Raw genomic sequence first — 56,531 nt, 5'->3', positions numbered from 1 at the left:
GCATGTCCGCGTGACCGGGGGCGCGGCCCGAGCCTTCCGGGGCGGCGCGGACGACGGCGGCCTGGCCGAGCTCCAGCGTATGTCCGGTCCGGTCCCGCTTGGCGGCGAGGTAGCGGGAGTTGGCCTCGGAGAGGTGGACACCGGTGGGGATCTTTTCGGCGGCGGCGATGCCGAGTGCGGCCAGCTGCGAAGCTTTGTCGGGATTGTTGCTCAACAGCCTCACCGACGTGGCGCCCAGGGCATTGAGCATCTGGGCTGCCGCCGTATAGTCGCGTTCATCCTCGCCGTGGCCGAGGGCAAGGTTGGCGTCATAGGTGTCAAGGCCCTGGTCCTGCAGGGCGTAGGCATCGAGTTTGGGGTAAAGGCCAATGCCGCGGCCTTCCTGGCGGAGGTAGAGCAGGAAGCCTCCGGAGGCAGCAATGCGTTCCACGGCTTCCCGGAGCTGCGGTCCGCAGTCGCAGCGCTCGCTGCCAAAGACGTCCCCTGTCATGCATTCGCTGTGCAGCCGGACCAGGGGCGCCGTTGCGCCGCCGAGGAGGGCCTGCTCCCAGTTACCCAGGGCCAGCAGCAGGTGTTCGCGGCCGTCCACCAAGCCATGGAACGTCATGACGACGGCGGTCGTGGCGTAGCCGTCGACGAACCGGAGCGGGACGCTGACCTGGCTGCGGACGGTGGCCGCGGGCAGGGCGGACGAATGCGGTGCGGAATGGGCAATTGCTGTCATTGCGGGCCTCGGCGATCATCATAAATGGTTGAAGATTAAAGTAAGGGTATCCCGCATTAGTTCAAGCTTCAAGCATTGTGTCCGGATAAGTCGGGGCTGCCTGAACGTTCGAATCCGACCGGTTTTGGCCACACCCTTGACCACCGCATCCGGGCGCGCCGATACTTCCATATGGTCCAACCACACAGCCCATGACGGCTCCGTGGCCGACGCCAGGCGGCGCACCCACGGGTGGAACCCACCCCACAACGAGAGCAGGATTCCGATGCCCGGCATGCAGACCACCATCAATGACAACGGCGCATGGTGCTGGTTCCAGGACGAGCGCGCCCTGGTGGACCCGGCCAACAACACGCTGCTGGTGGGCTCCGTGGCAGCCCCCGGGGGCGCCGGGGGCGACAGGCGGGGCGGAAACATCGAGGTTGCCGTACTTGACCTTGCTACCGGTGACAGCCAGGTCCACGTTGTCCACACAAGGCTGGAGCCGGACGACCACAACGCCCCGGCGCTCCTGATCAGGCCCGATGGCCGCTACCTGGCGATGTATGCCAAACACAAAACGGACAACTACTCCCGCTGGCGGATCTCCACCCGGCCACATGACGCCTCCGAATGGGGCCCGGAGGAACACTTCGACTGGACGGAGCTGGCCGGCGGCCGCGGCGCGACCTACTCGAACCTGCACCGGCTCGCTGCCGAGTCCCGGGTGTACAACTTTGTCCGTGCCATCAACGACGACCCCAGCCTTCTGGTGTCAGGAGATGACGGCACCACATGGCGATTCGGCGGAAAACTCTTCACCCGCCCCAAGATCGGCTACGTCAACGGCTACACCCGATACTGCGGAAACGGGACGGACCGCATTGACCTCATCACCACCGACCACCACCCGCGGGACTTCAACAACAGCATCTACCACGGCTACATCCGCGACGACGCCCTGCACGACGCCCGGGGCCAGGTGGTCAGCAAGCCGCTGATCGGCTCGCCGGGGATCAACCAGGCTGCACTGACCACAGTGTTCGCGGCGGGAACGGACATTGACGGCGACATCCTTACCCACGGCTGGACCGTGGACCTGCGCCGCCAGGGGCAGGACCTGGCCGCCATCATCAGCTGCCGCGCCAACGACGTCAACGGCCCGCTGCAGCAGGAGCAGCCGCTCGACGTCGATGATCACCGGCTGCTGTACGCCCGGTTCGACGGGAGGCAGTGGAACCTGCACCCGCTGGCGGCCGCCGGCCCGGCCCTGCTGCCGCACGAGCAGGACTATACGGGCCTGGGCGCGGTGGACCCGCATGACCTCAACCAGGTGTACATCTCCACTCCCATCGACCCGCGGACCGGGCAGGCCACCGGCCACTACGAGATCTACCGGGGCAGGACGCGGGACGGCGGTGCCACCTTTGGCTGGGAAGCGGTCACAGAAGGCTCCGCAGTGGATAATCTCCGGCCCATGGTGCCGCCCGGGGATCCCTCCACCCACGCTGTCTGCTGGTTCCGCGGCAGCATGACCTCGTCCCAGGACTATGCGACAGACGTGGTGGTCCTGCATTGATGCCGGGCGCCCGGACCACCCGGGACCCGGTGACCGAGTGTGATCGAACCGGCGCCGGCCGTTGACCCCGCCGCACACCGTGCGCCAGTGTTGAAACGTTATTAGCGACTGCGAACGGCCAGGACGACGAATGCACCACCCAGCGGAGCTCGAACCAACACTGACGGTGTCAACACTGGGGGCGCCCGGCGAAAGCCTGGACACGGTCCTGTCCTGGTTGGTGGCGCACGGTGCACGGGGAGTGGAGCTGCGGCTTGGCCCCGGCCAGATCGCCGCCCCGGCCATGACCCGGCGCGAACGCTCCGAACTCCGGTCCCGGATCGAAGATTCAGGCCTGGCCGTCACCGGGGTGGCCAGCTACATCAGGGTCGCGGAACCGGTTGCCGATGAACTGGTGGTGGGGGCGCTCGAAGCGGCGCTGATCCTGGCGCATGATCTCGGCGCGCCGGCCGTCAGGGTATTCCCGGGAGCCCCTGCCCGCCCCTGCGGATACGACAGTGTTCCCGAAACCATCCAAGCCAGGCAGGAAGCCAACGCCCTGGCAGCCGGCCGGCTGACCGCCGTCGCGCGCTTGGCCCGGGACCTGGGAACGTACCCGGCGCTTGAAACGCACGATTCGCACCCCCGCGGCAGCGACATCGCCGCCATCCTGGACATGGTGGATGGGCCCGCAGGCGCCGTCTGGGACCTCATGCATCCGTGGCGGGTGGGTGAGACCCTCGGCGAAACGTGGCGGGCCCTGCAGCCCTGGCTCACCGGCGGAGCGGGCAGCGTCCAGGTCAAGGACGCCCGGTTGCCCGCCAGCCGGACCCCGGCCCTCGTCGGCACAGGCACCCTCCCGGTCGATGCCTTTGCCGGGCTGCTCCGGGACGCCGGCTACGCCGGTCCCGTCTGCCTGGAGTGGGAGAAGGCGTGGCACCCCGACGCACCGCCACTGGACGAGGCACTCGGTTCCGCGGTGCGGTGGTTCCGGCGCCACTGGCCTGCGCGGCCAGGAGCCGACACCGCCGCACCTTTTTAGCCCCAGCCCTTCCCTGGAGACATCATGATGGAGCCGTGACCTGAACTCACCCTTGGAACTTCCGGGGACAACAGCACCGCCAACGCCTTCACCGCGCGGCGGCTGCCCACCTCTGGATTCAGCCTGTCGTGGGCTCTTCGCCGTTGGCGACAGCTTCGATCCAATCCACGGCCCCATCAGTAAGCTGGGGACCGTCAGCTGATTCTCCAGCCCACCATTCAGGATCGGTCGAGCCGCCGGTGACGGCCATGATGTCCGTGATGACAAGGGGCGCCAAGGGCTCGCCGTTGTGCTCAATGAGCCACGTGCGTGTTTCGTCGCCTACCAGCGGCCACCAGGCGGATATCTTCATGAACGCAGTATCGCACCGACGCTGGCCCGTGCCTACGCTCATCTGCGGGCGCGATTTCGCTTCCACAAGCCGGTGCAGAAATGCTAAGCCCCTGTTAGCATTTTCCCCACATGCATGTGACCCGTGCCACAGGCATGTCGATTCGACGACCAAAGGGGTGCCCCATGGTGAATCCGCTGCAATGGCCAGTGCTGCGCCAACTGCTCGAGAACGATCCCACGGGCAGGCATCATGCCGTGAAATCATCCGCCACCGAAAACCTCACGCCCCGGATCGCCACCGCAGACCACGTGGTCCCTTCGGTGTGCCCCTACTGCGCTGTGGGATGCGCCCAACGGGTCTACGTCAAAGACGGGACGGTCATCCAGATCGAGGGCGACCCGGACTCCCCGATCAGCCGGGGACGGTTGTGCCCCAAAGGCTCGGCCTCGCTGCAGCTGACCACCGGTGAGTCCCGCGAAAAGTACGTTCTCTACCGCCGGCCCCACGGTACTGACTGGGAGCGGCTCGACCTTGAAACAGCCATGGACATGGTGGCCCAACGCGTGGTGGACACCCGCCGGAAGACCTGGGAATGGGAATCCGGGGGCCTCCGCACCCGCCGCAGCATGGGAATCGCCAGCTTGGGCGGCGCCACCCTGGACAACGAAGAAAACTACCTGATCAAGAAGCTGTTCACCTCCCTGGGGATCGTCCAGGTGGAGAACCAGGCGCGGGTCTGCCACAGCTCCACGGTGGCCGGCCTTGGCACGAGCTTCGGCCGGGGCGGCTCCACCACCTATCTCCAGGACCTCCAACGCGCCGACTGCATCCTGATCCAGGGATCAAACTTCGCCGAAGCACACCCCGTCGGATTCCAATGGGTCATGGAAGCGAAGGAACGAGGGACAAAAATCATCCACGTGGATCCCCGGTTCTCCCGCACCAGCGCCATGGCCGATACGTTTGTTCCAATCCGTGCCGGGACGGACATCGCCTTCCTGGGCGGCCTGGTCAACTGGGTCATTGGCCACGATGCGTACTTCCACGACTACGTCGTCAACTACACCAACGCCGCTACCATCCTCGGCAAGGATTTTCGCGATACCGAAGACCTCGACGGCCTCTTCTCCGGATTCAACCCGGACGATTCCTCCTATGAAACCGAAAGCTGGCAGTACCAGGGAGGCTTCGCGGCTGCGTCCTCCGGTGAACGGGACGCGGACGAGCAGGAAGGCAGCAGGCTGGGTGAATCCTCGCATGCCCAGTCCCATGGTTCCGGCGGGCCCGGCGTGGCCGGGAAGTGGCACCGCGACGAGACCTTGCAGGATCCGCGCTGCGTGTTCCAGGTCCTGCGCCGGCACTACTCGAGGTACACCCCGGAGATGGTGGAAGAGGTGTGCGGGGTACCGCAGGCCTTGTTCGAGGAGGTGGCCGAGGCGCTCACCAGCAACTCGGGCCGGGACCGGACCACGGCCTTCGCCTACGCCGTGGGCTGGACGCAGCACACCACGGGGACGCAGTACATCCGGGCCGCATCGGTTTTGCAGCTCCTGCTGGGCAACATCGGCCGCCCCGGTGGCGGGATCATGGCCCTCCGCGGGCATGCCAGCATCCAGGGCTCCAGCGACATCCCCACCCTCTTCGACCTGCTGCCCGGCTACCTGCCCATGCCGCACGCCAAGCAGCACCTGGACTTGGCCGGCTACGTCGAGGCGGACTCCGCCAAGCAGGGCTTCTGGGCCAACATGTCCGCCTACACCGTGAGCCTGCTCAAGGCCTGGTGGGGGGACGCCGCCACGGCCAGCAACGACTACTGCTTCGACTACCTTCCCCGGATCACCGGCAGCCACAGCACCTACGACACCGTCATGGCGCAGCTGGAAGGAATCTGCAAGGGCTACTTCCTCATGGGCGAAAACCCCGCCGTCGGATCCGCCAACACCCACCTGCAACGTGCCGGGATGGCCAACCTCGACTGGCTCGTGGTCCGCGATTTCTCCCTGATCGAAAGCGCCACCTGGTGGAAGGACGGCCCGGAAATCGCCACCGGCCAGATGCGCACGGAGGACATCGGCACGGAAGTCTTCTTCTTTCCGGCCGCAGCCCACACGGAAAAGGCCGGCAGCTTCACCAACACCAACCGCCTTGTCCAGTGGCGCGAGCAGGCCGTGGAGCCTGGCGCCGAGCGCCGCAGCGACCTCTGGTTCATCTGGCACCTTGGCAACCGCATCCGGAAGCTGCTCGCGGACTCGCGCGACGACGTCGACCGTCCCATCCTGGACCTGACGTGGGACTACCCCACCGTCGGCACCCAGGATGAACCGGACGCGGACGCCGTTTTCGCCGAGATCAACGGCCGCGGCCCCGACGGCAACCCGCTCTCCGCCTACACCCAGCTCAAGGACGACGGCTCCACCTCATGCGGCTGCTGGATCTACTGCGGCTGCCGCGCCGACGGCGTCAACCAGGCGGCCCGGCGGAAACCCCACACCGAGCAGGATATTTCCAGCCGCGAGTGGGGCTGGGCATGGCCGGCCAACCGGAGGGAACTGTACAACCGGGCCTCCGCCGATCCGGAGGGACGGCCGTGGAGCGAGCGGAAAAAGCTCATCTGGTGGGACGCGGACGCCGGGACATGGACCGGCGACGACGTCCCCGACTGCGAGCCCGCCAAACCACCGTCCTACCGTCCCGCCGAGGACGCCACGGGCACCGACGCCCTCTCCGGCATCGACCCGTTCATCATGCAGTCCGACGGAAAAGGCTGGCTCTTCACCCCCGCCGGCCTGACCGACGGGCCGCTCCCCACACACTATGAGCCGCAGGAATCCCCCTTCGACAATGCCCTCTACGGGCAGAACCGGAACCCGGTCCGGAAGCTCCTCAAACATGACGGCAACCGGTACCAACCCAGTGGCCGGGAACCGGGGGCGGAGGTGTACCCGTTCGTGCTGACCACCTACCGGCTCACGGAACACTTCACCGCGGGGGCCATGACCCGTTGGCTGCCCTACCTTGCCGAGCTGCAGCCGGAGTCGTTCTGCGAAGTGTCACCGGAACTGGCGGCCGAGCGGGGACTCACCAACAACGGCTGGGCCACCCTGGTCTCGGCCCGCGGAGCCATCGAGGCCAGGGTCCTGGTGACCGGCCGGATGAAACCGCTCACCGTGCAGGGCCGCACCGTGCACCAGATCGGGATGCCCTACCACTGGGGCCCCAACGGGCTCAGCCGCGGCGATGCGATGAACGAGCTCTCCTCCATCGCCATGGACCCGAACGTCCACATCCAGGAGGTCAAGGCATTGACAGTGGACATCCGTCCCGGGCGGAGGCCGCAAGGGCCGGCCTTGCCATCCCTGGTGGCGGAATACCGTCAGCGGGCAGGCATCGATGAGCACACCGGCCAGGAAGGAATCAAGGCATGAGCGTCACCCAGTTGGGAATGCCCGCCATCGGAGCACCCGGTGAAGCACGCAAGGGCTTCTTCACGGACACCAGCCTCTGTATCGGCTGCAAGGCTTGTGAGGTGGCCTGCAAGGAGTGGAACTCGCTGCCGGCAGAGAGGCCGTTACAACTCACCGGTGAGTCCTTTGACAACACTTCCCGGCTCAGCGCGGACACCTGGCGGCACGTGGCCTTCATCGAGAAGAAGGTTCCGGCTCCGGCGGCTGGCGGAACCGAGGGCATCAAGTGGCTGATGTCCTCGGATGTCTGCAAGCATTGCACCAACGCCGCCTGCCTGGATGTGTGCCCCACCGGGGCGTTGTTCCGTACCGAGCATGGCACGGTGGTGGTCCAGCAGGACATTTGCAATGGCTGCGGGTACTGCGTTTCGGCGTGTCCGTACGGCGTGATCGACCAGCGGCCCGACGACGGCCGCGCCTTCAAGTGCACCATGTGCTACGACCGCCTGGGTGTCGGCGAAGAGCCGGCCTGCGCCAAGGCATGCCCCACCCAGTCCATCCAGTACGGTGAGCTTGATGAGCTCCGGGAACGGGCCGACGCCCGGGTCGCGGAGCTCCACGAGCGGGGTGTGGATGAGGCCAGGCTCTACGGCAGGGATCCCGACGGCGGGGTGGGCGGTGACGGGGCCTTCTTCCTGCTGCTGGATGAACCCGAAACCTACGGGCTGCCGCCGTATCCGGTAGTGACCACCCGGGACCTGCCTGCCATGTGGCGGCGGGCCGCGGGTGCTGCTGCCGGGCTCCTGGCGGGGGCCGCCGTCGTCTTCTGGGGAGCCAGGAAGTGAGCCGCCGCCGGGAGCGTGAGGAATTCACCTCATACTATGGCCGGCCCATCCTCAAGGAACCCACCTGGGAGGCGGCGGACATCGCGGGGTACATTTTTGCCGGCGGCGTGGCTGCAGCCTCCTCCATGCTGGCGGCCGGAGCGCAGTACACGAGGCGGCCCGCACTGGAACGCCGGGCCAAGCTCACGGCGCTGACCGCGATCTCGGTGTCCGCAGCGGCGCTGGTGCATGACCTGGGCCGGCCGGAACGGTTCCTCAACATGCTGCGGGTGGCCAAACCCACCTCGCCCATGAGCATGGGTTCGTGGATCCTTTCCGTGTACGGCCCGCTCGCCGGCGCGAGTGCGGCCGCCAACATCACGGGAATGTTCCCGGCGGCCGGGCGGGCCTGCGGCCTCGGCGCAGCTGTCAGCGGTTCCGCGGTGGCCACGTACACGGCGGTGCTGCTGGCCGACACCGCGGTTCCCACCTGGCATGACGCCCACGAAATCCTGCCGTTCGTGTTTGCCGGTTCGGCCGCCGCTGCCGGCGGCGGCATCGCAGCCGCCCTGGCGCCCGTCCCGGAGGCCGGTCCTGCGCGGCGCATGGCAGTGGCGGGTGCGCTGCTGGAAACGGTGGCGAGCCTGCGGATGGAACGCAGCGGCCACCTGAGCACGGAGACACTGCGGGAGGGCCGGGGCGGTACGTTGATGCGCCTGTCCAAGGCCTTCAGCATCGGCGGCGCCGTGGGGCTGGCCCTCGGCGGTCACCGGTCGCGCACCGTCAGCGTCGTGGGTGGCCTCGCCGTGGCTGCGGGGTCGGCCCTGCTGCGGTTCGGTGTCTTCGAGGCCGGAAAAGCGTCGACGCGCGACCCCAAGTATGTGGTGGTCCCCCAGCGGGAGCGCCTCAACGCTGCCGAAGCCGTCAGGAGGGAAGCCGCCGGCATCGACGCGGCAGCCTGAGCGGGCCGCCTGAACGGAAGCCGCAGCCCGGGCCGGGACGCTGCGGAGCGCCCGGCCCGGTCAGAACCAGTCGCCGTCGGCGTAGGCGCTGCGGACGTGCGCCCGGAGGTATTCCCCCACCACGGCTGCGCCCAGGTCGCCGACGTCAGGAGCCACCACGCGGCCGTCCACCCGGCGTGCCAGGCGCTGGATGAAGCGCTCCAGCCCGGGATCGTTCCCAAGCCGGAAAAACGTGGTCTGCGTCCCAGCCCTTCCCAACCGGTCCAGCTCGGCAACGGTGGCCCGGATGGTTTCCGCGTCCGGCGGCCAGTTGAACCAGGAGTCTCCGTCCGGCAACAGGTGGGCGGTCGGTTCCCCGTCCGTCACCACCAGGAGAACAGGCTGCATGGAGGGGTGCCGGCGGAAGAAGCGGCCGGCCAGCAGCAGCCCGTGGTGGAGGTTGGTGCCCTGTTCCCGCAGGGCCGGCAGGGCCGTCAGTTCCGCAATGTCCATGGACTGGGCGTAACGGCCGAAGGTCACCAGCTGCAGCCGGTCACCGCGGAACCGGGTGGACACCAAGTGGTGCAGGGCCAGCGCCGTGCGCTTCATCGGGACCCACCGCCCCTCCGCGGCCATGGAAAAGGAGACGTCCACCAGCAACGCGACGGCGGCCTGGGTCCGGGCCTCGGTTTCGGTTACCTCGATGTCCCCGACGGCGAGGCGGAGTCCGCGCGCCGGATCGCCGCCGTCGGCCATGGTGCGGCGGATGGCGTTGGTCAAGGTGCGCGTCACGTCCCACGGCTCGGCGTCGCCGAACTCCCACTGGCGGCTGGAGCCGGACTGTTCACCGGCGGCCCCTGCCGTCCGGGTATCCCTGTTCCCCTGCCGCCCGGACAGCTGTTTGGCGGTGTCGCGCAGCAGCGACTTGCCGAGCCGGCGCATGGCCTGCGGCGAGAGCCGGAGGTCGCCGTCGGCGCCGCGGCGCAGGTAGCCGCCCTCCTGCATGGCCCGCTCGATTTCGGCAAGAGTGCGGGCGCTGACGGCCGCACCCTCACCAAGTTGACGGGCCAGCGCGTCGAGGTCAAGGTCATCGAGCCGGGATCCGTTGTAGGACTGGGACAGCTGTTCGGAGAGCTCATCAAGTTCCGCGATGTCCTGCAGGACGCCGGTTCCGTCGCCCAGGCCGAGTCCTTCCTGCCCCTCGAACCGTTCCGAGCCGCTCCAGTCCTCCCCTGGGCGCAGTGCCTGCAAGGAGGCGTCGAGCTCGCTGAGCTGGGCCATCAGTTCCGGCGAGCCGAATGCCTGGGCGGACAACTGCATCAATTCCGCGCGCTGTTCGGCGGACATGGACTGCAGGAGCCGCTGGGCGGCGGCGGCACGTTGCGCCAGGGCATCCACGAGCTCTTCCACTGATTGCGGGTCTTCCGGGAAGAACTGGCCGTGCTTGGCCATGAACTCCTGGAAATCGGCCTCGGTGTCTTCGCCGCGGCGGTGCTTCGCCAGCAGCCCGTTGAGGTCCCGGAGCATGGCATTGACGGCCTCGCGGTCCTCATCGGTGGCGCTCTCCAGCGCCTGTTTCATTCCGGCAAACCGCTGTTCCAGGACCTCCCGACCCAGCAGGTCCTTGATCCGGTCGTACGCTTCCTTGGCGGTTCCGGACTGCCAGTCGTAGGAGGCGAGCTCGTTGACTGCTGCGGCGGTGGAGGCCGGCAGGTTCTGGAGCTGCATCTCGCGGAAGTCGCGTTCGGTGTTGTCCATCATGGCGTCCCGGGCCAACTGCTTGCGTTCCTCCAGCACGGCGGTATCCAGGAGCTTCCTGACTTCCTCCAGCGTGCCGTCCAGCCGGTGCCTGCTGAGCAGGTCCCGCCGCCGCTCCTGCACGCGGCGGGCAAGGTCGTCCAGGCCTTCGCGGTTCCGTCCACCACGCCGCAGGAACTCTTGCAGGGCATGCCGCGGCGAATAGCCTGCCATCACGTCGTCGGCGACGGCGTCGAGCACTTCCGCCAGGTCCACCGGCGGAGCCAGGGGGTCCGGGCCGCCGGTGTACCGGCCGTACCTGGCGGACCTTTTGTGGATGGCCATGCTGCCTCCTGCGCCTAGCCGTAGATGGTTTCCTCGTCGTCGGACTCCTTGGAGATCCGCCGGCCCAGGTAGAGCCCTTCCAAGGCCAGTTCGACGGCGGCAGCCCGCTGTCCGTCGTTCGTCGCACCCAGGCGGCGACCGATTTCGTCGTAGAGGCCGGAGCCGTTGAGGGACGGGAGGTTAGCGAGGAACTCCTGTGCCGTGACTTGCTCCCCGGTGGTGACGGTTCGGTGGCCGTCCAAGGCCGATACGAGCGGTCCCATATCGAGGCCTTGGAAGTGGGCCCTGACGGCCTCTGCGGTGGCGGTGCGGAGGAGGTGGTCGAGGATGCCTTGTTCGCGGCCTTCCTCACCCGATTCGAACTCGATCTTGCCGGTCAGGACTTCCACGGCAGGTTCGAGGTCGATGATCCGGGCCACGGCGTGGTCCTCCCCGCGGAGCCGGGCCCGGCGGAGCGCCGCCGCGGCCACGGTTTCGGCACCGGCGATCGCGAACCTGGCCGAAACTCCGGAGGTCTGGTTGATGGCCGGGGACTCGCGCAGCGCCCGGGTGTAGCGGGCAAGGATCTCCAGGATGAAGGGCGGGACGTCAGCCACCAGCCGGCCCTCCTGCCGGATGACGGAGACCTCGTCCTCGAGTTCGATCGGGTAGTGGGTCCTGATCTCGGCACCGAAGCGGTCCTTCAGCGGGGTGATGATCCGGCCGCGGTTGGTGTAGTCCTCCGGGTTGGCGGAGGCCACAACAAGCACGTCGAGGGGTAGCCGCAGTACGTATCCGCGGATCTGGATGTCACGTTCCTCCATCACGTTCAGCATGGACACCTGGATGCGTTCGGCCAGGTCCGGGAGCTCGTTGATGGCGATGATGCCGCGGTTGGAGCGCGGAATAAGCCCGTAGTGGATGGTCTCCGGATCCCCGAGCCTTCGGCCCTCGGCCACGCGCATGGGGTCGACGTCGCCGACGAGATCCGCCACGGACGTGTCCGGCGTTGCGAGCTTCTCGACGTACCGTTCGGAACGGTGCCGCCAGCCGATCCTCAACCGGTCCCCCTCGGCCCGGACGCGGGCCAGGGACTGTTCGGTGATCGGCTGATAGGGGTGTTCGTTCAGTTCCGAGTCCTCAATCACCGGAGACCATTCGTCCAGCAACCCGGCCAAGGTGCGGAGCAGGCGGGTTTTGCCCTGTCCGCGTTCTCCCAGCAGCACGAGGTCATGGCCGGCGATCAGGGCTCGCTCAAGCTGGGGCAGGACGGTCCGGCTGAACCCATAGAGGCCAGGCCACGGGTCACGACCTGCTGCCAGGGCGGCGAGGAGATTGTCGCGGATTTCGTGCCTCAGGTCCTTGAGGACATGGCCCGCTGCTCGGAGTTCACCAACGGTGTAGATTTCGGGGCGGTCAGTCACTCCTCTACCGTAATCCCCGCCCTGAAGGTAATCGATAGATTCCTCCAGATTCCTGGACCGACATGCCGGCCGCCCGCAGGAGCCGGCGTATCACTGGGGTTCGGGGCGTCCTTGCACGGCCGCCGCGGCAGCCGGCGCCGCCTGCTCAAGGTAGGCGCCGATGTGTTCCAGGAGGTAGTGCTGTCCGGCCACGGTGGGGTGGTCGCCGTCGGGGCCGATCAAGTCATCGAAGTCGCCGCTGATCCAGCCCTCGGCGATGGGGTCCACGAATTCGCCTCCGGCCCGGGCCGTGGCGGCCTTGAGCTGGCTGCTGATCTCCAGGAGCCCGGGGTCCGGGTCCGGGGAGTACGACGGCGGTCCCACCACAATGATTTTCGCTTCCGGGGCGAGCGTCTCGGCCCGGTCCATCGCCGCCAGCGCGGCGTCGCCAATTTCATCCGACGCGTAGCCGAGGTCGTTTTCCGAGCCGAAGAACACCACAATCCCCGTTTTGGCGTTGACGAGCTCCTCAACCTGGGTGCCAAACGTTCCGTCAAAATCGCCGGGGCTGACGTATCCACTGCCGTCTTCTGCTGCGTTGACCACTTCCAGGCCGGCGCCTACGGGGTCGTTGCGCATCAGGGCCGGCCAGGCTTCCTGTGGCGAGGTGCCGTGGCCGGTGCTGAGCGAGTCCCCCACCACTACCACCCGGACCGGGGCCTCCCCCGTGGCCGGCGGCTGGGTTTGCGCCGCGCTGCCTGACGTAACGGCCAGCAGGACGCCGAACGTGCCGGCAGCAACGAGCCTGGCCGGGTGCCCGCGCAGCGGCACGGTGTGTTGCATGGGTGCCGCCTCCTGCCTGGAATCCGGCGGCGGCTAAGTCGCCGGCCGCCACGTTATTGTCGTTTGTCCGTGTCCCATCGTAGGCATTCAGTGAGGATACTGTAGTGCCGGCGGGGCCAATGCGACAGATCGCACAGCAACTCCACAGCCAATTCACACCTTCTGCATCGGTTGCCTGCCGGGCGGCCGGACCCGTCCGGCAGGCCTGGAGTGGCCGCCCGGGACCGGCCCCGGGTGGTCAGCCCTGGTGCGGGACAACCACCGCGCGGGCGCTCAGCTTCCCCTCCGCCAGCCGGCGGTAGGCGTCCAGGCCGTCGTCAAGGGAGAAGGTCTCGATCTCCGGTACGATCTGGCCCGCCCGGTACATGTCCACCACCTCGTGGAGCTCCTCGATGGTGCCCCAGTACGTGTTGGTGATGGTGGATTCGTAGGGCGTGTTGAAGAACGTCCATTCGTGGACTCCGCCGGCGATGCCCACCACGGTCAGCCGTCCGCCCTGGGCCATGGACCCGGTGGCGGTGGCGATGGTGGGGGTGACGCCCACGAAGTCGAAGGCCGCGTCCACGCCCCGGCCGCCGGTAAGCTCACGGATTTTGGCCACCTGGTCCGGGCCGCCGGGCACGGTGACGGCCCCTGCCGCTTCAGCCTTGGCCATGGCCTCCGGCTTCATGTCGGTGGCAATGATGGTGGCGCCCGTGAGTGCCGTGAGGATCTGGACTGCGATCTGTCCCAGCCCGCCGAGTCCCACCACCAGCGCGAAGCGGCCTCCGCCGTTCAGGTGCGGAAGGGCAGTCTTGATGGCGTGGTAGGGCGTCAGGGCGGCGTCGGCCAGCGGTGCCGCGGCAATCGGATCCGCCGCACCGAGCGGAATGAGGTTGCGCACCGGGACGGTGACGTATTCGGCCATGCCGCCGTCCCGTCCAAGTCCGATACCCAGGTAGGGGTTGGTCGCCGCATTCTCGCAGTAGGTGTCCTGGCCGCGGGAGCATGCCTTGCAGTGCCCGCAGCCGATGGGCCCGTACACCAGGTAGGCGTCGCCGACGTTGATGCGGTCGACGCCGGGGCCGACCTCTTCAACCCACCCGGAGTTTTCGTGGCCCAGGATGAAGCCTTTTGACATGTTTCCGGGCACCTCAGCCGTGAAATCCTCGAAGATGCTCACATCCGAGTGGCAGGCACCCGCGCCGGCCACCTTGAGCAGGACTTCGCCGGGCCCGGGAACGGGCCGGGCCACTTCCTGAAGCTCGGGAAACTGCTTCCATTCGTTGAACACTATGGCGCGCATGCTGCTGCCTCTTCTTTCTGTTGCACTGATGTGGGTTTCTGGTTCAGCGGGCGGTGTAGCCGCCGTCGAACACGAGTTCGGACCCGGTCATGAACGCGGCGTCGTCGCTGGCGGCGGGCAGGATGCCGCCGCCACATCCTCAGGGCGGCCCAGCCGAGACATGGGAATGGCGGTGCTTCCTTTCAACCGTGAGCCGAAGGTACAGTGGCCCGATCGAACTATCCAACAACTGTTGGATAGTTAGAACGCTACGCCCGCGGGGGCGGTATATCCACCGCCGGCGGCCAAGATCACCAGGGAGTGTGACCGGCATGACAAAAGGACCGGATCAGGGCACGGAGGTACCGGCTGCCCGCGATCCCCGCGCGGCCAGGAGCCATGCCAGGCTCGCCGCCGCCATCGTGGAACTGGCAGCGGACCACGACGCCGGGACACTGGGGGCCGCGCAGGTCGCCGCTGCCGCGGGGGTCAACAGGTCGACGTTCTACCAGCACGCGGCATCCCCCGCCGCCTTGCTGCGGCAGGTCCTCTCCGCCGAACTGGATGCCCTGCGGGACGAGCACCTCTCCGTGTCCGGCGGCGACATTGGCCACGCCGTCGCAGCCGTAACCGCCGGGGTGGTCCGCCACGTGGATGCCCACCGCCGGATCTACCGCCACGGCCTGGCCGCCGAGCCGGGAACTGCGGGGTTGCACGGCATGCTCGGCGCCCATTTCGAGGGTTCGGTCCGCCTGCTGATCGAACGCCGGGCCATCGCCGTTCCGGCACCGGGTGGCCGCGACGTCCCGCCGCCCATGGTGGCGCGGTTCATTGCCTACGGCGTGGTGGGGGCACTGGAGTCACGCCTCCTGGAGGATCAGCCCCGGCCGGCGGAGGAATTCCTGGCGGACCTGTGGCAACTGCTTCCGGAGTGGTGGCCCATCGGCTGACAAGACCGCTCCCTAGAACTTGCCGTACCGGGCCCGCGCCATGGAGTACACGCCGTAGCAGATGAGGCCGGCGGCGATGGCCGCGAGCAGGAACACGCCGTAGGGCTGTGAACCCAGTGCCTTCAGGCCGCCATCCAGTCCCGAAGACTTGGACGGATCGGCGGTCGCAGCCGCCACGATAATCAGGACACCAACGACGGCGAGGACCACTCCTTTGGCGATGTAGCCCACGGTGCCGAGCCACTCGACAGCGGTGCGGGCGTTTCCGGGATCCTGCAGGTCTTCCATGAACTTTCGGGTGAAGCCCCGGTACGCGTAGTAAACGCCGGCGGCAACGATCGCCAAGCCGACAACGACCAGCAGCACCACTCCAGCGGGCGCAGCCATGAGCTTGGCCGTGAAGTCACTGGCCGACTGGCTGGAACTCTTGGAACCGCCCGTCGCGAACACGGCGAACGTGAAGGCCAGGAAACCGAACACCACGGCCTTTCCCGCAGCGGATCCTGCCTCTTTCAGCTTCTTCTTCGAATCACTTTCGGAACGCGCACCAAACACGGCTTCGCCGACCATCCACAGAGCGAGGGCCGCGCAGGCAACCGCCCCTGCCCACAGGAGGATTCCGCCGCCGGGTTTTGAGGCAAGGGATCCGATCGCCCCTGACTGGTCCGCTTCCCCGCCCTGGCCCCTGTCCAGCTGCAGGGCGATCACGCCGATCAACACGTGGACCAGGCCGATGAACACGAAGCCGGCACGGGCCAGAATGCGTAACGCCGGGCTGCGGCTGGCCGATGCCGCTTCCGAAACTGCCCGGTTAGCTCCCTGCGACGCGTTGCCCATGGTCCGCCCTTCCAGCTATGTAGTTGATCCTCTGTTCCCACGCCAGCTTTCCCCGGCCGCAACGTGTCGCGGGATGCTTCAGTGTAGATCCGCGGGGACCATCCGGACAGGCCCCGGGTGCGGCCTTAGGCGCGGCTGACCGGCGCGTTTGTGCTCAGCGGGCAGGCTGGCAGAGCCTGTCCAGCGCCTCGTTGAGGGTGGACTCGATCTGGCCGTTGAGGAGGTCCCGGCGGCCGGTGCTGGCGGGGTCTTCAACCTCGCCGGGCATGGGCGGCGCCGTGACCGTCATTGCGGCTTGGTAGCGCCCGTCGTCGCTGCTGACGGCAACGGTCTGGAAGTCCCGGAACGAGCCCTTGCCTTCCTGCCGCATGGCCGGTGAACACTGATCCGCGAAGCGCCACAATCCCAGCCCGAAGCGGCCAAAGCCGGGGCTGGTCTTCATCTCCCGCAGCGAGGACGGGGAAACGGCCCGGCCTTGGAGGAGTGCGGCCATAAAAAGGTTCAGGTCCGCCACCGTTGACACCACACCGGATGCCGGGGAGCCGGCGACGGACGCGTCGTCGGTGGTGTCGATACGCTCGCCGTGAAGGGTGACGTAGCCATGGAGGATGTTTGGTGCCCGAGCGTCCGGCCGGTCCAGGGTGCTGTCCTTCAGCCCCAACGGGGAGAACACCTGTTCCAGCATGACCTGCGCGAATGGCTTATGGCGCAAGGCTTCCACCACGAGGCCCAGGACCACGTAGTCGGTGGTGGAGTATGTGAACAGTCCGACGTCGGAGGCCCGCCAAGGGAGCGTCCCGGCCGCCCGCACCTGCTGCCTGAGGTCCAGGGCCCGCGACAGTGCCGGGCGGAAGTCCACGTCATGGGGCAGTGCCGTGGCGGCGTCCGGCATCCCGGAAGTGTGACTCAGCAGCTGGCGCACAGTGAGCGGTCCGGGCGGCCGCAGCAGGCCCGCGAGTTCAGGGACGGCGTCGATAACAGGGTCATCAAGGCCGATGAGATGGTCATCGACGAGCCGAAGCACCGCGACGGCGGTCATCGCTTGGGTGACGCCTGCTATCTCCACCCTGTCCGTGGGCTGCGCCGGGTCCAGGGAGTCGAGGTCGCGCACGCCAAAGGCCTGTGACCATTCGCCGCCCGGCCACCGGACCTGGACAACGGCCGAGACGGCGCCTTGGTTCAGGAACAGCTGGATCTGCTGCACCACAGGCTCCAAGGCAGGGGGAAAGGCACCGGGCGGAAGGGGGTCGTCCGTGTAGGTGCAGCCGGAGACGGAGAGGGCCACCGCGAGCGCCGCCCGCCTCACGATGCGGTTTTTCGAGCCCACACCTCATGGTAGGGCGGCCCGCGCCGTATTGACATGCCGGGGCCGCTGCCCATAATTGGTGGCAGCACCTCAGTGAGACCGGAGAATGGCATGACGCGTTTGGTGAGCTCACTGCTGAGGCCCCGCAACAATTCAGAGCAGCGCGGACACGACCTTCTGGTCCACACCGACGTCAACCAGCGGCAGGCCGTCCTGGTGGAACTGCAGGTGGGGCACGGGACGTTGGCCACATCCGCGGGGGCCCGGTTCGCCACGCTCTTCAACGACACCTTTTCATCGGTTGCGGATCCGCCTGCCCCGCCGCTGCAGGTCTCAACCCTGTACCTCCAGTGCCGGCTCCGGCCCGACGAGCTCACCGACCTCCTGGCCGCAGATGCGGCACACGGGGTTGCGGAGCGCACCATCTACCGTGTGTGGCCCGACTACATTGTGCGTCCGCACATCGACAGGTCGGCCGCCACTGTGCAGGCCGATGCCGCCCTGCGCACATTCGGGGCCTCGGGCCGCGGATGTGTATGGGCCGTCATCGACTCGGGCATCGACGGCACGCACCCGCATTTCCTTCCTGTCCAGGCGGGAAAAGCGGACAACCTGCATGACCCGCGGGTGGCGGATCTCCACCGCGACTTCACGGCTCTGGTCTCCGGCCCGGATGCCGACGGCTCGGCTCCCCAGGACGCAGGAGCCGTCCGCTCAGCCAAGGACCTGGTCCCGCAGGACCCGGCACCTGCCCTGGTGGACGACGTCGGACACGGGACACACGTGGCAGGGATCATCGCCGGCTCCGCTCCCCCGGCGGCAGTCATCATGATGAGCCGCTCCACCCCGGACGGGCTGCCTGAATGGACACCGCGGGAACTGGACCCCGGCCGGTCTCTGGCCGGCCTGGCTTCCGAGGCCCTGCTGGTGAGCCTGAAGGTCCTCAACAACCAGGAGCACACGCTGTCCAGCGCCGTGATCGCCGCACTGAACTACGTCAGGGCGGTCAACTCCTACGGCCGCAACATGGTGATCCACGGCGTCAACCTCTCGCTCGGCTGCGATTGGTACCCCGGTGACTTCGCAGCCGGCCAAAGCCCCCTGTGCCGGGAGATCGACCTGCTGGTGGGCTCCGGCGTCGTGGTGGTGGTCAGCGCAGGCAACGGTGGCGACGCCCGGGACGATAACGGCGACTTCTACGGCCGGCTCTCCACCATCACCGACCCGGGAAACGCAGCCAAGGCCATCACGGTCGGCTCAACGCACCGGGACCAGCCGCACGTCTTCGGGGTGTCCTATACCTCCTCCAAGGGGCCCACCCTTGACGGGCGCCTGAAGCCGGATCTTGTAGCCCCCGGCGAGCGCATCACGTCAGCAGCAGCCGGAAAGACCCGCAGCCAGGTCCCGGGCTTCAAGGACGCGACCGCTCCCATGCCCTGCTACGTCGAGGACAGCGGAACCTCGATGGCTGCCCCGCACGTTTCAGGAGCCATCGCCGCGTTCCTCTCGGCACGGCCGGAATTCATCGGCAAGCCTGAGGTGGTCAAAGACCTGTTCATGCAAAATGCAAGCTCTCTGGGCCGGCACCCGTTCTTCCAAGGCAGCGGCCTGGTGGACCTGATGCGGGTCCTGAACTCGATCTGACCACCCACCAGCCAGGAGCAGCCATGACCGGTCGCATCGGTGACCTCGACTACTACGAGCTGGCCTTCGCCGCAGATGGCAGCCCAGACCCTGGAAACCCGGCAGACGGTGCTTCCCTGGCCGCCGCCGTTGCGGATGGCAGCATCCGTGACCTTTTCGTCTTCTCCCACGGCTGGAACAGCGATGTCCGGTCCGCGCGCAGCCTCTACCAGTGGATGTTCGGCAATCTGTCCGGCCAGCTGGGACAACAGGCGGAAGGCTGCGCCGCCGTCGGAATCATCTGGCCGTCCCTGCTCTTTCCCGAGGACCAGGCAACCGCCGCGCCGGCAGCCCAGTCCACGGGGGCGGCACTGGCGGCGCACCTGGCCCCGGCGTTCCCCCGGAACGAGCAGGACCTCGGCGCGATCGGAGACCTGCTGGACCGGCAACCGGAAGATCCGCAGGAACTCGAACGCTTCCACCACCTTGCGCTCCGGCTGGTCAACTCCCCCGTGCCGCCGCCCGAATCCGAGGACTCGAACCTGCAGGCAGCGTTGGCAGCCACCACAGCGCCCCTCCTGACCCACGCCGCCGCGCTCGCCGCCCCGTCGCAGTCGAGTGCGCAGGACATCGGGAACCCCTTCGGCATGCTGTGGAAAGGCGCCCGTGAGGTGCTGCGCGCGTTCAGTTACTACGAAATGAAGAACCGTGCCGGCGTCATCGGCAGCCAGGGACTGGGCCCGTACCTCGGTTCCCTCGCAGGACCCGGTGGCCAACCGCGCATCTACCTGATGGGGCACAGCTTCGGGGCCCGGCTGGTGGCCAACGCGCTCGCCGGGCTGCCGGCCTCCGCTGTTGGCCCTGGCAGCCCCGTCAAGTCGCTCTACCTCATCCAAGGGGCCTTCTCACACTTCAGTTTCGCGTCCCCGCTGCCCACCGACCCCGCACGGTCGGGCCTCCTGGCATCCTGTGCCGGCCGGGTGGACGGGCCGTTCATCGCCACCTTCAGCAAAGCCGACCGCGCGGTGGGGACCTGGTATCCGACGGCTAGCTTCCTCCAGCGCCAGGACAACGAGGACGTCCACGACTTCATGTACCGCTGGGAGGGGATGGGCCATGACGGCTACCAGCAGGCCGGCACAACGACGGTCCCCATGCGCCGGCCGGGTGAGTCCTACGGATTCAGCGCGGGCGGGTTCTACTGCCTTGACGCCAATGCGGTGATCTCCCAGGACCAGAACCCCTTCGCCGGCGCCCACAGCGATATCCGGCACCCCGAGGTACTGTGGCCGGTCGTGGACGCGTTCGCTGCCGCCGCCGGACGGTGAGGCTCGCCGGCCAAGACTGGACAGCCGCCGACTCCCCCGCAGGCCGCCCCGTTTTCTGTTGCCGCAGGCAAATATCAGCCCAGCTCTGGACTCTTGGGCGGGGCCCAACCAGACTGTCTACAACAGCTGGCCGGGCGCGCCGACGGCGAGATTTATTTCTACGGCGGAATTCCCGACGGCTGCATTTATTGGGGCTTTACCGTGATGCCTGTTCCGCGGCATCGAAAGGACCTGGTCATGCCGGATTTCACCGCATTCTTCCCGCTTATTGCCACCATTCTGGCGGTGCTCGTCGCCATCGGATTCATTTGGACGGCAACAAAACTGATGTGGAAGGTGGCCGAACCCAACGAAGCCCTGATCATTTCCGGGCTGACCCGCGGAACCCTCGAAACCCGGGCCGGAATGGACTTCAAGATCGTCACCGGCAAGGGCGCCCTGGTGCTGCCCGGACTCCAGACGGTGCGGACCCTCTCGCTCACGCTGAATGAGACTGAGCTCAAAGTGTCCTGCGTTACTTCCCAAGGCATCCAAGTGATCGTGGAAGGGGTTGTCATTTACAAAATCGGCGATGCCCCGCCTTTTATTGCCAATGCGGCCCGACGTTTCCTGGGCCAGCAACCAAAAATGGAAAGCCAGGTCTATAACGTTTTTGAAGGGCACCTGCGGTCCATTATTGGCAGCATGACCATGGAGGAAATCATCCGCGAACGCGACAAGCTGGGTTCGCAGGTCCGCAGCGCCAGCGGCGTGGAAATGGAGAAGCTGGGCCTCGTGGTGGATTCGCTGCAGATCAAGGACCTGCAGGACCCCACCGGGTACATCCAGAACATCGCCAAGCCGCACATCGCGCAGGTGAAGATGGAGGCCCGCATTGCCGAGGCCACCCGCAACCGCGAGGCGGCCGAAAAGGAGGCGGAGGCTGCCGCGCTGATTGCCGACGCGCAGAGCGTCTCGGCGATCAGGCAGTCAGTGGCCCAGGCGAACGCCGAACGCGCCAAAGCCAACGCTGCGCAGGCCGGCCCGCTGGCGGAGGCCACGGCCCGGCAACAGGTGGTGGTTCAGGAGACCGAAGTTGCCAAGCTGGAGGCGGACCGGGAAGAGCAGAAGCTGCAGACCACCATCCGGAAGCCTGCCGATGCGAAAGCGTACGCCAAGCGCACCGACGCGGAGGGCCAAAAGGCCGCCGACATCTCCGCCGCAGAGGCCCTGGCCCGGCGCACCGAGCTTGAGGCCACGGCCAATGCCCGCCGAACGGAACTGCAGGCGCAGGCCAACGCCAACGCCGCAGCTGCTGCCGCCGGCGCCACGAAGGTCACCGGTGAGGCCGAGGCCGCAGCCACCAAGGCCAAGGGCGACGCGGCAGCCTCGGCAATCAAGGCCAAGGCCCTGGCAGAGGCGGACGGCATCAAGGCCCGGGCCGAGGCTTTGGGAACCAACCAAGACGCCGTGATTTCGCAGCAGCTCGCCGAAAACATGCCCGCGATCATCGCCGCAGCGGCCGAGCCCTTCTCCCACGTGGGGCAGATGACGGTCCTGAACGGCGGCGAGGGGGTCAACAAGATGCTGGGCGGGATCCTGGCCCAGGTGGGTGACTATCTGCCGGCCCTCTCGTCAGCGCTCCGCAAGGGCGGCGAGGATAAGCGTGCGCCCAAGGCTCCGGGCGCGTAGGGACCGCCGATGCACAAAGAGGTGGACCGGAGCCTGACGGGAAAGATTGGGCGGGTGACCGGCCGCATCGGGCCGGGCACCATCGGGGAGGTCATGCTGCCGTACCTGGGCGGCATCATGGCGTTCCACGCCTACCCGTATGACAAAATAAGCGGCTTCGCGGTGGGCGAGGAAGTGCTGGTGATCTACTACGACCCGCCGCAGACGGTGTACGTGGACCAACTGCCCGATGTGCTGAAGCACCCGGCGTAAAGGCCCACGCACCGCCGCCGTTCCTAGCGGCCGCCCTCCATTTTGCGGCTGCGCTGCTCCTGCGCCATCGGCCCATACGGGTAGACCCCCGTCTGCGGCAGGCTGGCCTCGGTCAGCCTGCCGACTTCTTCACTGCTGAGCCGCAGGTCGGCAGCAGCCATGTTGTCGGCCAGCTGTTCGGTGGTTCGGGCTCCCAGGATCACCGAGGTCACGGCCGGCCGGTCCGCGAGCCAGGCCAAGGCCACCTGGGCGGGGCTTACCCCGTGGCCGGCGGCGATGTTTTCGACGGCGTCAATGACCGCCCAGGTCCGGGGGTTGTCATTGCGTGCCTTCCACGCCTCCATGCCGCGTTCGGGGTTTTCACCGAGGCGGGTTGCGCCGGCCGGACGCTGGTCCCGCTTGTACTTGCCGGACAACCAGCCGCCGCCCAACGGGGACCACGGCAGCAGGCCAATCCCTGCGTCGAGGGCCGCGGGGACAATCTCGAATTCGATGTCCCGGACCAGCAGGCTGTACTGCGGCTGCAGGCTCACGGGCGCGCTCCAGCCCTGGTTGCGCGCCGTGTGGACGGCCTTGGTCAGCTGCCAGCCGAGGAAGTTGGAGAAACCGTAGTAGGCGATCTTGCCCCGGCTCACGGCGTCGTCGAGGAAGCGGAGGGTCTCTTCCAGCGGCGTGATGGGGTCCCACGCGTGCAGCTGGTAGAGGTCGATCTGGTCCACGCCCAGCCTGCGGAGGGAATCGTCCAGGGCGCGCGTCAGGCGCCGCCGCGAGGTTCCGACGTCGTTCGGTGCCGTTCCCATGGGGAAGCGTCCCTTGGTGGCGATGACCGCTGTTTCCCGCAGCGCGGGACGCTGGGCCAGCCAGCGGCCAATGATCTCCTCCGACGTGCCCGAACTGTAGACGTCGGCGGTGTCGATGAAGTTTCCGCCCGCGGCGAAGTAGCTGTCCAGGATGGCGTGCGAATCTTCCTCAGTGGCTTCCGCGCCGAACGTCATGGTTCCGAGCGCGTAGTTGGTCACGACAGTGCCGCTGTGGCCCAGGGTTCTGTACTGCATGGATGTCCTCACGTTCAGGGGTGGGTTGATGGAATGTTCCGGCCGGCCGCATCGCTGGTGCTGGTGCGGATCCGGTACAGGCTGGTGGTCGCGGTGAGATAGAGGTCCCGGCCGTCCGGGCCGCCGAAGCAGAGGTTGGAAACCGTCTCCGGGACGTCGATGGAAGCCAGCAGCTCGAAAGATGGTGAGTAGATCCTGACGGCGGGGCCTGCGGAGGTCCAGATTCTGCCCTCGACATCGACCCGGAGTCCGTCGGCTGCCTGCCCGTCGGGGAGTTCCACCACGACGCGGCCGGGCCCGCAGGCGGCATCGCGAACGTCGTAGGCCACGATCCTCAGCGGCACCCCGTGGCTGGGCCCGGCGGTGTCCGCCACGTACAGGACAGTCTCGTCCGGGGAGAACGCCAGCCCGTTGGGGTGCACGAGGTCGGTGATCACGGCGTCAAGGTTTCCGGACGCCGGATCGAGACGGAACACGTAGCAGCCTCCGTATTCCTGCTCGCCCTCGTGCCCTTCCGTGGTCCCGGGAAGGATGCCGTAGGGCGGGTCGGTGAACCAGATGGACGCGTCGCCGGCAATGACCACGTCGTTGGGCGAGTTCAGCCTGTGGCCCCGGAAGGAATCAACCAGGCCGGTCACGGTGCCGTTCCTGTCCCGTTCCACCCGGCGTCGGCCGTGGCTGCACTGCACCACGCTGCCGTCGTGGTCGAGCGTGCGCCCATTGGTGAATTCGACGTTCTGCGCGTAGTCGCGGACGGCGCCGGTGGCGGGGTCGAATTCCAGGATGCGGTTGTTGGGAATGTCGCTCCAGCGCACGGTCTGCGTCGAGGGTACCCACAGGGACCCTTCAGCCCAGACGGTTCCCGTGTAGAGGCACTCCAAGGCGCCCGTCGTCAGTCCATCAGCCATCGGCGCACCTTCGCATAGGCACCACCATAGCCCCACGGCCGGGGCGGGGCGCCTGTCCCGCGCCGACGCCGTGGATCAGGCCGGGAGGCCGTGCAGCCCGGGTGGCTGCGGGGTTACCAGACGGAGTCGCCGCGCAGGACGGCGTCGCTGCCGCCGTCGATGTAAACCACCTGGCCGCACAGGTGGGTATTTTCCTCGCCGCCGAGCCAGGCCAGCAGGCGGGCCACGGCGATCGGTTCGGCGATGCCGTTCAACGGCATCGGGACCATCGCAAGCAGGGCTTCCCGGCCTTCGGCTGTGTCAATCAGGCCCGCCGTCATGGGGGTGGCAATGATGCCGGGGGCGACGGCGTTGAGCGGGATGCCTGCGCCGGCCCATTCCGGGGTGGCTGCCTGCCGCCGGACCCAGCGTGAGAGCGCCAGCTTGGTGGAGGCGTAGATGAGTCCCCCTGTGGTTTCCGGTTCCCGGGCCAGGACCTCGGCGCGGGCAAGCGACGCCGCTTCGTCCCCTGCCGTGAGCAGGGAAACGAGGTCGGGGTCGCTGGGCATCAGGGCGGCCATCGAGGAGACCAGCACGGCCCGCGGGGAAGGGGATCCGGCCAGGAGCGGGCGCAGGCCATCAAGGGTGGCGACGGTGCCGAAGAAATTCACCGCCACGGTAGCCGGCGTGGGGGTGGCCAGGCCGGCCACCGCGTACACGGCGTCCACCTGCCCCGCCAGGTCCCGGACTCCCTGCACCAGGGCTGTCCGCCCTGCGGGGGTTGAAAGGTCGGCGGTCACGTCAGTGCCGTGGATGTCCACGCCAATGACGCGGCCGCCCCGCTGCTCCAGCAGCTCTTTGGTTGCTTTGCCAATGCCGGAGGCGGCGCCGGTGACGACTGATATCCGGGTCATTCGATCCCCTTAAGCGTTGCTGCGGTGACGTGTTCGGTTTCACGGTAGAGGGGGTGTTGGCGGGCAGGACAGGGTCCAACGGCCCCTGTCCTGCCCGGACCGGGCCGATGGCACCGGCGCTCCCTTGACCCCGCCAGAGGCCAGGCGTATACCGAAAGAATCATCATGCTGGCCCCCGCTGGGCCCTGTATGGAGCCGGCTGCCCCTGGTCTTCGACACAAATATCTGGAGTTGTGATGGGTAGCGAACGTTTCAACGTGCTCCGCGAACAGGTCCGCGGGCAGGTCATCGAAGAGGACGACGCCGAGTATGAGGCCGCGCGCCTTGTCTACAACGGCATGATCAGCCGCCGTCCGGCAGCAGTCCTGCGGGTCTCGCAGGTGGCGGACGTCCTGGCGGCCGTCCGGTTCGCCAGGGGCCTCGGGATCGAGGTCGCCGTGCGTGGCGGCGGACACAGTGCCCCGGGATTTGGGACGGTCGACGGCGGCCTGGTCCTTGATTTCTCGGCCCGCCGCGGCGTCCGCGTAGACCCCGCGGCACGGCTGGCCCGGGTGGAGCCCGGCGCCACGTGGGCGGACTACAACCACGCTGCGCATGCGTTCGGGCTGGCCAGTACCGGCGGGATTATCGGTTCAACCGGGGTCGCCGGCCTCACGCTCGGCGGGGGCATCGGCTACCTTTCCCGGAAGTATGGGCTGAGCTGCGACAACCTTGCTTCAGCGGACGTGGTCCTTGCCGACGGGACCTTCGTCACGGCCAGCGAAGCGGAAAACGTGGACCTTTTTTGGGCGCTGCGGGGCGGAAGCGGCAACTTCGGCGTGGTGACGTCGATGGAATTCCGGCTGCACCCGGTGGACATGGTGCATGTGGGGATCATGTTCTTCGATGCATCGGCCGGTGCCGCGGTGGGCGCTGCCTACCGGGAGTGGATCGCCGCCGAGCCCGACGAGATGGGGGCCTTCCTTGGATTCCACCAGGGACCGCCAGTCCCGTTCCTTCCCGAAGAATGGCACGGGAAGCCGGTGGCCGTGATTGCCGGCATGTGGACGGGCGATCTTGACGCGGGACCGGCACACTGGCAGAAGATGCTTGACGCGGGGACGGTGCTGGGCAGCTTTTTCGCACCCATGCCGTACCCGGCGCTGAACGTCATGTTCGACGGACTCAGCGGCGTTCCGGGACTGCAGGGTTACTGGAAGGCTGATTTCCTCCGCACCCTCAGCGACGAGGCGTTGCGGACCGCCGTCGAGTACGCACCGGGTATTCCCAGCGTCCACTCGGCCAACCACTTCTATCCGATCGACGGGGCGGTCCAGAGGGTGGCGCCCGAGGCCACCGCGTTCGCGTACCGCGACGTTGACTTTGCGCCGGTCATCGCGGCGCAGTGGCCCGACCCGGCGGAAAACGAGCGAAACATTGCCTGGGTCCGGGAATATTGGTCCGCGCTGCACGAGTTCTCCGAGCCCGGCGGCTACCTTAACTTCCAGGACGCCGACGACCAGTCCCGGATCGAGGACACCCTCGGATCGAACTATGCGCGGCTTGCCCACCTGAAGGCGAAGTACGACCCCGACAACTTCTTCCATGTGAACCAGAACATCAAGCCCGCCGCGGCAGGGGCCACGGCGCCATCGGAGGCGGCGCCGCACGAGGCCGCTGCGCCGCCCGCGGCACATCCGGCAGAGGGCGCCGCAACGTCCTGATGTGCAGTGGGCCCCTGCGGAAGGTGCCGGACCTACGGCCGGAGCTGAGCCCACACGGCGGCGGGATCCACGGCAGTGCCGTCGGCAAACACGAACAGGCCGTCCCCGCGGAAGCCGGCGGCGTCCAGTTCGGTGGTGAGTCCGTTCCCGCCGAGTCCGACGACGGCCGCGTAATCTCCGTCAGCCGCCGGACCGGCGGTGCCGGCCCACGGAATGGCCACCTGCTCCCCCACCGGGTGCGGCGCCTCCGACTGCCACGTGCCGGCGTCGTCAAGGTCCTGCCCCCAGCCCACGGGACGGACCACACTGCTGAGCGTGGACCCGGCGGGGACCGGCCACCCGCCGATCCGCAGCCGCGCGGCCGCCCCGGACGCCCCGCGCACACGCACCAGGCGAAGCTCGACGGCGCCGCGCGTCACCGAAACAACCGTCACTTCCGGACCGGGCGTGGCAATCCCGGCAGCTCCGCTGCCGTGGTCCGGACCGCCGTCGGGATCGATCGCGATCCAGTGCGTGGCCGCACGGGAGGCGCCCACCTGCACCCCGCCGGCGCCGAATTGGCCCAGGAAATCAAACCCGGTGCGGTGCGTCAGCCGCCCGCCGGCATCGGCGAACACCACCGCGTTGTCCAGGGACTCGGACGCCAGGTCCGGGAAGGTGGCCGTGGAGTAACCCAGGCGTGCGTACAGCGGTGAATCAGCCACCCGGGTTCCGGGGTTGGCGTGGTCGGTTCCATGGTTACGGACCCGGACCACGCCGTCCGCTGCCGTGCCATCCACCTGCCAGCCCGGGGCCGGGATGAACAGCCGGGTGTCTGCGGTCTCCACCGGCAACGGCTCCTCGACGGCGGTCCACGCCGGGTGGTCCGCCGGAAGGGCCAGGCCCAGCATCCCCTTGGCCGCCCAGTAGGGCGAACCTGCGCCGGAGTAGGACTGCTTCATGCCCGGGAACTCGCCGTGGAACCCAATGGTGAGCAGGCCGTCGTCGTTCGTCGCCCCACGGCCCATGAAATAGGCCAGGACACCGGACGCTGCCCGCCGCGAAACACCGGGGCTCAACCGGGTATGGCCCAGCAGCTGGCCGCTCCAGAACGGGGCTGCCGCCGCAAAGCGGTAGATCAGGCTGCGGCCCTGGACCAGGGGCGCGCCGTCCGCCCCCACCAGGTGGATGGCGTCGTCGAGGAAGTCCGCCAGCCGGCCGCCGTCCAGCGCCGCCCGCGCCTGCACCCGGGGATCCCCGGGCGCCATGAGCTGCAGCAACTGCGGATACACCTGGAAGGCCCAGCCCACGTAGTGGTCGTACGCGCGCTCCGGCCCGTCGGCGAACCAGCCGTGGCCGCGGTGGAGGGAGTCATGGACGGCCAGGCCGGCGTCGATATCGGCATCCGAAGACCTGCCGCCAACGCCGGCGAGGAAGATCTCCACCACGATCTGGAACCACACCCAGTTGATTGGTGGGTAGGTTTCACCAATCACCGTCTCTAACCAGGCGATCAGTTGTTCCTGCACCCGGCGGGGCAACGTGTCCCAGAGGACGTCGCGGGTCAGGGCCAGTCCAACGGCCAGCGATGCGGCTTCCACCTTGGCCTGGTCCAGTTCGCCCGGCGTGGGCCAGCGGTCGGGGTTGGCGGGGTCGGTGCCGGCGTCGAGCCCTTTCGCGTACCAGTCCGCGAGCCAGCGGGTGCCCTCCGGGTCTCCGGCGATCCGGAAGGAGGCGAGCAGGAATGTGCGGGCGAAGGCTTCGAGCGAGTCGCTTCGGCGACCGTAGGCGCTGGTGGCGCCCGGCAGGAACAGGTTGGCGTGGTCGTCGGTGGCGAATCTGTGCGCCGAGCGCAGGAGGTGGTCCGCGTAGGCGCACCAGTGCTCACGGGTGAGGCCGGTGTAGGGCGACAAGTCCCGGTCCAGCGGGGGAAGGACAAGGGCGAGGGGACGTGCAGGGACAGGCATGGATTCCTAGGGGTGTGTGTTGCCCGCGGGCCGGGCAGTGGGCGGCCCGCGGAGCGGCATCGTGATTACGGCGAGTCCAGCAGCGCACCCGTGGCAGCGCGCGGCGCCCCCACCGATGAATCACGCAGGATCAGGTCGGGATTCAGTTCCACCCGGTGCACAGGCCGCATCCGGCCCTCGGCGAGCCGGGCGGCCACGAGCTGGACCGCCACCTTGCCCACGTACTGCTTGGGCGGGCGGACGGCTGAAATGGCGGGTTCGCCGAGGTAGGCCACCTCGTCGTCATATCCCACCACAGAGATGTCCCCCGGCACGGCAAGTCCACGGTCCACGCAGTGCTGGACGAATGCGACCGCCTGGGTGTCCGAATGCACCAAGATGGCGGTGGTACCGGTTGCGGAGCAGAGTGCCAGCACCTGGTCGAAGTGCTGTGCCCGGTCACCGTTGACCTGTTTCACGGAGTCTTCGAGGACGGCTCCCTGGACTGGAATCTTGAGCGCGGTGAGGGCCTGCTGCCAACCCCGGACGACGTGCGGGCTGGTGGGACTGGAGGAGTCCGTCAGGCAGCCGATCCGCCGGTGCCCTTCCTGCCACAGGTGCCGTACGGCCATGCCGGCGCCAAAGGCATGGTCCGTGGCCACCCACTCGAGCCGGTGCGCCGGAACCTCGGGCGGCGAGCGGCGTTCGGCCAGGACCACCGGGATGGGCAGCGCGTTAAGCCACCGCAGCAGCTCCTGCCCGTGCTCCCCGCCCATGTCCGGTGCCACGATCAGTCCGTCGATGTTCTGGGTATCCAGGAGGGCCTGGACCTGCCGCCGGTTGTCTGCAGCGTCGTAGGCGGAGCCGCGGACCAGGATCCGGAGGTTCTGGACTTCCGCTTCGGCACGCGCCCCGCTGATCACCTGCGGCCAGTAGTAGTCCAGCGACGGGACCACCATGCCGATCGAATAGCTGTGGTTGGCCGGCCGGCCCGCCGCGGTGCGGTCCAGGGGGCTGGGCAGTGTGGCACCGCCGTGGACCCGGGACACCAGCCCTTCATCCGCCAGGGTGTTCACGTCGCGGCGGATGGTCAGCTCACTGACCCCGAACCGCGCCGCAATGTCCCTGACGGTGATGGCGCCATGGGCGCGCAGCTCCTCCATGAGCCGTTCCCGGCGCTGCAGGGAAAACAACGATTTTCCTTCCGCTCCGGCGGATGGCTCAGGACTCATGGTGTTGCCTCCACAGTGAGGGTGAATGCGCCTGGGGCGCCGGACGGGGTTGGCGCGCGGAAGCGCAGGCGGGTGAGTTTCGGTCCCCAGACGACGGACAGCAGCGGGTCTTCCAGGTGCCATTCATCCACGAGGACGACGGCGGATCCAGGCTCCCAGCGCAAGGCGGCTCCCCGCCCGGTTGCCGCGGCGCCTCCGCAGTCCGTGCCGGGAATACCGGCCGGGTGGACTTCCGCGCTGCCCGCCGGACCGACACGGACGGTGCCGGAGGCCAGGAACGTGATGTCGACGTCGGACGCCGCTCCATCCGGTGCTGGAGCGTGCGGGCCTTCACTGTGCGGGCCGGCAGGGAGGTCCCAGTGGTCGGCAATAGTGACCCGGCCCATGACCCGGTCCAGGGTGGACGTGCGGATCCACTGGTGCGGCTGCAGCCCGTAGGCTGCCCCCAGGGCGAGTCGGAGTCGTGGCTGCTCCGCCGTGGGCAACCCGAGGACTTCGGCGGCGAACCCGCTGCCTGTTCCCTGCTCCATGCCGAACGGGGCAGGGACGTTGTGCCAGTTGCTCTGCATGGCGCGGATATCGTAGCGGTCCGGACCAAACGTTTTGGCGGTGTACGTGGGCTGGCCGGCGTCCACCAGCAAGGGGGTGCCGTCGACGGCAACCACCACGGATCCGACGTCGCGGTGGTTGTGGTGCTCGCCGTTGTGGCCGCCCTTGGCGGCGAGGAGGAGGCCGCGGGTGGAACCTGCCGTTTCCCGGGCAACCATGATCTGGACCGACGGCAGGTAGGTGAACGGCACCAGCGGGAAGGCGCCATTGACGCCTTGGGGACGCCCGGGCGCCGACGCACTCCGGAACAGGGAATGCAGGACGCGGCCCAACCCGGCGGCCGCATCCGGCGCCCCGGAGAGCATCGAGGCCGCGTGCCGTGCCGCGTCATCGTCCCCCAGGCGCACTGCCCAGCGGTGGAGCATGTCCCACGGAAGGGCCGTGGCGGCGCGTGCGGGCCCGTCCGCTACGTTCAGGAACCAGGGGCCGCCGATGTGCATCCGGTGCGGGAAGGCAACGAGCTCCCGGATCACCGGCAAGCCGGCACCGAGGACGCCCGCGGTGGCCTCCTCCAGCAGCGCCAGGCCCTCCAAGGCGCGGCCCGCCCCATTCCACCAATAGGCAAAACCTTCGTCGATGGCGCCGTCCGCCGGAATGGCGGCCAGGAAACGGTCCATCCCCTCGATGCAGCGGGCCAGGACCCGGGCCTGCAGGCGGGAATCGTCCACCAGGAACAGCGCCGCGACGATGAGGTTCGAATGGATCCACGGATTCCAGTTGTGGACGTCACCGTCCAGGCCCAGCCAGTGCCAGTCGAGCCGTTCCAGGAAGGGCTCGATCACGCGTTGGTGGGTTTCCTCGCGCAGGCGCTTCCGCAGGCCGGGCGCCCGGCTGTCCAGGCGGGCACCGAGGACGTGGTCAAGCCAGGCCAGCTGGGCGGCCACCTCGCCGGCGCCCAGGTCGAGGAACGGCCGCCCCCGGTCCGGAACCACGTCCCCGGAGCAGCGGAAAACGTCGTCGTGTGCCGCCCAGGACCAGGAGCTTTGCTCGCAGAGGAGGTAGGCGCCGTCCACAACATCGTCAAGCCACCCGTCGGCTTTATCACGGTCGGCAGCGGTCAGGGCCATCACCACGGCTCGGGTGAGTCTCTGCTGCCTGGCAGCCACCAGATCCTCGTAGGCGGTGCGGTTGCCGTCACGGAAGTAGCTCGCGTAGTGGGAAACCAGCGGTTGCGGCCAAGGCGTTCCGTGTTCCAGGACCGCCTGATGCTGCAGCGCCGCCAGGCTGGTTCCGGACACAGCGCGCCAGGCTCGATCGCCTGACGGGCGGACGGTGATGCGGGCCTCCGCGCCCTCGAGGGCGCGCAGCAGCTCATCCGGCCGGGCGTGCGTCCCCCACGCCGATGCAAGGGGGGCGCCGGGCGGCGTTGCCGCGCCGGGGATTAACGGAACAGGCATCAAAAATCGATTCTGTTGTTCGATCATGATCGTTTGAGGGTGATCTAGATCATCTTGGTTGTTCTGTCTTGTTCATGAGTATGTACTGATTGTTAGATGTGATGCAAGACATGAACAGCGGCCCGATCCGCTCTCCAACCAATGAAGAAAGGAGGCCCGAATGTCGCGTAAACCCAAGGCCCTGCTGGTAATGAACCAGGGAACCTTTGCCGACCAGTTCGATTCCCTGCGGCTCGACCGGCTGGCGGGCCTGGTGGACCTGGGCAAAGCGCCGTGGACCGATTCCCTGGACAACCCGGCGATCACCGGCCACCTGGCCGACGTCGAAATCCTGCTGACCAGCTGGGGGGTGCCCCGCCTCGACGCGCCTGCCCTGGCACGGATGCCCAACCTGCGTGCGGTGTTCCATTGTGCCGGTACAGTTCGCAGCTTCGTCACCCCGGAGCTGTGGAAACGCGGCATCGTGGTGACGAACGGCGCCGACGCAAACGCCATCCCGGTAGCCGAGTTCACTTTCGCTTCGATCGTGCTGGCCGGCAAGAAGGCCCACGTGCTCGCGAACGACGCACGCATCCACCGCGAGGACTGGGGCTACGCCACGTCACGCGGGGAGTTGGGCAACATCGGCCGGGTGATCGGCGTGATCGGGTTCTCCCGCATCGGCCGCCGGGTGGTCCGGCTGGTCCAGCAGCTGCAGGACGTGACCTGCCTGGTCAGCGACCCCCATGCGGACTCCGCGGCCGTGGCGGACGCCGGCGGGAAACTGGTGTCCCTGCAGGAGCTGCTGGAGTCCTCGGACATCGTCACGGTCCACGCCCCGGCCCTGCCGGAAACCCGGCACATGATCGGGTCCGCCGAGCTGCAGGCCATGAAGGACCACGCAACACTGATCAACACCGCGCGGGGTTCACTGGTGGACACGCAGGCCCTCGAAGCCGAGTGCGCCACGGGCCGGATCCAGGCCTTGTTGGATGTCACCGAACCCGAACCGCTCCCGGCGGACTCGATTCTCTACGACCTTCCCAACGTGGAGATCACTCCGCACATCGCAGGCTCTCTGGGAACGGAAACCCGGCGGATGTCCGATGCAGCACTGAACGACCTTGAACGCTACCTGACCGGGCAGCAACTCGCGGCGCAAGTGGTCTCAGCAGACCTCTCCCTCAGCGCCTGAACAACCTCACGCCGCACACAACCAAAACCTCAAAGGAGAACGCAATGAAGCGCAGGACTTTCACCGCCATGGCGCTGGCCGTCACCGCAGGTCTCGGCCTGTCCGGATGCGCCGGGGCCGCAGGTACGGCACCGCAGGCCCAGGACGGCAAGACCACGTTGACGGTATCCGTGTGGAACTACGCAGGGACACCGGAATTCAAGGCCCTCTTCGACGGCTACGAAGCCAGCCACCCCAACGTCCACATCGAACCCGTTGACATCCTGGCCGACGACTATCCGCAGAAAGTCACCACCATGCTGGCCGGCGGCGACACCACCGACGTCCTGACCATGAAGAACGTCATCGACTATGCCCGCTACGCGAACAACGGCCAGCTCCAGGAAATCAACAACGTGGTGGACGCCGTGGGCAAGGACAAGCTGGCAACCCTTGACGCATTCAACATCAACGGCAAGTACTACGCGGCCCCGTACCGCCAGGACTTCTGGCTGCTCTACTACAACAAGGACCTCTTCAAGGCGGCCGGCATCGACGACCCGAAGGACCTGACCTGGGACAAGTACGCCGAGATCGCCAAGAAACTCAGCGGCACCGCCCCCGACGGCAAGAAGGTCTACGGTACCTACCAGCACATCTGGCGCTCGGTGGTGGAAGCCATCTCCGCGGCCCAGAACGGCAAGGACCAGAACAGCGGCGACTACAGCTACTTCAAGGACCAATACACCATGGCCCTTGACCTGCAGAAGAGCGGCGCCTCCCTGGACTACGCAACGGCCAAGAGCCAGAAGACCAGTTACCGGACCATGTTCGAAAGCGGCCAGGCTGCCATGATGCCCATGGGCACCTGGTACATCGCCGGCCTGCTGCAGGCCAAGAAGGACGGCAAGACCAACGTCAACTGGGGCCTTGCACCCATGCCGCAGAAGGACTCGAACGGCAAAACCACCACTTTCGGCTCCCCCACCGCCTTCGCCGTGAACAAGAACGCCACCCACTCCGACGAGGCCAGGAAGTTCATCGAGTGGGCCGCCGGCGAAGAAGGAGCCAAGGCCATCTCCAAGGTGGGCGTGGTCCCGGCCCTCCAGGACGACGCCGTGACGGACGCCTACTTCAAGCTCGACGGCATGCCCACCGATGCCCTGTCCAAGAAGGCATTCGCGCCGGACAGCACCGCCCTGGAGATGCCGGTCAGCGACAAGTCCGCGGCCACGGACAAGATCCTGAACCAGGAGCACGACCTCATCATGGTCGGTGAGAAGTCGGTTGCCGACGGAATCGCCGAGATGGGCAAGCGTGTCAAGAGCGAAGTCCTGGGCCAGTAACAGGCAGCCATGACAACCAAAACCATCACCCCGGCCGCCGCGCCCGCTGCAGCCCCGGCTCCCGGCCGGGGCAACCGGAAACAGGCGCGGCGCAACACCCTGATCGGCTGGACGTTCATCCTGCCGAACTTCCTGGGATTCCTGGCCTTCACGCTCATCCCGGTGCTGGCCGCCTTCGCCCTTTCCTTCATGGAATGGACCTCCTTCAGTGCCCCCAAATGGGTGGGACTGGCGAACTTCCAGCGGATGCTGGCCAGCGACTCCTTCTGGGTGGCCCTGCGGAACACCGTGGTCTACGCGATCGGGCACGTGCCGCTGACCATGGCCCTGGCCCTGCTGCTGGCCATGCTGCTGAACCGCAAGCTCAAAGGCATCGGCTTCTTCCGGGTGGCCATCTTCTTCCCGTACATCACCTCCCTGGTGGCCGTCGCCGTCGTCTGGAACATGCTTTTCAGCCCGGACAACGGACCCATCAACCAGTTCCTGCACGCGATCGGTATCGCCAACGCGCCGGGCTGGACCTCCAGCTCGGACTGGGCACTTCCCGCCGTCATCATCACCAGCGTCTGGCGGGACATGGGCTATTACATGGTGCTGTACCTGGCGGGCCTGCAGGCTATCCCCTCGGAACTTTACGAGGCCGCGGAGGTTGACGGCGCCAGCGCCTGGCAGCGGTTCTGGAACGTCACCATTCCGTCGCTGCGGCCCACCACGTTCTTCGTGGTGGTCATGCTGACGGTTTCCAGTTTCAAGGTCTTCGACCTCATCGTGGTGATGACCAACGGCGGTCCCGGCCGCTCCACCACGGTCCTGTCCCAGCTCATCTACCAGGAGGGCATCGGCGAGGGGAAGTTCGGCTACTCGTCCGCGATCTCGCTCGTGCTGTTCCTGATCGTGCTGACGGTCACCGTCCTGCAGTTCAAGATCCAACAGCGGAGGGAACGCTGATGACCAACATGGCCGAAGACCTCAAGGCCGAGTCCCGGCTCCTGGGAATCGGGCTTCCCCCGAACACCGCCGAAGAGGACCGCCGCACCGAACGCCGCCGTTCACCGCGGGAGCAGAAAAAACGCACCACAGACCTTGTCATCTACGCCGTGCTGGCCGTGCTGGTGGTGGCGCTCATGGTGCCGTTCATCTGGATGGTCTCCTCCTCGCTGAAGGAAAACAACCAGGTCCTCACGGTGCCCATCCAGTGGATTCCCAGCGAGTTCGTGTGGAGCAACTACACGGACATCTGGACCCGGATCCCCATGATGGGGTACCTGCAGAACTCGCTGTACCTGGCCGTGATCATCACCTTCCTGCAGGTGCTCACCGGATCGCTGGCAGCCTACGGCTTCTCCAAGGTCCGTTTCCCGGGCCGGGACGTCCTGTTCCTCTGCTACATCGGCACCATCGCCGTGCCCTGGCAGGCCTACATGGTGCCGCAGTACATCATGATGCAGAACCTGGGCCTGACCAACAGCTTCAACGCCCTGATCCTGCTCCAGGCGTTCGGCGCATTCGGTGTTTTCCTGATGCGGCAGTACTACATGACCATCCCTGATGAACTGTGCGAAGCCGCCCGGATCGATGGCTTGAGCGAATACGGGATCTGGGCCCGGGTGATCCTGCCGCTGTCCAAGCCGGCGCTGGCCAGCCTGGCACTGCTGACGTTCGTGAACACGTGGAACGACTACATGGGCCCGTTCATCTACCTCACCTCCAACCGGCTCTGGACCGTTCAGCTGGGGCTGCGTTCCTTCGTGGGCCAGTTCGACGCCGAGTACGCCATGGTCATGACCGGGTCCGTCATCTCGGTGATCCCCATCCTGGCCATCTTCCTCATCGGGCAGCGGTACTTCATCCAGGGCATCGCCACGAGCGGGATGAAGGGATGACCTCCGTGGCGCAGGACCACACGTCCCGGCCGGGTGGGCCCCCGCGGCGCGGCCTAGCGGGGCGCATCCCCAGCCCCGGGTTCGACGCGTTCGGCAGCATTTTCGGCTTCATCTACACCTTCCTGGCCGGTAATGTGCTCGTGGCGCTCGCCAACGCCCCGCTGGTGCTGTGCCTTGCCCTGGTGGCGGATCCGGCCGCGGCATGGCCTTTCTTCCTGGCGCTGTGCGTCACCGTTGCGCCGTCGCTCGCCGGACTCTTCGCCTCCTTCCAGGCATTGCGCGACGACGGCGCCGCGGCCAAGCCGGTGGCCTCCTTCCTGCGGGGCTACCGGCGCGGTTTCCGTCGGGCGGCCCTGCTCGGAGTCGCGGCCGTGGCGGTACTGCTCTTCCTTGGCGTGGACCTGGCGATCGTGCAGTCCATGCCGGCCGCCGCACTCCTGGTGCCCGTGATCGTGGTGGCCGCCGCGATGACCGTGAGCGTGGCCGTGATGGCGATTGCCGGCGTCGTACTCCTTCCCGGCAGCGGGCTGAAAAGCCTGCTCAAGGCGTCCCTCTACCTGTCCGTCCAGCGCTGGTACCTGAGCCTGGCCATGCTGGTGCTGCTGGGGATCATTGCCTCCGCGGCCGTGCTGCAACCGGTCCTGGGCGTGGCCCTGGCACCGGCACCGCTGCTGTTTGTGGCTTGGAGCAACGCCGCCTATGCCTACTCTTCCGTCCTGCGTACTTCCTAGGATTCCCTCCGTGCACACCTTTGCCATCGGCAGCCGCGACTTCCTGCTGGACGGGGAGCCGTTCCGCATCCTCTCCGGGGCCATCCACTACTTCCGCGTCCACCCGGACCTTTGGGCAGACCGGATCCGCAAGGCGCGGCTGATGGGCCTGAACACCATCGAAACGTACGTGCCGTGGAACGAGCACTCCCCCGCTCCCGGAGTGTTCCGGACCGGCGGCGGCCTGGACCTTGCCCGGTTCCTGGACCTGGCAGACGCGGAAGGAATGCGGGCCATCGTGCGGCCGGGGCCGTATATCTGCGCGGAATGGGACAACGGCGGACTGCCGGCGTGGCTTTTCACCGATCCCTCCATCGGTATCCGCAGCAGCGAACCCCGTTACCTGGCGGCGGTGGATGGTTTCATGGAGAACCTGCTGCCCATCGTCGCGGAGCGGCAGGCCACCCGCGGCGGGCCGGTCATCCTGTTCCAGATCGAGAACGAGTACGGCGCATACGGCTCGGACAAGGCGTACCTGCAACACCTGGTGGACGTCGCAAGGCGGGCAGGCGTGGACGTTCCCCTTTTTACCTGCGACCAGCCGTTCGGGACCATGATCGAGGACGGCTCACTGCCAGGGCTGCACAAGACCGGCACTTTTGGTTCCCGCGCCGCCGAGCGGCTTGCGTTCCTGCGGGAACGGCAGGCGGACGGCCCGCTCATGTGTGCAGAGTTCTGGAACGGCTGGTTCGACACCTGGGGAACGCACCACCACACCACGGACGCCGCCGCGTCCGCCGCCGAGCTGGACACCTTGCTGTCCGCCGGGGCGTCGGTGAATATCTACATGTTCCACGGCGGCACGAACTTCGGATTCACCAACGGCGCGAACGAAAAAGGCATCTACGAACCCACCATCACCTCCTACGACTATGACGCCCCGCTGTCCGAGGACGGATACCCCACCGACAAGTACTTTGCGTTCCGCGAGGTCATAGCCAAACATTTCCCCGTTCCTCCGGAGGTCCCTTCGCGGCGCCCGGCCGCTGCCGAGGCGGCGGTGGTTGTGGGGTCGAGCGCCGCGCTGCTGGACGTTGCCGGCGCCCTGCCCGCCGCAGCGGTCCCCGGCCCCGTGCCACCGGGCGAGGCCACCGGCCAGTACCGGGGGTTCGTCCTCTACGAACGGCACATGCCCGACGCCGGAGTCCTCACCTTCAGCGACGTGCGTGACCGCGCCCAGTTCTTCCTGGACGGCATCCCGGCGGGTGTCCTGGCCCGCGAACTCGGCGAGCGCACCATCGTCCTGCCGTCAGGTGGGAAACTGCAGATCCTGGTCGAAGACCAGGGCCGGGTCAACTACGGGCCACGGATCGGCGAAGCCAAGGGCCTGATCGGGCCGGCGCTGCTGAATGGCGTTGAGCTTGCGGACTGGACCATCCGGCGTGTGGACCTTTCGTCCCTTGCGGCGTTCCGGGCCGCTGCAGTGCCGCTGCCCGGTTCCGGGGGCAGTGCGCCGCACGGCTCCGGCGGCGTGGCCGGACCTTCCGTCTCCTTCGCCACCTTCACGGCCGACGCTCCCGGCGACCGGTATTTGCGGCTGGACGGATGGACCAAGGGCAACGCCTTCATCAACGGCTTCAACCTGGGCCGTTACTGGAGCCGCGGGCCGCAGCGCACTCTCTACGTGCCAGGGCCCCTGATCCGGGCCGGCAGCAACGAACTCGCCATTCTCGAACTGCAGGGCAGCGCCACCCGCGCAGCGCAGTTCGTGTCCGGCCCGGACCTTGGGCCGGACGAAAAGTAGGCTCCCCGCGTCTCGTAGCGGCAGCGGCTGCCGCGGTCCGGCGCTCTTAAAGGATGCGCTGGTACATGCGGTGGTCCTGCCACTGGCCGGCGATCCGCAGGTAGGCCCGGGCGGTGCCGTACGCCTCGAAGCCGTTCTTCTCCAGCACCCGTTGCGATGCCGTGTTGTGCAGGAGCGTGGCCGCCTCGAGGCGGTGCAGGCCGAGTTGGGCCTTGGCAATGATCATCGCCGCGGCCAGCGCCGACGTCATGAGCCCTCCCCCTTGGGCGTCCTGTGCGGTCCAGTAACCCACGTGCGCGTTTTGGAAGGCGCCGCGGACGATCGAGCTCAGGGTCAGCAAGCCGACCACTGCGTTGTCCGCCACGAGGACCATCGGGAGTGCGGTGCCGTCGTCGAGGTCCTTCAGCCGCCGGGTGAGGACGTCATGCTGGCCCTGGACCGTGTAGAACTCCTCGGGCCTGACCGGTTCCCAGGGTGCGAGGTAAGCGCGGTTGGCCTGGAACGCGGCGGCCAGCGGCGCGGCGTCAGACAGGTGGACGGGACGGAGCACGATGCCGTTGGCGAGTTCGCAGGAGAAGTCCACGCGCCCAGACTACCTGCCGTGCGGGTGTGGCGGATTGCCCTGGCAGGTGTCTAACCACGCCCTTCATTCTGTGCTACTCGGCCGTGCCCGTCTTCGCGGCATAGGCAGTGGCCTGGGCGCGCACCTGCCGGATGTAGGCATCTGACTGGTTGTACGAGTAGATGGCATTAGTCCACCCCTGCGCTGTGGTCAGGTCGCGGCCGTGGCCGCACAGGTACGTCGCCGCGGTGAGGGCGGCGTCGTCCAGGTTGAACGGATCCGCCACGCCGTCGCCGTTTCCGTCCAGGCCCGCCATCTTCCAGGTGGAAGGGATGAACTGCATCGGTCCAACGGCATGGTCCCAGCGGGCGTCACCATCCAGGGCACCGCCGTCCGTGTCAGGGACGGCGGCGAAGCCGGCGCCGTTGAGGCTTGGGCCCACAATGGGGCCCGTTGCGTGACCGTCCTTGTCCAGGCTCCCGCCGCCGTAAGTTCCGTGCGCCGATTCGACGAAGCCCACGGCCGCCACCGTGTTCCAGCCGATCCCGCAGCCAGGATTGGAATCGTTGGCAGCAGCAGCTGCGGCAACATACACGCGCAGCACGGTCGCGGGGACCCCGGTCTGCGCGGCCGCCTGCGCGAGCCACCCACCGTCCGGGGTCCTGGTCACCTTCACCGCCGTCGTCATGCCGGCGGACAACGCATCCATCTTTACGGCCGCCCGGGGCGGCGGCGAAAAGGCCCCGTGTGCGTCCGCGCCCGGCTGCCCGATGGCCCAGAACGAGAACGCGGTCATAACGCCCACCAGGAAGAGGCAGAGAACCAGGTAGCGTTTGAAACGGAGCACTGACCAATCAAACCATTTCCGGCCGCAGCCGGTTGACGGCTGGGTACCATCAGGCATGGGCAGAAGGAATTACCTGGTGGAAGGTGGTTCAGGGACCGGAAAGACCGCCGTATGCAACGAGTTGCGGCGGCGCGGCTTCCAGGCCATCAATGGCGACCGGGAGCTGGCCTACCAGGGTGATCCGGAAACCGGCGAACCACAGGCGGGCATCAGCGGCGCCGCTGCGCATCATCACCATCTCTGGCGGGTGGGCGACGTGGAAGCCCTCGCCTCGGACCGGAGTGACGCGGTGACCTTTTTCTGCGGCGGTTCAAGAAACCTCGGAAAGTTCATCCACCTGTTTGACGGCGTCTTCGTCTTGGAGGTGGACCTGGAGACGCTGAAACGGCGGCTTGACGGGCGCCCCGATGAGGAATGGGGTGGGCGGCCGGCGGAGCGGGCACTGATTGAGCAGCTGCACAGGACACGGGAGGACATCCCGCCTGGCGGCATCGCCATCGACGCCACCGCGCCGCTCCATGACGTGGTGGACGAGATCCTGCGGCAGGTCCAGGCGACGGGCAGAGCCTGAACCTCCCCGCGGTGCCAGTCCAGGGCGGCCCCTTGAGGCGGCCGGTCCCGGACCGCGGTGCCCGCCGGGAAGTCACCCTGGTCCGGCGCCAGGGACTTTAAGTGCGGTCTTCCATCGAGCGCGCGGCGGGAGCAAACTGCGAGAACGCGGGTGCCCGCGTACACACCATCCAGCAGAAAGGCGTTCCAATGGCCACTTTCGAACCTCTCCTTGGGATCGGCGTCAGCGAGATGCAAAGCGCCGCGGGGAGGGAAGTCAAGAGGATCATGGCCGAGGCAGGCGGCGACCGTCTCAAGGCCGACAAGATCGTCCTCAACAAACTCCTTGAGCTTCAGTTCGTCACCGAATCGGAGCTGCCCGTGCTGACGCGCATCTGCGAACTGGGATACGCCGTCACGGGCGGCAAACACGACGCTGCCGCGGCCCACACCGAGGTCAAGAAGGCGTACGAAGAGCTCCTGGTCCGCGGCAACGCCACCCCCGTGGCGCTGTCCTATGCATCCGGCGCCATGGGCTCCTACGTGCCAACCAGTTCCGGTGGACAGACCACAGTCGTCTACAAGAAATCAGGCGGCAACTGGCAAGGGACCCTGGCCGGGGCGGGAGCCATCATCGGAGGATACTTCGGGGGGCCGGGCGGCGCGGCCGTCGGCGGCGCCATCGGCGGTGTCCTCGGCAAGATTGTCGACGACTGCTGACCGGGAGCACTGAAACACCCGGGCCTTCAACAGGTGCACCATCACGAGATGCGGCGTGAAGATGTACCCCGAGAACGCGATAGGAAACTATCCGAAATGCGGCGGATCGATTCCGGGCAAAGAAAAATGCAGCGCGCCATTGGCGCGCTGCATTTTGTGGCCACTCCTGAGGTAGCCCTAGCCGTCGCTTCCGGCAGCGGACGTGCCGGCGGATGACGTGCCCGGCCTGGGGTGGCCGAGGGCCGAGGAGCCTGCGGCAGGGGAAAGGCCCAGACGGCGGACGATTTCGGCTGCTTCCTCTGCGGGAGTGCGGCCCACGTCGATGACGACGGTATTTTCCTCCGGTCCCGGAGGTTCCAGGGTGGCGATCTGTGAATCCAGCAGGGTGGCCGGCATGTAGTGGTCCATGCGGCTCGTCAGGCGCCGTGCGATCTGTTCCTTGGAGCCAGACAGATGCACAAAGACGACGTTCTTCTCACGGAGCCGGTCACGGTAGATCTTCTTCAACGCTGAGCAGGTAATGATGCCTGGTATCCCGGCCATGGTGTGTTCGATGATCCAGGAGGCGATCGTGTCGAGCCAGGGCCAACGGTCGTCATCAGTCAGCGGGATGCCGGACGCCATCTTTTCGATGTTTTCCGGTGAGTGGAGGTCGTCGCCTTCCTCAAGGTCCCAACCAAGCTGGCCGGCGAGGATGCCTGCCACCGTGGACTTGCCGGAACCTGAGACACCCATGATGACGAGGACGGGCTGTTGGTCCTGCCCTGGTGCGGGCACTGGATCCTGCGTCATGGAATCACCACGGAAAGAAGCATCACCAGGCCGAAGCCGACGAGCGAGATCAGCGTCTCCATCACTGACCAGGTCTTGAAGGTCTGGCCCACGGTCAGGCCGAAGAGTTCCTTGACCAGCCAGAATCCGGCGTCGTTGACGTGGGAGAGGAACAGCGATCCTGCACCCACCGCGAGTGCCAACAGGCCTGCGTGCGCCGGGGAAAGGGACGTGGCCAATGGGGCGACGATGCCGGCCGCCGTGACGGTTGCCACCGTGGCCGAACCCGTGGCCAGCCGCATGGCCACGGCGATGAGGAACCCGAGGACCAGCACCGAGATGTTCGCGCCGGTGGCCCATTTCGCGACGGCGTCTCCGACGCCGGCGCCGATCAGTGTCTGCTTGAACCCGCCGCCGGCGCCGACGATGAGGATCACCGCGGCGATCGGTCCCACGGAGGCACCGATCTTGCCGCCGATCTTGTTGCCGGAGAAGCCGACGGCGTAGCCGAAGGTCACCAGGGCCAGGAGCACGGCGAGGGTCATGGCGACGAGCGGTTCACCGATGAAGTCGAAGAACACGCGTGCCGCGCTGGGGTTCTTGGCGTCCGGGGAAATGATGTCAACGATGGCCTTGAGGAGCATGAGCACAACAGGGAAGACGATGGTCAGCAGGGTGACGAGGAAGGACGGCTGGCGTTTGGCGTCCGGGTCCGCCTGCGTGTGTTCGGTGTCGATACCGCCGGCCAGCTTCGGTGCGTCGACGGGGACCCAGCGGGCGGCGTAGATCGCGAAAAGCGGTCCGCAGATAATGACGGTGGGGATGGCGATCAGGAGGCCGAGGGCAAGTGTGATGCCGAGCGGGGCGTTCAGGCTGGAAATGGCAACCAGGGGGCCGGGGTGCGGCGGGACCAGTCCGTGGAGCACGGAAAGGCCGGCAAGGGCTGGAATGGCGACGCGCATCAGCTTTCCGCCGGACCGCTGGGCGACCAGCACGATGACCGGCAACAGGAGGACCAGGCCGATCTCGAAGAACATCGGCAGACCGATGATCACCGCCACCAGGGCCATGGCCCACGGCAGGAGCTTCGGGGAGACCTTGCCAAGCAAGGTGTCCACCACGCGGTTTGCCCCGCCGGAATCGGCAAGCAGTTTGCCCAGCATCGCGCCCAGGGCAATCAGCAGGCCCACTTCCTTCAGGGTGTTGCCCACGCCGTCTTCGAAGTTGCTGATGACCTTGTCCAAGCCGACGCCTGACGCCAGCCCGACAAAGGCCGAGCCGAGCACCAGTGACAGGAAGGGATGAAGCTTGAATTTGACGATCAGCAGCACGATGAGGGCGATGCCGATCGCGGCGACCACCACGAGTTGGGTGTCGTGGCCGTTCCAGGGCTGCGCTGCCGCAGGAAGGAGGAGGGGTGTCATGGGTTTCCTTGGGTTGGGGCGGAACCGGGATCTGTTTGTTTTTGACCGGACCGCCAAATATGCTGTGGATCACCGTACACACTAAATACGATTTATGGAACCCGGCGGCGCTGCCAGCAAATTGACGTGCCTCCGGCCCAAAGGGGGACGCTGCGATGACTGATCAACCAGGGACCGCCCGGCACGTCAGCAGGCATTCTGCGATCGTCGAGCGGCTCGGGAGTGACATTACGTCCGGCAAGCTGGCCACCGGATTGGTGCTCCGCTCCGAAGACATGGAGCAGCAGTACGACGTCACGCGATCCGTGCTCCGCGAAGGCCTGCGCGTCCTGGAAACGCTGGGAATGGTGACCTCCCGCCGCAGCGTGGGCGTATCCATCCGCCCCCAATCCGAATGGAACGTTTTCGATCCGCTCGTGGTCAGGTGGCGGCTGAATGGTTCAGGCAGGGCAGCCCAGCTTCGGTCACTGACTGAGCTCCGCTCCGCCGTCGAACCGCTGGCCGCAAAACTCGCTGCCACGCGGATAGCGGCGGAGGACGGCCGCCTGCTGCTTGAACTCGCGGCAGGACTTGAAGTCACGGCCGAAGCCGGCGACCTCGAAGCCTTTCTTCCCCTGGACATCCAATTCCACGCGTTGATCCTCAAAGCGTCCGGCAACGAGATGCTGCTCAACCTGGAATCGGCGATCGGAGAGGTCCTGACCGGCCGGACCCACCACGGGCTGATGCCCGACCGGCCCGAACCAGAGCCGCTGCGCCTGCACCTCGAAGTCGCACGGGCCGTTGTCGCCAGCGAACCCGCGGCGGCACATGCGGCCATGCAACGCATCGTGGACATCGCGGGCCGGGAAATGGATGCAATTTTGGGATAGGGATCCGGAGTGCAGGCGTGAACCCAGGATTCCCTCCCCGGAGGCAGGGGCGTTAGGCCCTGTCGGCGCCCACAGGTCAGGTATCTACTGAAAGGACGGCGGGCCCTGCGTGGCCCTTTACGGCCAACGAGTCGAGCGCATGGTTGAGTCACCCAGCCAGGCGGATCAGGAGCACGTATGAGCGGGCAACATCCACCAGCGCTGCAGTTCCTGGGCGCTACGGACACGGTGACAGGTTCCCGATACTTGGTCCGTTCGCAAAATCACCGGATCCTTGTTGAGTGCGGACTTTTCCAAGGCTATAAGGTCCTCCGTGATCGAAACCGCACTCCGTTGCAGGTCAGCCCGGCGAGTGTCGATGCGGTGGTCCTCACCCATGCCCATTTGGATCACAGCGGGTACATCCCCGCCTTGGTACGCGATGGCTTTCGCGGTCCTGTTTACTCGACACCCGGTACCGCGGAACTGTGTTCCCTCCTGCTCCCGGACAGCGGTTATCTCCAGGAGGAGGAAGCCCGGTATGCGGACCGCACCGAATCGTCAACGCACCATCCGCCCATGCCCCTCTATACCGCTGAAGACGCCGTCCGGTCGCTGGACAGTTTTCAAACCCGGACCTTCGACTCCCCTTTCCTGCTGCCAGGGGGCATCGAGGCAACATTCCTTCCGGCCGGGCATATCCTTGGGGCAGCGCAGGTACACCTCGCACTCGCAGGCCACACCGTGCATTTCACCGGCGATCTGGGACGCAGGAACGACCCCCTGATGTACCCGCCTCGAGGCCTTGGGACCACTAACGTCCTTGTCACCGAATCCACCTACGGCAACCGGACACACCCAGGAGGAAACCCGGAAGCTGAACTCGGCGAAATCATCAGCCGCGTGGCCAAGCGACATGGAGTCATCATGATCGCCGCGTTCGCCGTCGGCCGGGCCGAGACCGTCCTGCTGTACCTCTCCCGCCTCCTGGCCCGGCATGCGATTCCCGCCATCCCCGTATACCTCAACAGCCCGATGGCGATCGACGCCTCCGGTATGTATCAGCGCCACCGCGAGGAACACAGGCTGGCACAGCACGACTTTGAAGCCATGTACAGGGTCGCGAAGCCCATCCGCAGCGCGGACGAATCGAAACTGCTCAACCCCCGCGGCGGACCCATGATCATCATCTCCGCCAGCGGCATGCTCACGGGCGGCCGGATCCTGCACCACCTCGCTGCCTACGGCCCAGACAAGCGCAATGCCATCATCCTTAGCGGATACCAGGCCGGAGGCACGCGCGGCGCAGCACTCGCCGCAGGTGGAAAACACCTCCGAATCTACGGGCAGGATGTCCACATCGAAGCAGAAGTCATCCAGATGGAAGGCCTCTCCGCGCACGCGGACTCCAATGAATTGCTCCAATGGATGCAGGCAGCCCCACAGGCACCAGACATGACCTACATCACGCACGGGGAGCCGGACGCCGCTGACGCTCTCCGTGTCCGAATCAAGCGTCAACTTGGCTGGAAAGTCCGCGTTCCTGAACACCAGGAGACTGTTTCGATCGAAAACCCCCGCTGACACCCGGCCTGCCACGTCCGCCGTGCTGGTTAGCTCAGTGACAGACGCGCAGCCGGCCACTCCACATACTCATTCGTTTTGGGGGCCGGCGGCCGGTTGGCCTCGGCGTTCGATTCTCCGGTGCCTGCTTGACCGTCCCGCACTGCCGCGTACCAGGCAGGCGCCTCTACAGTCCGGCGGCGATGGACCGGAGCGCTTCGAGGTGGTGCTGGTAGGCAGTCCGCCCGGCAGGCGTGAGGGAGAGCCAGGTCCGCGGGCGTTTTCCGACGTAGCCTTTTCGGATTTTGATGTAGCCGACAGCTTCGAGTTGGGCAGCCTGCTTGGAGAGCACCGGGGCCGTCACCTCGATCGTGTCGCGGACGTGGGCGAACTCGGCTTCGTCGACCTGCGCCAAGGCGGCAACGATACTGAACCGGACGGGTGCGTGAATGTGCTCATCCAGCCTGTGCCGGGCATGGTGGCCGGCACTGCTCACCTGGAGATCCAACGGATAGCTGCAGCGGCCACCAAGGCTGGGGCGGCGGCGAGGGCGGCGCCCAGAGCGACCATGGGCCACGTGTTGTCGGCGGATTGGGACGCATGGTTGAGCCAAGGCAGAACGGCGATCAACGACAGGACGAAGGATCCTGCAATGCCTGTCCTTGACCACAATCTCGCCCTTCGAGGGACCGTTTTCGCTGCCCGTTCGATCCACCAGGCAACGAGCAGCCACAAGGCAATGAAGGCAACGGTCTTCACGGCATGGGCCATGCCGCCGGCGAGGATATTCTGACTCGCCATGTAAAAGGCCGTGGTAGCACCGAACACAGCCGTTGCCAGGGCGTGGACCGAACGGTCCCGCTCTGAGGTGATGCTGCGGGCCTGGACGGCAGAGAGCTGCTCACGGGCTTGCTCCGGGGTTGGATGGTTTGTCACGGAAACTCCTCGCTCAGTTGAATGTCTGTCCATCTAAACAAGTAGTTTCCAAATTGGCAACTACTTTCCATTGGGCGTTCGCAGCTCATATGCGGGCTCTAACCAGGAATCAGAGGACGGGCGACGCAGGCACCTCCTCTAATTGCAGTCCTTAAGGGTGCGGGCGATGGAATCATGCTCGGCCGGAGTGACCCAGAGGCTGTACTTGGCCTTGACGGTAGTCTGGCGGGCGACGTAGTCGCAACGGAAGGCTTTGTTCGGCGGCAGCCACGTTGCCGCGTCGCTGTCACCCTTGGCGGCGTTGGTCGGTCCGTCCGCAGCCATGAGGTTAAGCGGGTCGTTGGCGAATTCCTTGCGCCGCTCTTCACTGAGCTGCTGTGCACCTTTCTGCCATGCATCACTGAGTGGAACGATATGGTCGATCTGGACCCTGGAACTCGTGTCCTGGCCGCGGACGAAGCCGATCCTCGAGCCGGTGTACTTGTCGGCCAAGGTGCCGCTGGCAACGACACAGCCATTGGTGCCGGGCTTGAAAGTCTTGTCCAGGAGATCACGCCCAAGAATGTCATTGCGGGTATCACAACCGTTGTGGTCGACGTCCGCCCACGCCGGCCCGAACTCATCGCGGGTATAGCCGGTCTTGGGCGCCCGACCTTTTACTTGGATGGTTTCCAGTTGGGCGAGAGCTCTCGCGGCGTCAACGGAAGCTTCGGCATGCACAGTTGCTCCTGAGGCGATGCCTGGGCCAGGCTGGCCGTCGTCGAAGGCGTGGGCTGTGGCGTCACATCCTGCTAATGACCCACCCAGCAGCAAGACAACGGCGGCCGTTAGGGCTTTGGAAGGCAGAAGGGCGGTTTTCATGGTCCTCTGGATCGCTGGGGGTCATTCCACGCTAGCTTCGAACCACCGCTGCCGCGCGCAACGGCGCCCGTGGTGCCTGCCACACTCGTCGGACCCGCGGTCCCCCGGCAACATCCGCCCAGACACCGTGTTCTCGCTCCCCTGGGCAAGAAACGCCGTGTACGCTGTGGGCCATGACGGCGCCGCAAATCTATGTCATGTTCCCCGGCACGGCGCGTGAAGCACTTGGTTTCTACGCGGACGTTTTCGGCGGCGAACTCTCCTTGTTCACGTACCGGGAGTTCAGCCGGAATGACGGACCACCGGATGCCATAGCCCACGGCGTCCTCTCAGGCCCGGTCGCCGTGGCCGGGGCGGACGCGGCCACCGGCGAGAATGCTGTCCAATCTGAGGGGCTGATGCTCTCGCTGCTGGGAACCGCCGTACCTGCCGTTCTTCACCAGTGGTTCGACAAGCTCGCCTTGGGCGGCAGGGTGGTCGATCCCCTTGGCCCGAAGCCATGGGGCGCGGCGGACGGCCAGGTCATCGACCGCCACGGGCTCCACTGGCTCATCGGCTATGAGACGGCACCCTGAAGCACGCACACCTGTGACCTCGCCTCGTCGTCAGCAGATCGACGCCGCGGATGTCGGTCCGGGAGTTCCATCCGCAGGCCGGTGGGTCGAGACGCTCTGGACACCCGCGCGCCCTGCGGCCAGGCCCCAGTACACTGATCCACACACGATTAATCGGGACAGTACCTGAAGGATGGCCAAGAGATGACGGACAAGCTGCGCCTCACCCCGGACGACGACTTCCCGGAGGATCTGGAAGTGATGACCGATAACGATGTTCAGGTACTGGACAGCAGGATCCAGCGACAGCTCGATCATGAAATCGTCACTACGGGCGAATCGGATCCCGAAACGGAATTCCGCCACTACGAACTCGATGATGAGTTCACAGAACGCGGCAAATAAACCCGGTAGGTAGACATGCGGGGTTTGCGCTTTAACCAGGCGGTCTCGAAGGCGGCGGTTCTGGTGCCCAGGCATGTCGTCGTCACCGACGACGACCCGTGTCACGGGTGCGGCAAGCCCGTCATTCGTAGTCGATGGCGCGGCCTTTGGCGAGGGTTTCGGCCCACCACTTGAGCCCTTCGGCGAGAGCTTTGAGCCGGGGCTCGATAGGCTCGAAGACGCTGAAGTCAGCAGGGTCTTTGGATTTCAGTGCCGGGCGTATGACGTCAGGCAGGATGTGCACGGCCTGGCGGATGGCTGCCATGTCAAGTTCCACGGCCACCAGTCGGAGTTGTTCGATCACCCGGGCTCCCCCTACGCCGCCCCAGCCGACGAAGCCAACAGGTTTGCGCTGCCACTCGATGAAGGTGTGATCGATGGCGTTCTTCAACACTGCGGGGTAGCCGTGGTTGTATTCACCACTCATGATGACGAACCCGTCCGCTTCATCAAGTTTGCGGCCCAGCGCCGCGATTGCCTCGGTTGGGTAGTCACGCCTGGTGACGGACGGCGGTTTTTGGTCGAAGAACGGCAGCGGATAGTCGCGGAGATCCAGCAGTTCCACGTCCAACCCGTGCTCCCGCAGCCGCTGCTGCACCCAAGGGGCGACACGTTCGCTGAAGCGGCACGTCCTGGTTGTTCCCATGATGACCTGGATCCTGGTCATTGGCGCCTCCTGGCCGTACTCCCACTCATTGAAGAAACGCCGGCGCGGATGCCGTTATTTCATCACGGTTACCACCGCGCCGGCCAAGTGGTGAACCCTCCCTCGGATGCCACCGCCGACGGCGCCCTGGAGAGACGGCCGTCTTCGGCGTGCCCGAGAAGCGCCAGGCGGTGTTCATTCCCGATGGGCTGATGCTTCGAGACAGGGCTGTTGTAGGTATCGGCGCCTGTCAGACACCGCCCGCGTGTCAAACCCGGAATTGTACGGAGATCTCCAGTTAACTCCCCCAAAACAGATTAGGGAGGCAGGACAATAGCTATACGCGCCAAATGATCCTTAGAATTGGCGGACCCAAAAGCGGCCTTTCATGGCCCCAATATCCAGGTTTTCCCATCCGCCGCAGGGAGTGCAGGGGCTCCCCACCGAATTCAGCTCGTCATTAATTGCCAGGAGGCAACAATGAATTCGCTCCCCCGCAAAATCGCAAAGTTTCTCTCGATGACCGCATTTCTCGCCCTGGTCATATCCGGCTGCAGTTCGCAGCCCGCCACACCTGCCAACCAAGGGCCACCCGCCGGCCCAGCAACCTCTGCCGCTCCCACGGCGGATTCCGCAACGATCCCAGCGACCACCACGGCCCAACCGCAATTTGAAACTCCCACGCCGGCCGCCACCCCTACAGCGCAAAGGCAAACCGTCACCCCCACGGCTCAACCGCCAACCGCCACAGCAACTGTCAGTTGCTCAAGCACCGACAGGCTTAACCCGGGCCATTGCATCGAGAGCGACCCATTGGGTGATGCACCGCTCGGTGCTGCGCCTCCGCAAAGCCAGGTCATCCCGGGTAGCGACTACTCGTACACCGTGGAGCAGTACCTGAATTTCGTTATGGACGATGTAGGAAACCAATGGGCGAAGTGGTTCCCTTCAGTTGGCCTGCCTCAACCGTCCGTATACTTCATCCTCATCGAGCCAAATACGACAACCACGAGCAAATGCTTCACCGTGCCCCTCACCAGTGATCATCCGAACTCTTATTACTGCCCCAAGGACAGCGACAGCCAACATGACGGGACAATTATTCTCCCCGTCACGACCTTCCAGAAGATGTGGACAGGGGACGTCTTCGAACGCAACAGCAAGACCAAGGGTGACTTTGCTGCCGCCATACTTGTGGCCCACGAGTTCGGCCACCACGTTCAGAATGCGATCCAGCTGGGTTACAACAAATTGCATCCGGAATCGCCAATATCGGCCGCACCGCAAGGAAAAAACATTGAACTCATAGCCGACTGCTTCGCAGGCAATTGGATGGCCACTGCCTATTACGAAGGGCTGCTGGAGCCAGGTGACTACGAAGAAGCCATTGCCGGCCTGGAGTCCATTGGCGACACACTCCCCGGCGGAACGGCCCCGCACGGCTCGGCAGACGAACGGAAGGCGGCGCTCTTGACCGGCTACAACGGCACGGCGGAGACGAAATCGGGCGATCCCCTCGCCTGCATCTCCACCTACTGGAAATAGGGGGCTCCCTCGGCTGCTCGCCACCGTGTCGTCGAGGGTGCCTGGCCTGGGAGGATCCGGTCCCCCAGTGGAACCCAGTAGATCGTCAAAGCCCTGGGACTGGAGTGACGGCGCATCTTGTAATACAAGTTGTCAGCTTGTATTATATGTGAGCGGGGTAACGTTGCCCCCTTTCCCAGGAGTGTCAATGAGTACTGTCGATCTGATCCGGCACGTCAAGCTGTCCACCGCGCGCCTGCCGCTCACTGTTCCCATCAGCGACGCCAAAGTCTTTACCGGCCGGCAGAAGCCCATGACCGAGGTGGTCTTCCTGTTCGCCGAGATCACCACCGAACTCGGGCATTCGGGCATCGGCTTCAGCTACTCCAAACGGGCCGGCGGACCGGCACAGTACGCCCACGCCAAAGAGGTCGCCGTGGGCCTGATCGGCGAGGACCCCAACGACATCGCCAGGATCTACACCAAACTCCTGTGGGCCGGGGCCTCCGTGGGCCGCTCCGGCGTCGCCACCCAGGCCCTGGCCGCCGTCGACATCGCCCTGTACGACCTGAAGGCAAAACGCGCGGGCCTGCCCCTGGCCAAGCTCCTGGGCTCGTACCGCGACTCGGTGCGGACCTACAACACCTCCGGCGGCTTCCTGAACGCCACCCTCGAAGAAGTCAAGGACCGGGCCAGCCGGTCCATCGAGGAAGGCATCGGCGGCATCAAAATCAAAGTAGGCCTGCCGGACAGCACGGAAGACCTCCGCCGGGTCGCCGGCATCCGGGACCACATCGGCCCCGACGTCCCACTGATGGTCGACGCCAACCAACAGTGGGACCGCGCCACAGCCCTGCGCATGGGCCGCCGCCTCGAAGACTTCAACCTGGCCTGGATCGAAGAACCGCTGGACGCCTACGACTTCGAAGGCCACGCCCACCTCGCCCACGTCCTGGACACCCCCATCGCCACCGGCGAAATGCTCGCCTCCGTCGCCGAACACAAAGCCCTGATCAACGCCAACGGCTGCGACATCATCCAACCCGATGCCCCACGCGTCGGCGGCATCACCCAATTCCTCCGACTCGCCGCCCTCGCCGACGAACGCGGCCTGGGCCTAGCCCCGCACTTCGCCATGGAAATCCACCTCCACCTCGCCGCCACCTACCCCCGCGAACCCTGGGTAGAGCACTTCGACTGGCTCGACCCGCTGTTCAACGAACGCCTCGAAACCAAAGACGGCCGGATGATCGTCCCGGACCGCCCCGGCCTCGGCATCACCCTCAGCGACCAAGCCCGCGCCTGGACAACCGAAAGCGTGGCCTTCGGCGCGTAACTGCCGCTCCGGGCGCGCACGGTTGCCGGCGCCCACAGAACCCACGCTTGCCGCCGTTCGCGCCCACGGCGACACGGCCGAAGCACACAACGCTCCGGCTTCCCCCTGCGGCACACAGCGCAGCACCGACAACTAAACCCACGAGTGTTCGGATGTCCCGGCCCGGCCCACTGACGCCGCAGTGAACCCGACCCCCGCGCTTTTTTCACGATAAGGAACGTCGATGTCCAATCCCATCATCCAATCCACCACCCAGGAAGCCGGACCAGCACGTCCTGCACGCACCAAGTCCCATACACGGTTCCTTGTGCTGGGGCTGATCTTCTTCGTCACGGTAGTGAATTACGCAGACCGCAGCAGCATGTCCATCGCGGGAACAGACATGACCAAAGAACTCGGGATGACATCAGTCCAGCTCGGGTTTGTTTTCTCAGCCTTCAGCTGGGCCTACGTCGTCGGGCAGCTTCCGGGCGGATACCTGCTGGACCGGTTCGGAGCCAAAAAGACCTACGGGCTCAGCCTCGCGCTCTGGTCCGCGGCCACTCTCGTGGTGGGCTTCGTCGGCCTTATCTCCACACCGGTTCTGGTATCGGTGGGCATCCTGTTCGCCCTACGCCTGTTCCTCGGGCTTGTGGAGGCCCCTGCCTTTCCTGCTAACGCACGTATTACCACCATGTGGTTCCCCACCAGCGAGCGCGGTCAAGCCACGGCAGTATTCAACTCCGCCCAGTACCTCGCCACAGCGATGTTCGCCCCCATCATCGGTTGGATGACCTTCAGCTTCGGCTGGCGCATCGGGTTCTACGTCCTGGGCGCCCTTGGCCTGGCCATGGCCGTCGTCTGGTTTCGCTGGATGAACGTCCCCTCAAGGCACAAACGCGTCTCCGCCACAGAAATCGAATCCATCCGGGCAGGAGGAGGCCTGGTCGACCTCGACGAATCGGCAACCCTCTCCCAGCGGAAGGCGACAATCACCCGGTCCCAGTTCAAGCAGCTCTTTACCAGCCGCATGTTTTGGGGTCTCTACGTGGCACAATACGCCGTCAACGCCCTTACCTATTTCTTCATCACCTGGTTCCCGATCTACCTGGTCAGCAGCAGGCACCTGAACATCATGCAGGCCGGTTTCATCGCGGCCATCCCCGCCCTCGCAGGCTTCGCTGGCGGCATACTGGGTGGATTCATCTCCGACCTCCTCCTACGCAGGGGAGTCCCCCTCACGGCGGCACGGAAAATTCCGTCGGTTGCCGGCATGGCACTGGCCATGCTGATCATGCTCTGCCCATTCACCGACAGCACTCCCCTCATCGTGACGCTCATGACTCTCGCATTCTTCGGTAAGGGGGTTGCGGCACTGGGCTGGGCATTCGCCACCGACATGGCCCCCAAGGAAGCCAACAGCGTCTCCGCCGCCATCATGAACGCCTTCGGCAACATCGCCGGCATCGTGACCCCCATCGTCATCGGATTCGTCATCGCGGCCACCGGGAACTTCGACGTCGCCCTCTGGTTCGTCGGCGCCCACGGAGCCGTCGCTCTGCTCGGCTACCTCATCATGGGCAAGGTACAGCGGCTCGAATTCACCCACGACAAAGCACAGAACTAAACTCCCCTGGCGCCCAAGCCCGACTCGCCGAAGAGAATGCCGCAAGATGACTCGTGCCACGGGTTCCTCTTCGCCGCTGCTTCCTTCAGGGTTCGACTGGATCGCTCACCCAAATCACCTGGCTGCCTTCAGAGAACGCATATGACTATGCCTCCACGACAGGCATGAACACTGAGGTCACGAGCTCGGCTTCGGGCGTTTGGCTCGGATCGTTGCGATAAATGTTGAAGTGGTGCGTCGCGAGGTCGTCATCTTCCCTGGCCGGCCGCCAATCGTTCTCGGCCATGAACGCTGCGATCGCTTCATGTGCCCGGGGAATCGCATCCGTGTACGGCCCGGTGACTGTAGCGGCCACCACGCGACGTGCGGGAAAGTGCAGCACGCTCAGTGGCTCCGCGGCCTCGGTATCGGGCGCTACCTCAAGGAAGACCGACTCGTCGACGTCATGCTCGCGGTATTCACCGTCGTGTTCGATGCACCCGCCAGCCCCCGTGACGCGAATCCCTTGGGCTGAGATCTCAGGCGTGAACCGGGCCCATAGTTCGCCCTCGGCAGTGTAGTCGGGCACCCTCCCGCGAAGGGTGATGAGGGTTTGCTCGGGCAACGTGGTGAGTTGGGCCGAGATGGTAGACATGGCGTCCTCCTGACGTTGTTGGTCCAGCATTCGTTCAATGATTACGAGCCGTCGCAGGGCGGCTGACGATTCCTCGGCAAGGGCCGCTCGCTGAGCGGACAGGGCTTGTGCGTAAGCGGGGGTCCCCGGGCAGCAAGGAGCGCCCCTATGGCAGACACACCAAAGCCCACGTCCCTGAGCCGCCGGATTTCGCTTGCCTCGCGGAGCTGGTCGTGGGCATACCAGCGGTAGCCGGTGGCTCGATCGACAACAGCCGGAGCGAGGACTCCGTTCGCGTCGTAATGCCGCAACATCCTGACACTGATCCTGCTGAGCGAGGAGAAGTGGCCGATGGGCATGAGCTTTGAGATATCGGTCATGCCTCTGATTCTCCGCGCTGACATCGTGTCAGAGTCCATTTTCTCGAAGACTCATTTGACGGCGCGCTGCGACCGACCAGCCGGGGTACCGACCAAAAGTAGCCTAAGTCCATCTCTCTTGGGCTACCCGCGCCGATGCTGCCACTGCCAGGCGTGCCGGAACATGAGGCCCATCGAGGTTCTCAGGGCTACCGGCTATAGCGACGAGCCGCCGGGACGCCCGTCCAGGGCTGTACGCGACCCCGTTCCAGTCAACGACAGGCTGGCACGTATCTCACGAATACGGTGCCGGGATTGGGAAATCTGCCATTCCCGGCAACACCCCCATGCAGTGGGCGACGGCGTACATGTGGAAAAACCCTTTGACACCAAACCGCTAACGCGGGTAACTTAGATCACGCACCAAGGTAACGCGAGTTACTAATAGAAAGACCAGACCACTAGCGGCCAAGGTCCAGTTAGAGAGAAGACTTCTGGAGCATCCAATGGCGGACACCGCCTCCCAAAGCCGGGCACGGAACTTCTCAGACATTGCTTCGCCAGGTAGCTATTGCTGCACACGGGGCGCCAAGGAGCCTCGTAGACGTGGGTCTTTAGGAACAAACACTTAGGAAGTTCATCAACCTATGCAGCAGGACAGCCGACCACTGCCATCCGGCAGTAATCGACTGTCCAGTACTAAGACGCTCTTCGGTCTGACCGCGAAATCAACATCGAAGAGCAAAGCCCAACCCACCCTTCACCTTGCTGATGAAGACAGGAAGAGACAGCTCATCATGACACAAACCAGATTCTTTCTTCAGGTCGAGCCAGGCGCTCTCCCCACGCGATGAACCTGAGAGCACCCCGACTCCTGCAATTGCAGCCAGTTCGATTTCGCGGTGCTCCCTTTACGCCAACACACGCCCGCTCCACAGGTCCGCGGACCTCAGTCACGGCCATGAAAAGAGAACAAATGAACAGCATTACCACCACCGTTGAGACCTACAGGCCGGCCATGCACTTCGCCGCCAAAGACACGTGGCTCAACGATCCGAACGGGCTTGTCTTCCACGAGGGCACCTACCACCTGTACTACCAGAACAACCCCTTCGGAAACGTCCATGCCAATATGTCCTGGGGCCATGCGACTTCTGCTGACCTGGTCAGCTGGACGGAGCAACCGGTAGCGATTCCCTGTGATGACGACGAGGAAATCTACTCCGGCAGCATTGTGGTTGACGCCGAAAACACCAGCGGATTCGGCGCGGACGGTAAGGCTCCCCTGGTGGCCATCTACACCAGCGCGTACAAGCCGGGCTCCCTCCACGAGGGCACGCAGGCGCAGTCCCTCGCGTGGAGCACGGACGGCGGATACTCCTGGACGAAGTACGCCGGCAACC

The 56,531-nt window shown here is 66.2% G+C and carries 51 protein-coding genes (2 of these 51 cut by a window edge); 27 read left to right on the top strand and 24 right to left on the bottom strand.

All coding sequences use genetic code 11. The features are described 5' to 3' along the window. Positions 1–724: the 5' end (the start) of a GTP cyclohydrolase II RibA gene (gene ribA, locus AC4EEV_RS00505; protein ID WP_491329914.1), read on the bottom strand. 1,133 nt of this gene lie to the left of the window's left edge; only the first 724 of its 1,857 coding nucleotides appear in the window; the start codon lies at positions 722–724; its stop codon lies off the left edge, out of view. Positions 725–989: 265 nt separating this feature from the next. Between ribA and AC4EEV_RS00500 the strand changes: the two genes are divergently transcribed. Together AC4EEV_RS00500 and AC4EEV_RS00495 are read left to right on the top strand one after the other, a co-directional pair. Next, entirely contained in the window at positions 990–2,282 is a 1,293-nt protein-coding gene (locus AC4EEV_RS00500) for a BNR-4 repeat-containing protein (protein WP_461841732.1), read from the top strand. Positions 2,283–2,412: 130 nt separating this feature from the next. Then, positions 2,413–3,303 carry a sugar phosphate isomerase/epimerase family protein gene (locus AC4EEV_RS00495; RefSeq protein ID WP_491329913.1) on the top strand — a complete coding sequence of 297 codons (891 nt, stop codon included), beginning with the start codon at positions 2,413–2,415 and terminating at the stop codon, positions 3,301–3,303. 118 nt (positions 3,304–3,421) lie between these two features. Here the strand turns inward: AC4EEV_RS00495 and AC4EEV_RS00490 are convergent, their stop codons facing one another. Next, positions 3,422–3,655, bottom strand: coding sequence for a hypothetical protein (locus AC4EEV_RS00490; RefSeq protein ID WP_109044652.1), 234 nt, complete (start codon positions 3,653–3,655; stop codon positions 3,422–3,424). Positions 3,656–3,819: 164 nt separating this feature from the next. Here AC4EEV_RS00490 and fdh point away from each other — a divergent pair, with 164 nt between their 5' ends. Genes fdh through nrfD form a run of 3 tightly spaced genes read left to right on the top strand, consistent with a single transcriptional unit; the run spans position 3,820 to position 8,827 of the window. Next, on the top strand, positions 3,820–7,062 hold the full coding sequence (gene fdh, locus AC4EEV_RS00485) for a formate dehydrogenase (RefSeq protein ID WP_491329912.1): 3,243 nt from the start codon (positions 3,820–3,822) through the stop codon (positions 7,060–7,062). Beyond that, complete coding sequence (locus AC4EEV_RS00480; protein WP_109044653.1) at positions 7,059–7,886, top strand: 4Fe-4S dicluster domain-containing protein; 828 nt, start codon at positions 7,059–7,061, stop codon at positions 7,884–7,886. Before fdh ends, AC4EEV_RS00480 begins: the two co-directional genes overlap by 4 nt. After that, complete coding sequence (gene nrfD, locus AC4EEV_RS00475) at positions 7,883–8,827, top strand: NrfD/PsrC family molybdoenzyme membrane anchor subunit (RefSeq protein ID WP_491329911.1); 945 nt, start codon at positions 7,883–7,885, stop codon at positions 8,825–8,827. Before AC4EEV_RS00480 ends, nrfD begins: the two co-directional genes overlap by 4 nt. A 60-nt stretch (positions 8,828–8,887) precedes the next feature. Here nrfD and AC4EEV_RS00470 read toward each other — a convergent pair whose 3' ends face one another. The 4 genes from AC4EEV_RS00470 to AC4EEV_RS00455 all read right to left on the bottom strand — a co-directional run bounded on the left by AC4EEV_RS00470 (position 8,888) and on the right by AC4EEV_RS00455 (position 14,398). Continuing rightward, positions 8,888–10,888 (bottom strand): vWA domain-containing protein, encoded by a 2,001-nt coding sequence (locus AC4EEV_RS00470; protein ID WP_109044655.1) that lies wholly within the window; start codon positions 10,886–10,888, stop codon positions 8,888–8,890. Between the two features lie 14 nt (positions 10,889–10,902). Then, positions 10,903–12,291 (bottom strand): sigma 54-interacting transcriptional regulator, encoded by a 1,389-nt coding sequence (locus AC4EEV_RS00465; RefSeq protein ID WP_109044656.1) that lies wholly within the window; start codon positions 12,289–12,291, stop codon positions 10,903–10,905. A gap of 90 nt (positions 12,292–12,381) precedes the next feature. Continuing rightward, on the bottom strand, positions 12,382–13,113 hold the full coding sequence (locus AC4EEV_RS00460; protein ID WP_109044657.1) for an SGNH/GDSL hydrolase family protein: 732 nt from the start codon (positions 13,111–13,113) through the stop codon (positions 12,382–12,384). 238 nt (positions 13,114–13,351) lie between these two features. Then, entirely contained in the window at positions 13,352–14,398 is a 1,047-nt protein-coding gene (locus AC4EEV_RS00455) for an NAD(P)-dependent alcohol dehydrogenase (RefSeq protein ID WP_491329910.1), read from the bottom strand. A 311-nt stretch (positions 14,399–14,709) separates the two neighbouring features. On the opposite strand from AC4EEV_RS00455, the gene AC4EEV_RS00450 reads away from it, so the two are divergent. Continuing rightward, positions 14,710–15,327 carry a TetR family transcriptional regulator gene (locus tag AC4EEV_RS00450; protein ID WP_491329909.1) on the top strand — a complete coding sequence of 206 codons (618 nt, stop codon included), beginning with the start codon at positions 14,710–14,712 and terminating at the stop codon, positions 15,325–15,327. A gap of 12 nt (positions 15,328–15,339) precedes the next feature. Here AC4EEV_RS00450 and AC4EEV_RS00445 read toward each other — a convergent pair whose 3' ends face one another. Next, positions 15,340–16,164, bottom strand: a complete 825-nt coding sequence (locus tag AC4EEV_RS00445) for a DUF1206 domain-containing protein (protein ID WP_109044659.1) — start codon at positions 16,162–16,164, stop codon at positions 15,340–15,342. A 154-nt stretch (positions 16,165–16,318) separates the two neighbouring features. Next, entirely contained in the window at positions 16,319–17,470 is a 1,152-nt protein-coding gene (locus tag AC4EEV_RS00440) for a serine hydrolase domain-containing protein (protein WP_491329908.1), read from the bottom strand. A gap of 111 nt (positions 17,471–17,581) precedes the next feature. Here AC4EEV_RS00440 and AC4EEV_RS00435 point away from each other — a divergent pair, with 111 nt between their 5' ends. The 4 genes from AC4EEV_RS00435 (at position 17,582) to AC4EEV_RS00420 (ending at position 22,344) form a co-directional block, all read left to right on the top strand. Beyond that, on the top strand, positions 17,582–19,114 hold the full coding sequence (locus AC4EEV_RS00435; protein ID WP_491329907.1) for a S8 family serine peptidase: 1,533 nt from the start codon (positions 17,582–17,584) through the stop codon (positions 19,112–19,114). Positions 19,115–19,137: 23 nt separating this feature from the next. Beyond that, entirely contained in the window at positions 19,138–20,421 is a 1,284-nt protein-coding gene (locus tag AC4EEV_RS00430; protein WP_491329906.1) for a serine/threonine protein kinase, read from the top strand. Between the two features lie 237 nt (positions 20,422–20,658). Then, positions 20,659–22,092 carry a flotillin family protein gene (locus tag AC4EEV_RS00425; RefSeq protein ID WP_018761201.1) on the top strand — a complete coding sequence of 478 codons (1,434 nt, stop codon included), beginning with the start codon at positions 20,659–20,661 and terminating at the stop codon, positions 22,090–22,092. A gap of 9 nt (positions 22,093–22,101) precedes the next feature. After that, entirely contained in the window at positions 22,102–22,344 is a 243-nt protein-coding gene (locus AC4EEV_RS00420) for an NfeD C-terminal domain-containing protein (protein WP_018761200.1), read from the top strand. Between the two features lie 23 nt (positions 22,345–22,367). Here AC4EEV_RS00420 and AC4EEV_RS00415 read toward each other — a convergent pair whose 3' ends face one another. From AC4EEV_RS00415 to AC4EEV_RS00405, 3 genes are all read right to left on the bottom strand, one after another. Continuing rightward, complete coding sequence (locus AC4EEV_RS00415; protein ID WP_491329905.1) at positions 22,368–23,399, bottom strand: aldo/keto reductase; 1,032 nt, start codon at positions 23,397–23,399, stop codon at positions 22,368–22,370. Between the two features lie 14 nt (positions 23,400–23,413). Then, a complete protein-coding gene (locus AC4EEV_RS00410) occupies positions 23,414–24,307 on the bottom strand; it encodes an SMP-30/gluconolactonase/LRE family protein (RefSeq protein WP_491329904.1) in 894 nt (297 codons plus the stop codon). 113 nt (positions 24,308–24,420) lie between these two features. Then, the gene (locus AC4EEV_RS00405) at positions 24,421–25,200 is read right to left on the bottom strand and encodes an SDR family oxidoreductase (protein WP_018761197.1); all 780 of its coding nucleotides are present in this window, start codon (positions 25,198–25,200) and stop codon (positions 24,421–24,423) included. A gap of 236 nt (positions 25,201–25,436) precedes the next feature. Here AC4EEV_RS00405 and AC4EEV_RS00400 point away from each other — a divergent pair, with 236 nt between their 5' ends. Beyond that, positions 25,437–26,903, top strand: a complete 1,467-nt coding sequence (locus AC4EEV_RS00400; RefSeq protein WP_018761196.1) for an FAD-binding oxidoreductase — start codon at positions 25,437–25,439, stop codon at positions 26,901–26,903. A 32-nt stretch (positions 26,904–26,935) separates the two neighbouring features. On the opposite strand, the gene AC4EEV_RS00395 is transcribed toward AC4EEV_RS00400, so the two are convergent. The 3 genes from AC4EEV_RS00395 to AC4EEV_RS00385 form a co-directional block, all read right to left on the bottom strand. Next, entirely contained in the window at positions 26,936–28,849 is a 1,914-nt protein-coding gene (locus AC4EEV_RS00395) for a DUF2264 domain-containing protein (RefSeq protein ID WP_491329903.1), read from the bottom strand. A gap of 65 nt (positions 28,850–28,914) precedes the next feature. Further along, complete coding sequence (locus AC4EEV_RS00390; RefSeq protein WP_491329902.1) at positions 28,915–30,060, bottom strand: LacI family DNA-binding transcriptional regulator; 1,146 nt, start codon at positions 30,058–30,060, stop codon at positions 28,915–28,917. Then, positions 30,057–32,066 carry a heparinase gene (locus tag AC4EEV_RS00385; RefSeq protein WP_491329901.1) on the bottom strand — a complete coding sequence of 670 codons (2,010 nt, stop codon included), beginning with the start codon at positions 32,064–32,066 and terminating at the stop codon, positions 30,057–30,059. Before AC4EEV_RS00385 ends, AC4EEV_RS00390 begins: the two co-directional genes overlap by 4 nt. Before the next feature lie 160 nt (positions 32,067–32,226). Between AC4EEV_RS00385 and AC4EEV_RS00380 the strand changes: the two genes are divergently transcribed. From AC4EEV_RS00380 to AC4EEV_RS00355, 6 genes are read left to right on the top strand one after another with little or no spacing between them, the layout of a single operon-like run. Next, positions 32,227–33,240: a hydroxyacid dehydrogenase gene (locus tag AC4EEV_RS00380; RefSeq protein ID WP_285318200.1), complete on the top strand. Its 1,014-nt coding sequence runs from the start codon at positions 32,227–32,229 to the stop codon at positions 33,238–33,240. Between the two features lie 44 nt (positions 33,241–33,284). Next, positions 33,285–34,565: an ABC transporter substrate-binding protein gene (locus AC4EEV_RS00375; RefSeq protein ID WP_133831486.1), complete on the top strand. Its 1,281-nt coding sequence runs from the start codon at positions 33,285–33,287 to the stop codon at positions 34,563–34,565. A 9-nt stretch (positions 34,566–34,574) separates the two neighbouring features. Continuing rightward, positions 34,575–35,513, top strand: a complete 939-nt coding sequence (locus AC4EEV_RS00370; RefSeq protein WP_018761190.1) for a carbohydrate ABC transporter permease — start codon at positions 34,575–34,577, stop codon at positions 35,511–35,513. Then, the gene (locus AC4EEV_RS00365; RefSeq protein ID WP_491329900.1) at positions 35,513–36,448 is read left to right on the top strand and encodes a carbohydrate ABC transporter permease; all 936 of its coding nucleotides are present in this window, start codon (positions 35,513–35,515) and stop codon (positions 36,446–36,448) included. Before AC4EEV_RS00370 ends, AC4EEV_RS00365 begins: the two co-directional genes overlap by 1 nt. After that, entirely contained in the window at positions 36,445–37,179 is a 735-nt protein-coding gene (locus AC4EEV_RS00360; RefSeq protein WP_133831484.1) for a DUF624 domain-containing protein, read from the top strand. Before AC4EEV_RS00365 ends, AC4EEV_RS00360 begins: the two co-directional genes overlap by 4 nt. 10 nt (positions 37,180–37,189) lie before the next feature. Further along, positions 37,190–38,962 (top strand): glycoside hydrolase family 35 protein, encoded by a 1,773-nt coding sequence (locus tag AC4EEV_RS00355; RefSeq protein WP_491329899.1) that lies wholly within the window; start codon positions 37,190–37,192, stop codon positions 38,960–38,962. A 46-nt stretch (positions 38,963–39,008) separates the two neighbouring features. Here the strand turns inward: AC4EEV_RS00355 and AC4EEV_RS00350 are convergent, their stop codons facing one another. Both AC4EEV_RS00350 and AC4EEV_RS00345 read right to left on the bottom strand, forming a co-directional pair. Then, positions 39,009–39,545: a GNAT family N-acetyltransferase gene (locus tag AC4EEV_RS00350; RefSeq protein ID WP_491329898.1), complete on the bottom strand. Its 537-nt coding sequence runs from the start codon at positions 39,543–39,545 to the stop codon at positions 39,009–39,011. A gap of 73 nt (positions 39,546–39,618) precedes the next feature. Beyond that, a complete protein-coding gene (locus tag AC4EEV_RS00345; protein ID WP_491330920.1) occupies positions 39,619–40,371 on the bottom strand; it encodes a lytic transglycosylase domain-containing protein in 753 nt (250 codons plus the stop codon). A gap of 76 nt (positions 40,372–40,447) precedes the next feature. Here AC4EEV_RS00345 and AC4EEV_RS00340 point away from each other — a divergent pair, with 76 nt between their 5' ends. Together AC4EEV_RS00340 and AC4EEV_RS00335 are read left to right on the top strand one after the other, a co-directional pair. Next, positions 40,448–40,942: a nucleoside kinase gene (locus AC4EEV_RS00340; protein ID WP_491329897.1), complete on the top strand. Its 495-nt coding sequence runs from the start codon at positions 40,448–40,450 to the stop codon at positions 40,940–40,942. A gap of 188 nt (positions 40,943–41,130) precedes the next feature. Further along, entirely contained in the window at positions 41,131–41,640 is a 510-nt protein-coding gene (locus AC4EEV_RS00335; protein WP_491329896.1) for a hypothetical protein, read from the top strand. Between the two features lie 177 nt (positions 41,641–41,817). Here the strand turns inward: AC4EEV_RS00335 and AC4EEV_RS00330 are convergent, their stop codons facing one another. Both AC4EEV_RS00330 and AC4EEV_RS00325 read right to left on the bottom strand, forming a co-directional pair. Further along, positions 41,818–42,432 (bottom strand): gluconokinase, encoded by a 615-nt coding sequence (locus tag AC4EEV_RS00330; protein WP_043423874.1) that lies wholly within the window; start codon positions 42,430–42,432, stop codon positions 41,818–41,820. After that, a complete protein-coding gene (locus AC4EEV_RS00325) occupies positions 42,429–43,835 on the bottom strand; it encodes a GntT/GntP/DsdX family permease (RefSeq protein WP_491329895.1) in 1,407 nt (468 codons plus the stop codon). The genes AC4EEV_RS00330 and AC4EEV_RS00325 overlap by 4 nt, the downstream gene beginning before the upstream one ends. Before the next feature lie 155 nt (positions 43,836–43,990). Here AC4EEV_RS00325 and AC4EEV_RS00320 point away from each other — a divergent pair, with 155 nt between their 5' ends. Both AC4EEV_RS00320 and AC4EEV_RS00315 read left to right on the top strand, forming a co-directional pair. Next, complete coding sequence (locus AC4EEV_RS00320) at positions 43,991–44,707, top strand: FadR/GntR family transcriptional regulator (protein ID WP_109044676.1); 717 nt, start codon at positions 43,991–43,993, stop codon at positions 44,705–44,707. A gap of 177 nt (positions 44,708–44,884) precedes the next feature. Then, positions 44,885–46,270 carry an MBL fold metallo-hydrolase RNA specificity domain-containing protein gene (locus tag AC4EEV_RS00315; RefSeq protein ID WP_491329894.1) on the top strand — a complete coding sequence of 462 codons (1,386 nt, stop codon included), beginning with the start codon at positions 44,885–44,887 and terminating at the stop codon, positions 46,268–46,270. 166 nt (positions 46,271–46,436) lie between these two features. Here AC4EEV_RS00315 and AC4EEV_RS00310 read toward each other — a convergent pair whose 3' ends face one another. From AC4EEV_RS00310 to AC4EEV_RS00300, 3 genes are all read right to left on the bottom strand, one after another. Next, on the bottom strand, positions 46,437–46,745 hold the full coding sequence (locus tag AC4EEV_RS00310; RefSeq protein ID WP_491329893.1) for a winged helix-turn-helix domain-containing protein: 309 nt from the start codon (positions 46,743–46,745) through the stop codon (positions 46,437–46,439). Further along, on the bottom strand, positions 46,742–47,185 hold the full coding sequence (locus AC4EEV_RS00305; protein WP_491329892.1) for a hypothetical protein: 444 nt from the start codon (positions 47,183–47,185) through the stop codon (positions 46,742–46,744). The genes AC4EEV_RS00310 and AC4EEV_RS00305 overlap by 4 nt, the downstream gene beginning before the upstream one ends. A gap of 138 nt (positions 47,186–47,323) precedes the next feature. Then, positions 47,324–48,046 (bottom strand): HNH endonuclease family protein, encoded by a 723-nt coding sequence (locus AC4EEV_RS00300; protein ID WP_109044679.1) that lies wholly within the window; start codon positions 48,044–48,046, stop codon positions 47,324–47,326. A 173-nt stretch (positions 48,047–48,219) separates the two neighbouring features. On the opposite strand from AC4EEV_RS00300, the gene AC4EEV_RS00295 reads away from it, so the two are divergent. Continuing rightward, positions 48,220–48,621 (top strand): VOC family protein, encoded by a 402-nt coding sequence (locus tag AC4EEV_RS00295; protein ID WP_018761175.1) that lies wholly within the window; start codon positions 48,220–48,222, stop codon positions 48,619–48,621. Positions 48,622–48,804: 183 nt separating this feature from the next. After that, entirely contained in the window at positions 48,805–49,005 is a 201-nt protein-coding gene (locus tag AC4EEV_RS00290; RefSeq protein WP_018761174.1) for a hypothetical protein, read from the top strand. A 121-nt stretch (positions 49,006–49,126) separates the two neighbouring features. Here the strand turns inward: AC4EEV_RS00290 and AC4EEV_RS00285 are convergent, their stop codons facing one another. After that, positions 49,127–49,711 (bottom strand): NADPH-dependent FMN reductase, encoded by a 585-nt coding sequence (locus AC4EEV_RS00285; RefSeq protein WP_491329891.1) that lies wholly within the window; start codon positions 49,709–49,711, stop codon positions 49,127–49,129. Between the two features lie 459 nt (positions 49,712–50,170). Here AC4EEV_RS00285 and AC4EEV_RS00280 point away from each other — a divergent pair, with 459 nt between their 5' ends. The 3 genes from AC4EEV_RS00280 to AC4EEV_RS00270 all read left to right on the top strand — a co-directional run bounded on the left by AC4EEV_RS00280 (position 50,171) and on the right by AC4EEV_RS00270 (position 54,156). After that, the gene (locus AC4EEV_RS00280; RefSeq protein WP_491329890.1) at positions 50,171–51,235 is read left to right on the top strand and encodes a neutral zinc metallopeptidase; all 1,065 of its coding nucleotides are present in this window, start codon (positions 50,171–50,173) and stop codon (positions 51,233–51,235) included. A 187-nt stretch (positions 51,236–51,422) separates the two neighbouring features. Next, on the top strand, positions 51,423–52,550 hold the full coding sequence (locus AC4EEV_RS00275) for an L-talarate/galactarate dehydratase (protein WP_491329889.1): 1,128 nt from the start codon (positions 51,423–51,425) through the stop codon (positions 52,548–52,550). A gap of 223 nt (positions 52,551–52,773) precedes the next feature. Then, positions 52,774–54,156, top strand: coding sequence for an MFS transporter (locus tag AC4EEV_RS00270; protein ID WP_491329888.1), 1,383 nt, complete (start codon positions 52,774–52,776; stop codon positions 54,154–54,156). Between the two features lie 145 nt (positions 54,157–54,301). Here AC4EEV_RS00270 and AC4EEV_RS00265 read toward each other — a convergent pair whose 3' ends face one another. After that, the gene (locus AC4EEV_RS00265) at positions 54,302–54,790 is read right to left on the bottom strand and encodes a GyrI-like domain-containing protein (protein ID WP_461841096.1); all 489 of its coding nucleotides are present in this window, start codon (positions 54,788–54,790) and stop codon (positions 54,302–54,304) included. Between the two features lie 41 nt (positions 54,791–54,831). Next, positions 54,832–55,149 (bottom strand): MerR family transcriptional regulator, encoded by a 318-nt coding sequence (locus tag AC4EEV_RS00260; protein WP_491329887.1) that lies wholly within the window; start codon positions 55,147–55,149, stop codon positions 54,832–54,834. Positions 55,150–56,104: 955 nt separating this feature from the next. Between AC4EEV_RS00260 and AC4EEV_RS00255 the strand changes: the two genes are divergently transcribed. After that, on the top strand, positions 56,105–56,531 hold the beginning of the coding sequence (locus AC4EEV_RS00255; RefSeq protein WP_491329886.1) for a glycoside hydrolase family 32 protein. It continues 1,082 nt past the right edge of the window; 427 of the gene's 1,509 nt are visible here — the first part of the coding sequence; the start codon lies at positions 56,105–56,107; its stop codon lies off the right edge, out of view.

Source organism: Pseudarthrobacter sp. MOO14 (assembly GCF_058267675.1).
The sequence above is the reverse complement of the archived record's forward strand: the minus strand, read 5'-3'. Positions and strand labels throughout refer to the sequence as shown.

Excerpts from the sequence above, each read along its gene's own strand:
- AC4EEV_RS00500 (WP_461841732.1), top strand. The coding sequence starts at position 990 with ATGCCCGGCATGCAGACCACCATCAATGACAACGGCGCATGGTGCTGG.
- AC4EEV_RS00495 (WP_491329913.1), top strand. The coding sequence starts at position 2,413 with ATGCACCACCCAGCGGAGCTCGAACCAACACTGACGGTGTCAACACTG.
- AC4EEV_RS00490 (WP_109044652.1), bottom strand. The coding sequence starts at position 3,655 with ATGAAGATATCCGCCTGGTGGCCGCTGGTAGGCGACGAAACACGCACG.
- fdh (WP_491329912.1), top strand. The coding sequence starts at position 3,820 with ATGGTGAATCCGCTGCAATGGCCAGTGCTGCGCCAACTGCTCGAGAAC.
- AC4EEV_RS00480 (WP_109044653.1), top strand. The coding sequence starts at position 7,059 with ATGAGCGTCACCCAGTTGGGAATGCCCGCCATCGGAGCACCCGGTGAA.
- AC4EEV_RS00470 (WP_109044655.1), bottom strand. The coding sequence starts at position 10,888 with ATGGCCATCCACAAAAGGTCCGCCAGGTACGGCCGGTACACCGGCGGC.
- AC4EEV_RS00460 (WP_109044657.1), bottom strand. The coding sequence starts at position 13,113 with ATGCAACACACCGTGCCGCTGCGCGGGCACCCGGCCAGGCTCGTTGCT.
- AC4EEV_RS00455 (WP_491329910.1), bottom strand. The coding sequence starts at position 14,398 with ATGCGCGCCATAGTGTTCAACGAATGGAAGCAGTTTCCCGAGCTTCAG.
- AC4EEV_RS00450 (WP_491329909.1), top strand. The coding sequence starts at position 14,710 with ATGACAAAAGGACCGGATCAGGGCACGGAGGTACCGGCTGCCCGCGAT.
- AC4EEV_RS00445 (WP_109044659.1), bottom strand. The coding sequence starts at position 16,164 with ATGGGCAACGCGTCGCAGGGAGCTAACCGGGCAGTTTCGGAAGCGGCA.
- AC4EEV_RS00435 (WP_491329907.1), top strand. The coding sequence starts at position 17,582 with ATGACGCGTTTGGTGAGCTCACTGCTGAGGCCCCGCAACAATTCAGAG.
- AC4EEV_RS00430 (WP_491329906.1), top strand. The coding sequence starts at position 19,138 with ATGACCGGTCGCATCGGTGACCTCGACTACTACGAGCTGGCCTTCGCC.
- AC4EEV_RS00425 (WP_018761201.1), top strand. The coding sequence starts at position 20,659 with ATGCCGGATTTCACCGCATTCTTCCCGCTTATTGCCACCATTCTGGCG.
- AC4EEV_RS00420 (WP_018761200.1), top strand. The coding sequence starts at position 22,102 with ATGCACAAAGAGGTGGACCGGAGCCTGACGGGAAAGATTGGGCGGGTG.
- AC4EEV_RS00415 (WP_491329905.1), bottom strand. The coding sequence starts at position 23,399 with ATGCAGTACAGAACCCTGGGCCACAGCGGCACTGTCGTGACCAACTAC.
- AC4EEV_RS00410 (WP_491329904.1), bottom strand. The coding sequence starts at position 24,307 with ATGGCTGATGGACTGACGACGGGCGCCTTGGAGTGCCTCTACACGGGA.
- AC4EEV_RS00405 (WP_018761197.1), bottom strand. The coding sequence starts at position 25,200 with ATGACCCGGATATCAGTCGTCACCGGCGCCGCCTCCGGCATTGGCAAA.
- AC4EEV_RS00400 (WP_018761196.1), top strand. The coding sequence starts at position 25,437 with ATGGGTAGCGAACGTTTCAACGTGCTCCGCGAACAGGTCCGCGGGCAG.
- AC4EEV_RS00395 (WP_491329903.1), bottom strand. The coding sequence starts at position 28,849 with ATGCCTGTCCCTGCACGTCCCCTCGCCCTTGTCCTTCCCCCGCTGGAC.
- AC4EEV_RS00390 (WP_491329902.1), bottom strand. The coding sequence starts at position 30,060 with ATGAGTCCTGAGCCATCCGCCGGAGCGGAAGGAAAATCGTTGTTTTCC.
- AC4EEV_RS00385 (WP_491329901.1), bottom strand. The coding sequence starts at position 32,066 with ATGCCTGTTCCGTTAATCCCCGGCGCGGCAACGCCGCCCGGCGCCCCC.
- AC4EEV_RS00380 (WP_285318200.1), top strand. The coding sequence starts at position 32,227 with ATGTCGCGTAAACCCAAGGCCCTGCTGGTAATGAACCAGGGAACCTTT.
- AC4EEV_RS00375 (WP_133831486.1), top strand. The coding sequence starts at position 33,285 with ATGAAGCGCAGGACTTTCACCGCCATGGCGCTGGCCGTCACCGCAGGT.
- AC4EEV_RS00370 (WP_018761190.1), top strand. The coding sequence starts at position 34,575 with ATGACAACCAAAACCATCACCCCGGCCGCCGCGCCCGCTGCAGCCCCG.
- AC4EEV_RS00365 (WP_491329900.1), top strand. The coding sequence starts at position 35,513 with ATGACCAACATGGCCGAAGACCTCAAGGCCGAGTCCCGGCTCCTGGGA.
- AC4EEV_RS00360 (WP_133831484.1), top strand. The coding sequence starts at position 36,445 with ATGACCTCCGTGGCGCAGGACCACACGTCCCGGCCGGGTGGGCCCCCG.
- AC4EEV_RS00335 (WP_491329896.1), top strand. The coding sequence starts at position 41,131 with ATGGCCACTTTCGAACCTCTCCTTGGGATCGGCGTCAGCGAGATGCAA.
- AC4EEV_RS00330 (WP_043423874.1), bottom strand. The coding sequence starts at position 42,432 with ATGACGCAGGATCCAGTGCCCGCACCAGGGCAGGACCAACAGCCCGTC.
- AC4EEV_RS00325 (WP_491329895.1), bottom strand. The coding sequence starts at position 43,835 with ATGACACCCCTCCTCCTTCCTGCGGCAGCGCAGCCCTGGAACGGCCAC.
- AC4EEV_RS00320 (WP_109044676.1), top strand. The coding sequence starts at position 43,991 with ATGACTGATCAACCAGGGACCGCCCGGCACGTCAGCAGGCATTCTGCG.
- AC4EEV_RS00315 (WP_491329894.1), top strand. The coding sequence starts at position 44,885 with ATGAGCGGGCAACATCCACCAGCGCTGCAGTTCCTGGGCGCTACGGAC.
- AC4EEV_RS00300 (WP_109044679.1), bottom strand. The coding sequence starts at position 48,046 with ATGAAAACCGCCCTTCTGCCTTCCAAAGCCCTAACGGCCGCCGTTGTC.
- AC4EEV_RS00295 (WP_018761175.1), top strand. The coding sequence starts at position 48,220 with ATGACGGCGCCGCAAATCTATGTCATGTTCCCCGGCACGGCGCGTGAA.
- AC4EEV_RS00290 (WP_018761174.1), top strand. The coding sequence starts at position 48,805 with ATGACGGACAAGCTGCGCCTCACCCCGGACGACGACTTCCCGGAGGAT.
- AC4EEV_RS00285 (WP_491329891.1), bottom strand. The coding sequence starts at position 49,711 with ATGACCAGGATCCAGGTCATCATGGGAACAACCAGGACGTGCCGCTTC.
- AC4EEV_RS00280 (WP_491329890.1), top strand. The coding sequence starts at position 50,171 with ATGAATTCGCTCCCCCGCAAAATCGCAAAGTTTCTCTCGATGACCGCA.
- AC4EEV_RS00275 (WP_491329889.1), top strand. The coding sequence starts at position 51,423 with ATGAGTACTGTCGATCTGATCCGGCACGTCAAGCTGTCCACCGCGCGC.
- AC4EEV_RS00270 (WP_491329888.1), top strand. The coding sequence starts at position 52,774 with ATGTCCAATCCCATCATCCAATCCACCACCCAGGAAGCCGGACCAGCA.
- AC4EEV_RS00265 (WP_461841096.1), bottom strand. The coding sequence starts at position 54,790 with ATGTCTACCATCTCGGCCCAACTCACCACGTTGCCCGAGCAAACCCTC.
- AC4EEV_RS00260 (WP_491329887.1), bottom strand. The coding sequence starts at position 55,149 with ATGACCGATATCTCAAAGCTCATGCCCATCGGCCACTTCTCCTCGCTC.